Source organism: Castellaniella hirudinis (assembly GCF_047468865.1).
In the GTDB taxonomy this organism is placed as follows: Bacteria; Pseudomonadota; Gammaproteobacteria; order Burkholderiales; family Burkholderiaceae_B; genus Castellaniella; species Castellaniella hirudinis_A.
The window spans coordinates 680,039-734,312 of record NZ_JBLGTV010000001.1 but is presented as its reverse complement, the minus strand read 5'-3'; the positions used below and the strand labels follow the sequence as shown (position 1 = coordinate 734,312).

General features: G+C 66.8%; 59 protein-coding genes (2 of these 59 cut by a window edge). 43 read left to right on the top strand and 16 right to left on the bottom strand.

Going from position 1 to position 54,274, the window contains the following annotated elements; translation table 11 throughout:
* The 4 genes in view from ACMHYJ_RS03560 to ACMHYJ_RS03545 are tightly spaced (each overlapping or abutting the next) and all read left to right on the top strand, a layout consistent with a single transcriptional unit that may run on beyond the window.
* Positions 1-577 carry the 3' portion of a hypothetical protein gene (locus ACMHYJ_RS03560; RefSeq protein WP_414244815.1) on the top strand. The gene continues 206 nt to the left of window position 1, outside the view, so only the last 577 of its 783 coding nucleotides appear in the window; its start codon lies beyond the left edge, outside the window; it ends in the stop codon at positions 575-577.
* A complete protein-coding gene (locus tag ACMHYJ_RS03555; protein ID WP_414244814.1) occupies positions 574-1,521 on the top strand; it encodes a hypothetical protein in 948 nt (315 codons plus the stop codon). The genes ACMHYJ_RS03560 and ACMHYJ_RS03555 overlap by 4 nt, the downstream gene beginning before the upstream one ends.
* Positions 1,521-1,949, top strand: a complete 429-nt coding sequence (locus tag ACMHYJ_RS03550; RefSeq protein WP_414244813.1) for a hypothetical protein — start codon at positions 1,521-1,523, stop codon at positions 1,947-1,949. The genes ACMHYJ_RS03555 and ACMHYJ_RS03550 overlap by 1 nt, the downstream gene beginning before the upstream one ends.
* Positions 1,946-2,344, top strand: coding sequence for a hypothetical protein (locus ACMHYJ_RS03545; protein ID WP_414244812.1), 399 nt, complete (start codon positions 1,946-1,948; stop codon positions 2,342-2,344). Before ACMHYJ_RS03550 ends, ACMHYJ_RS03545 begins: the two co-directional genes overlap by 4 nt.
* On the opposite strand, the gene ACMHYJ_RS03540 is transcribed toward ACMHYJ_RS03545, so the two are convergent.
* Positions 2,341-3,000 (bottom strand): ATP-dependent Clp protease proteolytic subunit, encoded by a 660-nt coding sequence (locus tag ACMHYJ_RS03540; protein WP_414244811.1) that lies wholly within the window; start codon positions 2,998-3,000, stop codon positions 2,341-2,343. The genes ACMHYJ_RS03545 and ACMHYJ_RS03540 overlap by 4 nt on opposite strands.
* An 86-nt stretch (positions 3,001-3,086) precedes the next feature.
* Between ACMHYJ_RS03540 and ACMHYJ_RS03535 the strand changes: the two genes are divergently transcribed.
* The 4 genes from ACMHYJ_RS03535 to ACMHYJ_RS03520 are packed head-to-tail and all read left to right on the top strand — an operon-like array spanning position 3,087 to position 4,637.
* A complete protein-coding gene (locus ACMHYJ_RS03535) occupies positions 3,087-3,413 on the top strand; it encodes a hypothetical protein (protein ID WP_414244810.1) in 327 nt (108 codons plus the stop codon).
* Positions 3,413-3,700 carry a hypothetical protein gene (locus tag ACMHYJ_RS03530; RefSeq protein WP_414244809.1) on the top strand — a complete coding sequence of 96 codons (288 nt, stop codon included), beginning with the start codon at positions 3,413-3,415 and terminating at the stop codon, positions 3,698-3,700. The genes ACMHYJ_RS03535 and ACMHYJ_RS03530 overlap by 1 nt, the downstream gene beginning before the upstream one ends.
* On the top strand, positions 3,691-4,137 hold the full coding sequence (locus ACMHYJ_RS03525) for a D-Ala-D-Ala carboxypeptidase family metallohydrolase (protein ID WP_414244808.1): 447 nt from the start codon (positions 3,691-3,693) through the stop codon (positions 4,135-4,137). The genes ACMHYJ_RS03530 and ACMHYJ_RS03525 overlap by 10 nt, the downstream gene beginning before the upstream one ends.
* Positions 4,134-4,637: a DUF2514 family protein gene (locus ACMHYJ_RS03520; RefSeq protein WP_414244807.1), complete on the top strand. Its 504-nt coding sequence runs from the start codon at positions 4,134-4,136 to the stop codon at positions 4,635-4,637. Before ACMHYJ_RS03525 ends, ACMHYJ_RS03520 begins: the two co-directional genes overlap by 4 nt.
* 35 nt (positions 4,638-4,672) lie before the next feature.
* On the opposite strand, the gene ACMHYJ_RS03515 is transcribed toward ACMHYJ_RS03520, so the two are convergent.
* From ACMHYJ_RS03515 to ACMHYJ_RS03495, 5 genes are all read right to left on the bottom strand, one after another.
* Positions 4,673-5,143: a hypothetical protein gene (locus ACMHYJ_RS03515; protein ID WP_414244806.1), complete on the bottom strand. Its 471-nt coding sequence runs from the start codon at positions 5,141-5,143 to the stop codon at positions 4,673-4,675.
* Positions 5,144-5,280: 137 nt separating this feature from the next.
* On the bottom strand, positions 5,281-5,562 hold the full coding sequence (locus ACMHYJ_RS03510) for an XRE family transcriptional regulator (protein WP_414244805.1): 282 nt from the start codon (positions 5,560-5,562) through the stop codon (positions 5,281-5,283).
* 34 nt (positions 5,563-5,596) lie between these two features.
* The gene (locus tag ACMHYJ_RS03505; RefSeq protein ID WP_414244804.1) at positions 5,597-5,752 is read right to left on the bottom strand and encodes a hypothetical protein; all 156 of its coding nucleotides are present in this window, start codon (positions 5,750-5,752) and stop codon (positions 5,597-5,599) included.
* A 101-nt stretch (positions 5,753-5,853) separates the two neighbouring features.
* Entirely contained in the window at positions 5,854-6,150 is a 297-nt protein-coding gene (locus ACMHYJ_RS03500) for a hypothetical protein (RefSeq protein ID WP_414244803.1), read from the bottom strand.
* A gap of 92 nt (positions 6,151-6,242) precedes the next feature.
* A complete protein-coding gene (locus ACMHYJ_RS03495; protein ID WP_414244802.1) occupies positions 6,243-6,611 on the bottom strand; it encodes a hypothetical protein in 369 nt (122 codons plus the stop codon).
* Between the two features lie 202 nt (positions 6,612-6,813).
* Between ACMHYJ_RS03495 and ACMHYJ_RS03490 the strand changes: the two genes are divergently transcribed.
* The 10 genes from ACMHYJ_RS03490 (at position 6,814) to ACMHYJ_RS03445 (ending at position 16,339) form a co-directional block, all read left to right on the top strand.
* The gene (locus tag ACMHYJ_RS03490) at positions 6,814-7,074 is read left to right on the top strand and encodes a hypothetical protein (RefSeq protein WP_414244844.1); all 261 of its coding nucleotides are present in this window, start codon (positions 6,814-6,816) and stop codon (positions 7,072-7,074) included.
* A gap of 49 nt (positions 7,075-7,123) precedes the next feature.
* Positions 7,124-8,425, top strand: a complete 1,302-nt coding sequence (locus ACMHYJ_RS03485; protein WP_414244801.1) for a hypothetical protein — start codon at positions 7,124-7,126, stop codon at positions 8,423-8,425.
* A gap of 1 nt (position 8,426) precedes the next feature.
* Positions 8,427-9,146: a hypothetical protein gene (locus ACMHYJ_RS03480; protein ID WP_414244800.1), complete on the top strand. Its 720-nt coding sequence runs from the start codon at positions 8,427-8,429 to the stop codon at positions 9,144-9,146.
* Positions 9,147-9,157: 11 nt separating this feature from the next.
* Complete coding sequence (locus tag ACMHYJ_RS03475) at positions 9,158-9,847, top strand: hypothetical protein (RefSeq protein WP_414244799.1); 690 nt, start codon at positions 9,158-9,160, stop codon at positions 9,845-9,847.
* Complete coding sequence (gene cpaB, locus ACMHYJ_RS03470) at positions 9,844-10,872, top strand: Flp pilus assembly protein CpaB (protein ID WP_414244798.1); 1,029 nt, start codon at positions 9,844-9,846, stop codon at positions 10,870-10,872. The genes ACMHYJ_RS03475 and cpaB overlap by 4 nt, the downstream gene beginning before the upstream one ends.
* A complete protein-coding gene (locus tag ACMHYJ_RS03465; RefSeq protein WP_414244797.1) occupies positions 10,869-12,374 on the top strand; it encodes a type II and III secretion system protein family protein in 1,506 nt (501 codons plus the stop codon). The genes cpaB and ACMHYJ_RS03465 overlap by 4 nt, the downstream gene beginning before the upstream one ends.
* A 14-nt stretch (positions 12,375-12,388) precedes the next feature.
* Positions 12,389-14,137, top strand: a complete 1,749-nt coding sequence (locus ACMHYJ_RS03460; protein WP_414244796.1) for an ATPase, T2SS/T4P/T4SS family — start codon at positions 12,389-12,391, stop codon at positions 14,135-14,137.
* Positions 14,137-14,985 carry a type II secretion system F family protein gene (locus ACMHYJ_RS03455; protein ID WP_414244795.1) on the top strand — a complete coding sequence of 283 codons (849 nt, stop codon included), beginning with the start codon at positions 14,137-14,139 and terminating at the stop codon, positions 14,983-14,985. Before ACMHYJ_RS03460 ends, ACMHYJ_RS03455 begins: the two co-directional genes overlap by 1 nt.
* A 101-nt stretch (positions 14,986-15,086) precedes the next feature.
* The gene (locus ACMHYJ_RS03450; RefSeq protein WP_414244794.1) at positions 15,087-15,947 is read left to right on the top strand and encodes a type II secretion system F family protein; all 861 of its coding nucleotides are present in this window, start codon (positions 15,087-15,089) and stop codon (positions 15,945-15,947) included.
* Positions 15,948-16,018: 71 nt separating this feature from the next.
* Positions 16,019-16,339: a DUF192 domain-containing protein gene (locus ACMHYJ_RS03445; protein WP_414244793.1), complete on the top strand. Its 321-nt coding sequence runs from the start codon at positions 16,019-16,021 to the stop codon at positions 16,337-16,339.
* Here ACMHYJ_RS03445 and ACMHYJ_RS03440 read toward each other — a convergent pair.
* The gene (locus ACMHYJ_RS03440; protein ID WP_414244792.1) at positions 16,303-17,085 is read right to left on the bottom strand and encodes a BPSS1780 family membrane protein; all 783 of its coding nucleotides are present in this window, start codon (positions 17,083-17,085) and stop codon (positions 16,303-16,305) included. The genes ACMHYJ_RS03445 and ACMHYJ_RS03440 overlap by 37 nt on opposite strands.
* Entirely contained in the window at positions 17,082-18,062 is a 981-nt protein-coding gene (locus tag ACMHYJ_RS03435) for a homoserine kinase (RefSeq protein ID WP_414244791.1), read from the bottom strand. The genes ACMHYJ_RS03440 and ACMHYJ_RS03435 overlap by 4 nt, the downstream gene beginning before the upstream one ends.
* Between ACMHYJ_RS03435 and ACMHYJ_RS03430 the strand changes: the two genes are divergently transcribed.
* A complete protein-coding gene (locus tag ACMHYJ_RS03430; protein ID WP_414244790.1) occupies positions 18,061-18,312 on the top strand; it encodes a hypothetical protein in 252 nt (83 codons plus the stop codon). The two genes, ACMHYJ_RS03435 and ACMHYJ_RS03430, sit on opposite strands and share 2 nt — an antisense overlap.
* A 7-nt stretch (positions 18,313-18,319) precedes the next feature.
* Positions 18,320-19,315 (top strand): tRNA dihydrouridine(20/20a) synthase DusA, encoded by a 996-nt coding sequence (dusA, locus tag ACMHYJ_RS03425; protein ID WP_414244789.1) that lies wholly within the window; start codon positions 18,320-18,322, stop codon positions 19,313-19,315.
* 27 nt (positions 19,316-19,342) lie between these two features.
* Here dusA and ACMHYJ_RS03420 read toward each other — a convergent pair whose 3' ends face one another.
* A complete protein-coding gene (locus ACMHYJ_RS03420; protein ID WP_414244788.1) occupies positions 19,343-19,798 on the bottom strand; it encodes a CBS domain-containing protein in 456 nt (151 codons plus the stop codon).
* A 72-nt stretch (positions 19,799-19,870) separates the two neighbouring features.
* Positions 19,871-21,124 (bottom strand): YihY family inner membrane protein, encoded by a 1,254-nt coding sequence (locus tag ACMHYJ_RS03415; RefSeq protein WP_414244787.1) that lies wholly within the window; start codon positions 21,122-21,124, stop codon positions 19,871-19,873.
* 35 nt (positions 21,125-21,159) lie between these two features.
* On the opposite strand from ACMHYJ_RS03415, the gene ACMHYJ_RS03410 reads away from it, so the two are divergent.
* From ACMHYJ_RS03410 to ACMHYJ_RS03310, 21 genes are all read left to right on the top strand, one after another.
* Positions 21,160-21,534, top strand: a complete 375-nt coding sequence (locus ACMHYJ_RS03410) for a DUF2069 domain-containing protein (protein WP_414244786.1) — start codon at positions 21,160-21,162, stop codon at positions 21,532-21,534.
* Between the two features lie 9 nt (positions 21,535-21,543).
* Entirely contained in the window at positions 21,544-23,028 is a 1,485-nt protein-coding gene (locus ACMHYJ_RS03405; RefSeq protein ID WP_414244785.1) for a protein adenylyltransferase SelO, read from the top strand.
* 112 nt (positions 23,029-23,140) lie between these two features.
* Complete coding sequence (gene aroC, locus ACMHYJ_RS03400; protein WP_414244784.1) at positions 23,141-24,199, top strand: chorismate synthase; 1,059 nt, start codon at positions 23,141-23,143, stop codon at positions 24,197-24,199.
* A 153-nt stretch (positions 24,200-24,352) separates the two neighbouring features.
* Complete coding sequence (gene leuC / locus ACMHYJ_RS03395) at positions 24,353-25,756, top strand: 3-isopropylmalate dehydratase large subunit (protein WP_414244783.1); 1,404 nt, start codon at positions 24,353-24,355, stop codon at positions 25,754-25,756.
* Between the two features lie 8 nt (positions 25,757-25,764).
* Positions 25,765-26,421 carry a 3-isopropylmalate dehydratase small subunit gene (gene leuD, locus ACMHYJ_RS03390; RefSeq protein WP_414244782.1) on the top strand — a complete coding sequence of 219 codons (657 nt, stop codon included), beginning with the start codon at positions 25,765-25,767 and terminating at the stop codon, positions 26,419-26,421.
* A 60-nt stretch (positions 26,422-26,481) separates the two neighbouring features.
* On the top strand, positions 26,482-27,558 hold the full coding sequence (gene leuB, locus ACMHYJ_RS03385; protein ID WP_414244781.1) for a 3-isopropylmalate dehydrogenase: 1,077 nt from the start codon (positions 26,482-26,484) through the stop codon (positions 27,556-27,558).
* Positions 27,559-27,597: 39 nt separating this feature from the next.
* On the top strand, positions 27,598-28,728 hold the full coding sequence (gene asd / locus ACMHYJ_RS03380; RefSeq protein WP_414244780.1) for an aspartate-semialdehyde dehydrogenase: 1,131 nt from the start codon (positions 27,598-27,600) through the stop codon (positions 28,726-28,728).
* A complete protein-coding gene (locus ACMHYJ_RS03375; RefSeq protein WP_414244779.1) occupies positions 28,728-30,551 on the top strand; it encodes a FimV/HubP family polar landmark protein in 1,824 nt (607 codons plus the stop codon). The genes asd and ACMHYJ_RS03375 overlap by 1 nt, the downstream gene beginning before the upstream one ends.
* Positions 30,552-30,568: 17 nt before the next feature.
* Positions 30,569-31,381: a tRNA pseudouridine(38-40) synthase TruA gene (truA, locus tag ACMHYJ_RS03370; RefSeq protein WP_414244778.1), complete on the top strand. Its 813-nt coding sequence runs from the start codon at positions 30,569-30,571 to the stop codon at positions 31,379-31,381.
* A gap of 110 nt (positions 31,382-31,491) precedes the next feature.
* Positions 31,492-32,106: a TRAP transporter small permease subunit gene (locus ACMHYJ_RS03365; RefSeq protein WP_414244777.1), complete on the top strand. Its 615-nt coding sequence runs from the start codon at positions 31,492-31,494 to the stop codon at positions 32,104-32,106.
* A 2-nt stretch (positions 32,107-32,108) separates the two neighbouring features.
* A complete protein-coding gene (locus ACMHYJ_RS03360) occupies positions 32,109-33,773 on the top strand; it encodes a TRAP transporter large permease (protein WP_414244776.1) in 1,665 nt (554 codons plus the stop codon).
* Positions 33,770-34,432, top strand: coding sequence for a phosphoribosylanthranilate isomerase (locus ACMHYJ_RS03355; RefSeq protein ID WP_414244775.1), 663 nt, complete (start codon positions 33,770-33,772; stop codon positions 34,430-34,432). Before ACMHYJ_RS03360 ends, ACMHYJ_RS03355 begins: the two co-directional genes overlap by 4 nt.
* A 138-nt stretch (positions 34,433-34,570) precedes the next feature.
* Positions 34,571-35,482, top strand: a complete 912-nt coding sequence (locus ACMHYJ_RS03350; protein WP_414244843.1) for an ABC transporter substrate-binding protein — start codon at positions 34,571-34,573, stop codon at positions 35,480-35,482.
* Positions 35,483-35,613: 131 nt separating this feature from the next.
* Entirely contained in the window at positions 35,614-36,501 is an 888-nt protein-coding gene (locus ACMHYJ_RS03345; RefSeq protein ID WP_414244774.1) for an ABC transporter permease, read from the top strand.
* 3 nt (positions 36,502-36,504) lie between these two features.
* Positions 36,505-37,299, top strand: coding sequence for an ABC transporter ATP-binding protein (locus ACMHYJ_RS03340; RefSeq protein WP_414244773.1), 795 nt, complete (start codon positions 36,505-36,507; stop codon positions 37,297-37,299).
* 201 nt (positions 37,300-37,500) lie between these two features.
* A complete protein-coding gene (locus ACMHYJ_RS03335; RefSeq protein ID WP_414244772.1) occupies positions 37,501-38,043 on the top strand; it encodes a TetR/AcrR family transcriptional regulator in 543 nt (180 codons plus the stop codon).
* Positions 38,044-38,186: 143 nt separating this feature from the next.
* Positions 38,187-39,464: an efflux RND transporter periplasmic adaptor subunit gene (locus tag ACMHYJ_RS03330; protein WP_414244771.1), complete on the top strand. Its 1,278-nt coding sequence runs from the start codon at positions 38,187-38,189 to the stop codon at positions 39,462-39,464.
* Between the two features lie 44 nt (positions 39,465-39,508).
* The gene (locus tag ACMHYJ_RS03325; RefSeq protein WP_414244770.1) at positions 39,509-42,676 is read left to right on the top strand and encodes a multidrug efflux RND transporter permease subunit; all 3,168 of its coding nucleotides are present in this window, start codon (positions 39,509-39,511) and stop codon (positions 42,674-42,676) included.
* A complete protein-coding gene (locus tag ACMHYJ_RS03320; protein WP_414244769.1) occupies positions 42,673-44,115 on the top strand; it encodes an efflux transporter outer membrane subunit in 1,443 nt (480 codons plus the stop codon). The genes ACMHYJ_RS03325 and ACMHYJ_RS03320 overlap by 4 nt, the downstream gene beginning before the upstream one ends.
* Positions 44,115-44,840, top strand: coding sequence for a pyridoxine 5'-phosphate synthase (pdxJ, locus tag ACMHYJ_RS03315; protein WP_414244768.1), 726 nt, complete (start codon positions 44,115-44,117; stop codon positions 44,838-44,840). The genes ACMHYJ_RS03320 and pdxJ overlap by 1 nt, the downstream gene beginning before the upstream one ends.
* Positions 44,841-44,945: 105 nt before the next feature.
* A complete protein-coding gene (locus ACMHYJ_RS03310) occupies positions 44,946-45,512 on the top strand; it encodes a nitroreductase (RefSeq protein ID WP_414244767.1) in 567 nt (188 codons plus the stop codon).
* Here the strand turns inward: ACMHYJ_RS03310 and cueR are convergent.
* Entirely contained in the window at positions 45,479-45,898 is a 420-nt protein-coding gene (gene cueR, locus ACMHYJ_RS03305) for a Cu(I)-responsive transcriptional regulator (RefSeq protein WP_414244766.1), read from the bottom strand. The genes ACMHYJ_RS03310 and cueR overlap by 34 nt on opposite strands.
* A gap of 9 nt (positions 45,899-45,907) precedes the next feature.
* Positions 45,908-48,187 (bottom strand): heavy metal translocating P-type ATPase, encoded by a 2,280-nt coding sequence (locus tag ACMHYJ_RS03300; RefSeq protein ID WP_414244765.1) that lies wholly within the window; start codon positions 48,185-48,187, stop codon positions 45,908-45,910.
* 200 nt (positions 48,188-48,387) lie between these two features.
* On the opposite strand from ACMHYJ_RS03300, the gene ACMHYJ_RS03295 reads away from it, so the two are divergent.
* Together ACMHYJ_RS03295 and ACMHYJ_RS03290 are read left to right on the top strand one after the other, a co-directional pair.
* Positions 48,388-48,588, top strand: a complete 201-nt coding sequence (locus ACMHYJ_RS03295; RefSeq protein ID WP_414244764.1) for a heavy-metal-associated domain-containing protein — start codon at positions 48,388-48,390, stop codon at positions 48,586-48,588.
* Between the two features lie 12 nt (positions 48,589-48,600).
* On the top strand, positions 48,601-49,983 hold the full coding sequence (locus ACMHYJ_RS03290; protein WP_414244763.1) for a dihydrolipoyl dehydrogenase: 1,383 nt from the start codon (positions 48,601-48,603) through the stop codon (positions 49,981-49,983).
* Between the two features lie 43 nt (positions 49,984-50,026).
* On the opposite strand, the gene ACMHYJ_RS03285 is transcribed toward ACMHYJ_RS03290, so the two are convergent.
* The 4 genes from ACMHYJ_RS03285 to ACMHYJ_RS03270 all read right to left on the bottom strand — a co-directional run.
* Positions 50,027-50,665, bottom strand: coding sequence for an SCO family protein (locus tag ACMHYJ_RS03285; RefSeq protein WP_414244762.1), 639 nt, complete (start codon positions 50,663-50,665; stop codon positions 50,027-50,029).
* Positions 50,666-50,726: 61 nt separating this feature from the next.
* Positions 50,727-52,811: a M3 family metallopeptidase gene (locus ACMHYJ_RS03280; protein WP_414244761.1), complete on the bottom strand. Its 2,085-nt coding sequence runs from the start codon at positions 52,809-52,811 to the stop codon at positions 50,727-50,729.
* A 32-nt stretch (positions 52,812-52,843) separates the two neighbouring features.
* Positions 52,844-53,698, bottom strand: coding sequence for a bifunctional methylenetetrahydrofolate dehydrogenase/methenyltetrahydrofolate cyclohydrolase FolD (gene folD, locus ACMHYJ_RS03275; protein ID WP_414244760.1), 855 nt, complete (start codon positions 53,696-53,698; stop codon positions 52,844-52,846).
* A protein-coding gene (locus tag ACMHYJ_RS03270) for a response regulator transcription factor (RefSeq protein WP_414244759.1) crosses the window boundary here: on the bottom strand, positions 53,695-54,274 show its 3' portion. 50 nt of this gene lie beyond the right edge of the window; the window shows 580 of its 630 coding nt (coding positions 51-630); the start codon falls outside the window, past its right edge — the gene reads right to left on this strand; its stop codon occupies positions 53,695-53,697. The genes folD and ACMHYJ_RS03270 overlap by 4 nt, the downstream gene beginning before the upstream one ends.

Below are 54,274 nucleotides of genomic sequence, written 5' to 3'. Positions count from 1 at the left end.
CAGCGCCGGGCAAGCCTCCGGCAGCGTGACGGCCGCAGCAGAGGAAGTGGGGAAGGCCAAGGCGGAGGTGACAAAGGCCGAAGCCGAAGCCGCAAAAGCGAGGGCCTGGGCCGAGTCCGACACGCCACCGGCCCCGGGCAGCAAGTCGTCAAAGTCCCACGCCGCTGATGCCGAGTCTGCGGCCAGCAGCGCCTGGGACGCGGCGGCGGCCGCTGGCGGCAGTCTTCCGCATCCGTTGCCGTCAGGCGCTGTGCTGGCCGTCGATAGCGCGGGCGCCGTCCGATGGCGCGGCCGTGCTCCGTACACCGTCACTGTCGATGCTGATTTGCTGGCATTCGATGTCGTTTGCATCGACACGTCCGGCGGGCCTGTGACTGTGACGCTGCCCGCTGATCCCGCTGCTGGGGATCGGGTGTCTCTGTTCGATGGCGCAGCGACATGGGCAGATGAGCCGCCGGTAGTGGCCGGCAACGGCAGCCCGATCATGGGCGAGTCCGAATCCATGACGCTCGATATTCAGTATCTGAGTGTTGATTTTCTTTTCATCAATCCTATTCGAGGGTGGGTACTCGTATGAGCAATATCAGTCAGTTTTTGGGTGGGGGTTCGGGCACTGTGTGCACCCGCATTTTTGCCGGGTCAACCGTCTTCCAATCGGTCAGGACGGCCGATTATCTGATCTCAATGATCGGCGCGGGCGGTGGCGGAAGTAGCGGTAGCGGTGGCGGTGGCGGTGGCGGTGGTGCTTTTTTGCATCGAAAAAAAGTGCGCCTGAAGGCGGGCGACATCGTTACCATCGAAATTGGCGCCGGCGGCATTGGCGGCGGCACCGCATCGACGCGCGATGGGGGTGACACGTCATTCTCTGCCAACGGCCTGACGATTACCGCTTACGGCGCGAAGGGCGCCGATGGCGTCACGGGTGGCGTTGGGGGGTATGTCGATGGCGGCTTTACCGGCGGGACCGGTGGAACCGCTGGGACTGGTTCTGGGTCTGCTGGCGGCGGTTGTGGCGGCGGTGCAGTCAATATCTACGGGCTGGACGTTGCGGCCGTATCTGCGGGGAATGGGGTGGATGGCGAATACGGCACGACTGGCGGCGCTGGATGCGGGTCTCCGTCGAGTTCCATGGGAGATGCTGGTCATGCCCGACGTGGCGGGGGGGCTATTATCGGCATCCTCAGTTTGGGCCAAGGTATTTCTTCGGAGGTCGGCGCCCCCTTGGTCTCCATGCCCGCAATTGCGCCTTTCGGCATTTCCACCGAGGCGTGGGTTAATAATCAATCCGGCGCTTACGCACCGGCATTTTGCGGTGGCAATGGCGGCGTGGCCGGATCATCGGGCGGCGGCGGAGGGAGCGGTAACGATGGGGGGTTTTGTGGTGGTGGTGGTGGCGGTGGAGTCTCGGCGCCGACCGCCGGGTCATCCCTTATCGGCGGCGGTGGTGGCGGCAAAAAAGGAACACAAGGCTTCGCCGGCGACGGCGGGCAAGGGCTGGTAATCATCGAGGAGTTGGAATAATGGGCACTTATCAAATCCTGGACGGCGAAACCGTCATCAACACGATCGTTGCCGACGAGCCGTATGTTGAATCCAAATATCCTGGGACCTACCTCTTGGTGCCCGAGCCCGAACCCGAGGTTTTTACCTGGGACAAGGCTGGTCCCGAATATCAATGGATCGAAGTCGGCGCGTTCTACGACCGGTTCGGCGCAGCAAAAATCCCGGTGCTGGCGTCTGCTGATCCCACGGTGCAAGCCCTGGTGCGAGATACCCAGGTGCGCAAATACATCGACCTGAATCGGCCCGACGTGCAGCAGTTTGTGGGCTATCTGGGCACGACCATCGAGGCGCTGACCCCGGAAATCCAGGCCGACGTCCTGAACCCGCACACGACCGATAACGAGCGCTACCAAAAGGGCCTGCCCCAGCCGGAGGGTGATCTATGACCTGGCGCTACATCCTGGCCCGCCCAGCCATCGCCCGACATCAGGCCCTGGCCAGCATCCGTTTCAACAACCGTTGGCTGACGATTGAGCACGGCTTGATCTGCGTGCGAGAAGGTTACGCCTGGGACGGCTGCAGCCCCGCTATCCGCATCCCCGGCACCCGCCGATGGCTTGGGCCGCCCGATGGCCCGCTGATGGACGATGGGAGGCCCGCTGCTTGGCGGGCTTCTTGTTTTCACGACGCGCTGTGTCAGTTTCGGCATCAGATACCGGGCCTGACGCGGGATGCTTCGGTCGCGGTGTTCGCGGCTGAGTTGGCCGACGCCCCGGCATGGATGCGCTGGCTTTATCCCCCGGCCGTGCGGTGGCTTGGGCCGCAAAGTTGGCCGGTTTAGAACCGATCAACCCACCAATGAACGATATTTTCAGAGGGAAGTGTATGGCTATCTGTGGAAACTGCCCGAGTAGTTATTCCGGCAGCCCGGGCGGCGGCGGGCCCAATAATGAGCGCCTCATTCTTGAGACATTGCAAAACATCGATCGGAGACTCAGCGCCCTGTGTCGCTTGTTGGAAGATCGCGCAATACCTATTCCGGTCGAAGTTCAGGCTGTCGCTCCACTCGATGAGGCGACTGTGATCAACGCTGCCGTTGCCAAGCGCCCAATTCAGGGGGTGAAGGACAAACCTGCCGTGCGCGGCGACAGTGCGCTCTGATCCGGCCAGGTATATCAATACGGCAACTGATTCCACGTTCCCATTGTTGTGCGTATGGACCGGGATTGGCAGCGATGTCAGCAGTCCGTAGGCAGCAAATCCAGCCGCCAGATTGCCGCCTTCGCTTGACATTCTCAAGTCAATCGACGTTGCGCCTTGGGCTATCGCTCCAAGCGTGACGTTGTGCAAGACCTGCACCGATGTCTGTGTCACTGGACAAGCCATGTGGATGATGTGTGGCCGCACGGACGGAACGTTCTGGGGTGTGGCGGCTTGCTGTTCGGGTGGTGTATCCATGGCTATGGCCGAAAAAAAAACGTTGATATCTTGTAACACGCGGTGCGTATGCGCACCAGACTGACACCGGCCCAGCCGGTTTTTTTACGCCCCGCTGGGGGCTTTTTTGCCCGAAAGGAGGGCGCATGCAAATACCGGACATCGACAGCACCACGCTGGGGTCTTGGGCCGCCGGGGTGTTGGGGGCTGCACTTTCGATGCAGTGGGTCAAAGGCTTCACCTGGCAGCAACGCTTGGCAATGGTGGCCACAGGGACGGCATCAGCGGCACTGCTGACGTGGCCGATCATGGAGTTCGTCGGCATGCCCCCGGGGTGGGTTCCGGGCATGTCATTTCTCGTCGGCCTGTTCGGCTGGGCGGGCCTGGGTGGTGTCATGCACACCTTGCAAAAGGCCGACTGGTGGGGCCTGATCCAGGATATTGTCCGCCGTTTTTTCAATCGGGGGTCGTGATGGTCATCGTATTCATATCCGCGCACCTGTTGATTGCGCTGGCCTGCTGCTGGGCCGTCATGCGGCCACACGTCGCTGAAGGCGTATTGGGCAAATTCAGCCTGATTGTCCTGTGTTTCGCGTCGATTGCGTGCGCGGCCTGGGGTTGGATTCTGCCGGAAACGGTGGATCGGTCGGAAACCGTGTTCGCGGTCGCGGCGGCGGGCCTGGCCGCCCGCTGCTACTGGATCAAGGCGTGCCGTCCGGTGCGCCGTCACATCAAGCGGAGGATTCGCAAATGCAACTGACACAACACTTTGCCCTGGCCGAATTTACCCGGTCGGACACCGCTCGGCGCCTGGGTGTCGACAATACCCCGACGCGCCACCACCTGGCCAACCTGCACGTCCTGGCGGTCACGCTGGAAGGTGTTCGGGCGCTGTTGGGCCATCCGATCATCATCACGTCTGGCTACCGGTCGCCGGCGCTCAATGCTGCCGTGGACGGCTCGGCCACGTCCAGCCACTGCGAGGGCCTGGCCGCTGACTTCCACTGCCCCGGCTTCGGGCCTGACCAGGCCGTGGCCCAGGCCATTGCGGATTCCGCGCTGGAATTCGATCAGCTGATTTTCGAGCAGACCAGAACGCATTGGGTGCACCTGGGGGTAGGGGATCGGATGCGCCGCGAGGTGCTGTCCTGGCGCTCGGGCCGGGGGTATCAGCGCGGCATTGTGGTGATCGCATGATCGCCGCCGCGCTCAAGACGCTGGCCGGGTGGAAGGGCTACGCCGTCGCGTTGCTGCTGGGGGCTGTGCTGGCCGGGCCTGCGGCGTGGACGGTGCAGGGCTGGCGCGGGGATGCCGCTGTGGCCGGCATGGAGCGCGACCAGGCCCAACAACTGGCCGACGCCACACAGCTTGCCAGGACCACAGAACAGGCCCGCTGGGCCGCAAGAGAAGGGGTGATCAATGATGCAAAAACACAAACTGCCGCCGCGCTGGCTGACGCTGATTCTGCCCGTGCTGCTGCTGACCGGCTGCGCGGGCAGCTTACCCAGCTACAACGTCGTGCCCGCGACACCGCCGCTGCCGCAGGAGGCCAAGGTCAGTCAGGTGCCGATACCCTTGATCTGCTCGTCGGGCTGCTCAGTGGGATGGACGCAGCTGGTCGAGACATCAGCCGATACGCTGACCGGCTCCGAATAGCGGGGTTGGCTTGCGAAAGGGGGTATGGAGGGTTGGAGTGAGGGGTGGCGAGTCACCGTAATTGAATAAATCGCTCTCAGAACGGACGTCTATGGAATTTTTCAAGAGTTTCCTCATATCTTTTTTTCGCTTCCCCGTAGGTCTTCTCATGGATTCCGTCCGCTCGATTGTTAGTGATCTCGCCGCTCGAGCCAAAGAGGTACATCTTTGCACGATGCCCTATCTCGCCCATTAAGGCATTGCGATCATGCAAAATTCTCGAATTTTGATTTTGCTCTACAAATACCTCAAAAATGAGAGCGACTATATCGTCTGCGTTATTCGGGTCGAATTCATCGTGTGCGAGATTTGATAACTTATTCGAACGCAGGGGCAGTTTATTGGTGTTTGCGAAGACCAGTAGCCCTTGTTTAATGAAGTCAGTAATTTCGGTAACTTGTTTCTCATTGGCGGGTATTCCGTTACGCGCCGCGCGATCGCCCGTTGAGTAGAATTGCAGGCAATGTTTTATTAAGCCTTGGGTTGGGCCGGCAGACGTGCTTTCCATTATTTATTCCTTTTTATTGAGCATTAACAATGTTCACATCCTAACCCCAAACCCCGCTGCTGTCTCCCAGGGTATGCCCGCGCCTGGTTGTCAGCGCACCGTGGCAACCAAGCCTGAAAATCAGTTGGCTATGGCCGTCACGAACCAGATTCCCCGAACTCAAACCGTCCGCCGATTTCGCGCATTTTGTCCAGCACCCGGCTCAGTTCGTCGTCGCTCAGTTCGAGCCGGGCAGCCAGGAAAAACAGGTAATGCGGCCCGAGTTCTCGCGGGGTCGCGCCGCCGGTGTACTTGCGCCACTGGTTGCCACCGGAAACCCCGGCCAGATCGGCCATCTGCACGCTGGTATACCCAAGATCAGTCTTCAGATCGGACAGGTCTTGCGTGGACGGGGCGATGTAGTGCTGGATGGTTTTCATGATAGAAAAGCCCCGATTTCCGGGGCCTTTATGATTAGAGAAAGAGTTTTGTGAATGTGATGGCCGCGCCTAAAAGGCCCGCGGCAACCACAATCGGATACCACCGGGCTTCTGCGTTGATCTTTGCGGTTTCGGCCATCAGTTTGGCGATTTCCGCTTCAACCTTCCTCTGATCCATATTCTTTACCATGTTGGTTTCCTCTCTGAGGCTTTCGGGTCGCGCCCAGTGCGCTGCCCATGTATGAATAATAGCCCCTTTGGTGCTATTGTGTCAATGGGGGAATACAGTATTTACCCTTGCTTTTCCACCCGCACCTCAAACCAAGCCTCGGTCTCCCCCATGGCCTGAAATGCATCATCCCGTGCCCGCGTAGCCGCTGCGATCCATCGCTTGGCCAGCGCTACATCCTCGGCGCTCATTTCATCTGCTGCCGTGTCTTCGGCAGTAGCCCAGGCCCGGTAAGCGGCAAGCACGGCATCCGGCCCGCCTAAGGCTCGTTCAAGGGTTCGCTGAAACCGGCGTTCGGCTTCCTGGCGGGCCTTCTCCGGCAGATCGGCGGGGGCATCTTGAAGGGTGATCGTGTACATGGCTGACTCCTTAAATTAACTGTGTATTTATACAGTTATTTGGGAGCATCTGTCATCAGGTTCGACAGCCAGGATCGTTCCCGAGCGCGTGGCTACTGAGTTAGATCAGACCCAGATCCCAGATAGTCTCGCTCGCCCGGCTGGCTGCCGTACCGGTATGCATTGATCTGCTTGTTGTCACGAGACATCAACAGCAGGTGTGTGACATCGAACGGCTGCGCATACAGTTCCCAGAACGCGGCTGCGGCTGCGGCGAAGCTGGCCGTTTGCGTGCGTGTGTCGCCCAGCACTTCGTCCACGACCGCAGCGGCGCTCAGAAAGCGCAGGCGCACGGCGGCCACGGCCTCGATTTCAGCCGGGGGCATGCCGGATTCCATGGCGGCCACCTGCCAGGCCCCAAAATCGTCACTGCGCAGGGTTCGGTCTTCGGCCTGAATCTCGCTCATTTTGTCTCGTTGCATTTCGACTCCAAAAGCCTGGAATCGCAACATGCGGGATCGGTCGACGCAACTGACGGGCGTGCCGGTGGGGACGCAAAAAAGCCCGCGCTGGGGCGGGCCGGTGGCTGTCCAATATCACAAACCACATTCAGCCGAATCAACGACTTATGACACCATTGGTGACGCTATGAATTGGACAATAAAAGACAAATAACGATTATAAATCAAAGTGATAGGTTTCTTTTTAAATCAATTGGTGGAATATATCATCGTGGTCGCCCTGGTGGCTGTGGCGGCCATCGCCGTCTACCAGTTGCTGGGGCAAGTGATCCGCGCCCAGACGGCCGCCATGGCCCGTGAAATCGCAGGCGAAGATGGCACCGAGCAATCGCGCATGGCGCAGACCGCGGCCGAGTTCGCAGCGGCCCAGACCGCCGCCAAGACCTTGAAGTCCTTTACCGGCAATGCGGCGGCGGGACAGTGACATGGCGGCCCGGGCGATTCTCCTTCCGGCGCGGCCTGATCCCGAGCCGTTGCAACCCCATCGGGGGCAGCGCGGCCAGGTGCTAGTGCTGGGCCTGCTGCTGGCGGGCCTGCTGGCCCTGGCCTGGTTGCGCTATTTCGCGGGCGGCCAGGTGGTGGCCGCCAAGACCCGCATGGTGCATGGCCTGGATGCGGCGGCCTATAGCGGCGCCCTGGTGCAGGCCCGCACGCTGAATTTCCTGGCTTACCTGAATCGCGCCCAGTTGGCCCACCAGGTGGCCATGGCGCATCTGATCACCTTGGGCAGCTGGGCGCATTTCGGTGGCACGCAGGCTGGCCGCCTGGCCCAGGGCAATCCGCCGGCCTACCTGATCGGCATGCTGTTCGGGCCGGCTCACGGCCAAGCCTATCTGTCGGCCGCCGCCGCCACGGGCATGGATCTGCAGGCCGGATCCGGCGGCCCGGCGGGCCAGGCCTATGCTGCCCACGAATCCTTTGTGCACGACTATGCCCGGGGATTGGCGCGCAGTCTGGTGCGCGACCTGCCGGATGCCCGGATGGCCGCGATTCAGGCCGTGCTGCGGGCGCACTATCCAGAAATCCCGGCCCAGGATCTGCAGCCGGTCTTGTCCGCCGATGCCTGGCCCGGCCTGGTGCGTTTCCACCCGGCGGACGCCCCGTTGACGACGCTGGTGCGGGATCTGGCCAAACTCTACCGTTTCCTGGATCCGCGTGACCACACGGCCAGCAGCCCTTGGGTCGTTTCCGCGCGCTGCCCCCACCTGCGGCATGAATTGCGGCGCCGGGGCGGCACCGCCCTGGACGAACAGGGCCGCTGGCAGGCCGGCGACACCGAGTCCTTTCATGCCTTGCGATCCAATAAGTGGGTGGGCTGCTACTACCGCGAATACGTCATGGGCTGGGCCTGGCTGCCCGCTGGCGAGGGGCAGGCGATGGCGGGCGAGCACGTGGACAATCCCCCGGAAAATTTTGCCGACCAGGATTTCTGGCGTTGGGTGCAGGCCGCCACCGAGTGGGATTTGCTGGGCCGGGCGGACAATCCGCTGGGCAACTCTTATGCCCTGGCCAACCGGCAGCCCTGGGCATCCCGGGGCTTGCCGGATTACCCGGACGTCGCGCCGGGTCAGGGCCCGCAGGCTGCGGCGGGCTTTGTCCTGACGCTCCGGCTGCCCAGCCAGGCGGGCATGACGGTGCATGCCCGCAGCGCGGCGGAAAGTCTGTTTTCCCGGCCCCGGCGCCGGGCCGATGGCCGGGATGAGGCCCCCAATCTGTTTCATCCTTATTGGCATGCGCGCCTGGCGGCGCCTTTGTTCCAGCTTCCAGGAGACTGACATGCGGCATGGCGCGCGGCAGGCCGGGCAAGCCCTGGCCGAGACCCTGGTGGTGTTTGGCTGTCTGGCCAGTTTGTGGCTGGCCGTGGCGTGGCTCGGCCGTTTGCAGGATGTGGATTTGCAGCTTTTGCATGCCAGCCGCCGGGCGGCGTTTGCGTATGCCCATCAGGGGTTGACGGCGCAGGCCTTGACGGACGAGGCCGCGTTGGAACTGAACGCCGCCGGGCAGCGGTGGCAGACCCGGCAAGGGTCGGATTTGCTGCGGACACCCGCCTGGGTCGCCGTGGCGGACAGTCCGGTCGTCCCCGATCAGCAGGTCGGCGACCCGATTCGAGACACCGGCGCGCTGCGCGCCGAGCTGCGGCTGGGGGACATCGCCGTGGCGCGCGCGCAAGCGGGCGTCCAGACGCAAGGGCACGACGCCTGGACGGACAGCCTGCGCGGCTTTGACCGCCAGGCCCTGTCGTGGCGGCGTCAGACTTCGATTTTGCGCGGCGCGGGGGCGGCGCAGGACGACGAGGCCGTACAGGCGGTGCTGGAAGACAGTCCGCATGCCTGGGGCCGTTGGGCGCAATCCTCCCTGTCGCTGGGCCAGGCAATGGATGCCCGATTGCAGGGCGTGGACGCCGCCTGGGGCCGGGCGCGTCCCGTCTGGGATTGGGTGCGGCCCTGGGCCGCCGCGCTGCCTGAACATCACCTTGGCCCCGGGGAGGCGCCATGAGCGTGCAATTCATGAGCATGCGATTCGCATGGCGCGCATTAGGGCTGCTCGTGGCCTGCCTTGCCTCGGGGGCCGCGCTGGCCGCGCCCGTGCCCGCGGACTGGGATCCGTCCCGCGATACCGCGCTGGCCGATTGGCGCTGGTCTGCCGCGCAGCAGTTTCATTGGCCCCGGGCGCAACTCATGGTGCGCCAGTTCCGGGCGCCGCTGCCGCCGGCCCAGGCGGCGGCCCGACTCAGCCGGGCGGCCGGTTCGCGGCTGACGCGCCTGCAGTTTTCCGCGGGCGCCTGGTTTCTGTCCGGGACGGATCGGCGGCGCCATTGGCTGGTACAACTGCGCGCCCAGGGGCGGGGGACGATCGGCCAGGTGTCCCGGCTGGCGCCGGCGCTCCGGCCCTGGCGCTTCGATCCCGCCCGCCTGGCGCCGGGTGGCGCCCGCCGGGTTTTCCAGCTGGCCGACGGGGCCTCGGCGGATGCCGTGTCCTGGGCCAGTTTCGATTGTCCAGGGACGCTGCGCCAGGTTCGGGCCAGTGTGCACCGGGCCTTGCGCGCGCACGGCTGGCGGCCCGATGCCGGCGACGCGTCCGCCGCCTGGGCCGCCGAGTGGCGTCACCCGCGGGAAGGCGCCTTGACCGTCGCTCTGGTGGCGCGGCCCGCTTCCATTGCCTTGACCTTTTGGCATCGACCGAAGGAACCCTCATGAAAACACCTGTCCCGCGTATTCCCCGGCCCGTGATCCTGGGCGGCCTGGCGTTGGGCGCCGGGCTGCTGGCGGCGCTGTTTCTGGCGCTGCACGTGCGTGCGCGCGTGCAGCAGGCCGAGGCTCAGGCGCGCCTGCCCATGGTCGAACGCATCGTGGCCGCCCACGATCTGCCCATGGGCACCCGCCTGCTGCCCGAACACCTGGCGATCCGCAGTTTCCCCGCCCAGTGGGTTGGCCGCGACACGGTGCCGGTGACGCGCTATGCCGATCTGGAAGGGCAGCTGTTGACGACGCGCCTGCAGGCGGGCGATGCCTTCGTGGCCGCCCATGTGCGCCGGCCGCAGGCCAGTTTTTCCGCCCAGCTGGCCCCGGGCCGGCGCGCCATCACGCTGCCGGTCGACCAGGTCAATGCTTTGTCCGGCTTGTTGCAGCCGGGGGATTTGATTGATTTGTACGTGTCGTTCGACCATCGGCGCAAGCGTCTGACCGCGCCGCTGCTGCAAGGGGTGCTGGTGCTGGCGACAGGCCGCGAAACCCGCTTGAACGAGGCCACCGGCGACGATTCCTCGTATTCCACCGTGACGCTGGATGCCGCGCCGGAGGATGTCGTGAAGCTGGTGGCGGCGCGCCAGGCGGGCAGTTTGACAGCCATTTTGCGCCACCCCGAGGATGCGCAGGCCGACCGGCGGGCATCGCGCGGCGATCTGGCCGCCTTGCTGGGGGTCAGCGCCCCCGCGCCGAAGCCGGCCCGCAAGGCGGTCATTCTGTATGGCGAATCCACCGCGCGCGGGATGCCGGCCTGGGCGCTGCCGCAAAAACCGGATCTGGCACCGGGCAACGGGTTGTTTGACTTGCCTGTCCAGCAGGCCCTCAGCGCGGCCTGGGCGCAATCTGTCGCCGCCGGGCTGGCGCCGGCCTGGCTGCTGGACAAGCAGCACAGCGCCTTGGCGGCGGCCGCGCCGCCGGGCGACCTGGCCGCCGCTTTGGGCGGGGACGAGGACGCCGCTCAGGAGAATCAGCCATGAGCCGCCCGCGCCGGATACGGATGTCCCGCGCCTGGGGCCTGGGCCGGGTGGTTTGCCTGCTCTTGCCGCTGCTGGCCCCCGCGCATGCGGAAACCATGACCGAGACCCTGATCGCGTTGCAGGTGGGCGAGGTTCGGGTGCTGGGGATTCCCGGGGTGGCGCGGGTCGCGGTGGGCGATGGCCAGTTGCTCAATGCGGTCAGCACCGACGACCGCGAAGTGATTCTGTTTGCCCGCAAGCCGGGGTTTACGACCGTGCACACCTGGACCGCCGATGGCCAGGTTCAGCGCTATGCCGTGGCGGTCGCGCCCGAAGGCAGCCGGCAGTTGCAGGATGAGCTGCGTTCGGTCATCGAGCGCATTCCCGGGGCGAAAATCACCCGCCTGGGCGATAAATTGCTCATCGAAGGCGATGCCTTGTCGGATGCGGATCGCCAGCGCCTGGGCGAACTCGGGCGCCGTTATCCGCAATTGCTGGATTTCACCGGCACGGTGGGCTGGGATCAAATGGTTCTGTTGGACGTGCAGGTGGTGGAAGTGCCCAAAAGCCTGATGCGCGAACTGGGGTTGCGCTGGTCGCCGCAGCCCGAAGGCGGTGTGCAGGCCGGGGCAGGGTGGGATGCCGGGTCGCGGCGCTTTGCCGACCGCCCGGGAGAGTCCGTCGTCCCCCTGGCCTTCCCGGCGGCCGGGGCGGCGGGGTACTTCGGGGTCAACGCCCTGTTGTCGGCCAAGATCAACCTCCTGGCCCAGGAAGGGCGGGCGGTGGTGCTGGCCCAGCCGCAACTGCTGGCGCGCAGCGGCGCCACGGCGGAATTCCTGGCGGGCGGCGAGGTGCCCTACAGCACGGTGGATCGCAATGGCAACACTCAGACGGCTTTCAAGCCCTATGGGGTGTCCCTGCGCATCACGCCTTCGGTCGAGCGCAGCGGCGCGGTGCGCTCACGCCTGGAAGTCGAGGTCAGCTCGATCGACACGGCGTTGTCGGTGCCGGGGGGGCCGTCCCTGAAAACGCGGCGCACGGCCACGGAGTTCAATGTCCGCTCGGGGCAGACCCTGGTGCTGGCGGGTTTTCTCTCGCGCGACACCGCCGACAATGTGGATCGGGTGCCTGGGCTGGGCGCTTTGCCCGTGCTGGGGGCCTTGTTTCGTTCCGTCCGTTTCCAGCGCAACGAGACCGAGCTGGCCGTGCTGGTGACCCCGCAGTTGGTGACCGCCGACCATCCCGGCGTGCGCGCGCGGGTGGCGCGGGCCGATGCCATCCTGACGCAGGCGTTTCCCCAGCCGCCTGCGCTGATCCGTCCGATCCAGGCCGCCGGCCCCGAGCCGGCGGCCGGCCGCGCCGCCTGGAACCCCTGGGCTCGCGGGCCCGGGTCGCAGTGGCATTCGGCGGCAACGGCCGCCTCATTGGGCTCGATCCCGGGGGTCGCCGCTGCGCCTGCGCCTGTCCCGGCCTTGCCGCCCGACCCGGTTTTGCCCCTGCCGGGCATCCCGCCCAAACCCTGAAACCAGGAGCACGCATGAACCATATCGTCTTGGACTTGCACTATGAAGACGGCCAGCGCCAGCAGCGGCGGCATCGCTTGCCTCTGCAGATCGGCCGGGAGGCGGATTGCGGCCTGGTCTTGAAGGCGTGGCGCGTGGCCCGCCATCATGCCCGGCTGTTGCTGCGCGACGGCGATCTGTGGCTGGAGGACGGCGGCTCTTTGTTCGGTTCCCAGGTCAACGGCCAGCGGGTGGCATCCTACGGCCCTTTGCTGCCCAGCGACGAACTGGTGATCGGCCCCTGCTTGATCCATGCCCGCGTGCTGGATGGGCCGGGCGGTGATCCGGCCCATGCGGCGGCGTCGCCGGCCACCGAGCCCGCACCGGGCGCCGCCGGCCATGGGGGCGGATCAGACCGGGCCGAGGCGGCGCCGGCGCCTGACGCGGCGGCCGCGGCCGATCCGATGCCGCAGGAGCGCCCGGCGTCGCCGCCGGCCTGGACGGCATTGCGGCGCCGGCTGCACGACCACCTGATCCAGGCCCTGCAACTGAAGCGCCGGGATATCGCCGGCATGAGCGACGCGGCGCTGCGCGCCGAGGCGACTCGGATTCTGAGCCAGTGCATTGACGCGGAAGATCATGTGCCGCCTGAACTGGATCGGGCCTGGATGGTGCGCGAGCTGGTGAACGAAGCCGTGGGCCTGGGGCCATTGGAACCCTTGCTGGCGGACGCCGGTGTGACTGAAATCATGGTCAACCGGCATGACGAGATTTTTGTCGAGCGGGCGGGACGCCTGGAGCGGGATCCATCCAGCTTCAGCAGCGAACAGGCCGTGTTGGGTGTCCTGGAGCGGATCGTGGCGCCGATCGGGCGGCGGATCGACGACAGCGCCCCCATGGTGGATGCCCGTTTGCGCGACGGTTCGCGGGTGAATGCGGTGATCGCGCCCATCGCCCTGCGCGGGGCCAGCCTGACCATTCGCAAGTTTCCCCGGCGCCGCCTGGATATGCCGGATTTGCTGGCCGTGGGGGCCCTGGACGAGGCCATGGCCCAATTCCTGCGCCATTGCGTGCGGCACCGGAAAAACCTGCTTGTCTCCGGCGGGACGGGCTCGGGCAAGACCAGTCTGCTGAACATTCTGTCGAATGCGATTCCCCCGGGCGAGCGGATCATCACCATCGAGGATGCGGCCGAGCTGCGCCTGAACCACCGTCACTTGGTCAGCCTGGAAGCGCGTCCCGCCAACCTGGAGGGACGCGGCCAGGTGCAGATCCGCGATCTGGTGCGCAACGCCCTGCGCATGCGCCCGGATCGCATCGTGGTGGGCGAGTGCCGGGGGGCGGAAGCCTTTGACATGCTGGCGGCCATGAACACGGGGCATGAGGGATCCTTGACCACGCTGCACGCCAACAGCCCGCGCGATGCCCTGGGCCGCCTGGAAACCATGATCCTGATGGCCGGCATGGACTTGCCGCTGGCGGCGGTGCGCGAGCATATCGCCGCCAGCATCGAGATCATCGCGCAACTGATCCGGGCGGCGGATGGCCGCCGGCTGGTCAGCGCCATCGTGCAGGTCACCGGGATGGAAGGCGGCCGCATCCAGCTGCAGGAGCTCTTTACCGCCCAGCCGGGTCCGCCGGCGGTGTTCACGGGTTGCGGCCTCATGCCCGAAGGCTTTACCGGGCCCGGCGCCCTGGATCTGCAATTGTTCACCCAGCGCACCGTGCGCCAGGGCCGGGCGGCTCTGGCCGTCGATGCGCCGGCCGATCCAGGAGCCGGGTAATGCTGGAAGGCAGCCTGATTCTATTGATTGGCGGGGCCGTGACGGTGGGGGCCTGGCTGCTGCTGGCGCGCGCAGGACGCGCCTGGCAGGCTTATGCGCGGCGTTTGCAGGAAGACGCCCGGCAGACGCTGGACGCCAGTTTTTTGTTCCTGGACGTGGTTCAGCTGCGGCCGGCCCTGTGGTGGGCGGGCGGCGCCGCGCTGGTGTTGGCGGCTTGGCTGGTGGGGCGTTGGTGGGCGGTGCCGCCCGTGCTGCTGGGCCTGTTGCTGGCGCCTGCTTTGCTGTTGAAGCAGATGCGGCGGCGGCGGGCGCGCGCGTTCGATGCGCAGCTGCCAGAGTTGGCGCAGGCCCTGGCGGGCGCGCTGCGCGCGGGGTCGGGCCTGCAGCCCGCTTTGCAGCATATCGTGGCGCAGTCGCAGCCGCCCCTGTCGCAAGAGTTCGCCTTGATGCTGCGCGAACAGCGCCTGGGGCTGGGGCTGCATGAGGCCCTGCACAATCTGCGCCAGCGCCTGCCGACCGAGTCTTGCGGCCTGGTGGTGTCGGCGTTGGGGGTGGCGGCCCAGACGGGCGGCGGCCTGGCCGATACCTTGGAAAGCATTGCCCGGACGCTGCGGGCGCGGCAGCATTGGTTGGGGCGCGTCCAGGCCCTGACGGCTCAGGGGCGCATGCAAAGCCAGGTCATGGCCGGTCTGCCCGTGTGCCTGATGCTGATACTGAGCCAGCTGGAACCCGAAGCCATGGCCTTGATGTGGCAAACCTGGTATGGCTGGCTGGTGCTGCTCTTGATCGCGGGGCTGGAAATCGCGGGGATTGTCTGGATACGCCGTCTGGTGGCCATTGACGTATAAGCCGTTGACGCATAAGTCAGTGAAATACAAGCCACTGATGGGTAAACCACTGTCGCATCGTCCATCGGCGGGCATATCAGTGAAGGGAAAGGAGAACGGGAATGATCGGGTTCTGGTTGGGATTGGCCCTGGTAGGGGTCGCCGTGAGTTTGTCGTGCTGGGTGTTGGGTTGGCCCTGGGCCGGCGAGGGGGCCGCCGGTCGGGATCGGCGGGCATTCTGGTGGCCCTGGGTGCGGGCGCTGGCTCCCTGGTGCGCGCCCTGGGTCAGCTGGGCCATGCGCCGTCATTTGCGGCAATGGGGGCCTCGCGCCGGCCTGGCGGACGCCTGGCGGGCCGAGCACTGGCTGGCGGCCCGGGTGTTGTTGGCAGCCTTGGGCCTGGGGATCGGCGCGCTGATCGCCGCCGGGTTCGGCCTGTCCTGGCGGTTCGTGCCGTTGTGGTCGGCGGCCCTGGCGCTCGCCGCTTTTCTCTGGCCCAACCAATTTCTGCGCCGCCGGGCCGCTGCGCGGCGCCAGCGCATGCTGCGTGAGCTGCCGTTCATGCTGGATCTCATGACGCTGTGCGTCGAGGCGGGGCTCAGTCTGCAGGCGTCCCTGCGCCAAGTGGCCGATCACGCGCCTGCCGGGCCTTTGCGTCAAAGCCTGCGCGATGCCTTCGCGCTGGAGCGCACCGGGCTGGGGCGCGCCGACTGGCTGGCCCAATGGGCGGATTGGACGGATCTGCCGGGTGTGCGCAGCCTGGTGCTGTCCCTGGCGCAGGCCGATCACTTGGGCATGAGCCTCGGGCCGGTGCTGCGCGCCCAGGCCGAGCGTCAGCGCAGCGAACGTTTTTTGCGCGCCGAGACCCTGGCCTTGCAGGCGCCCGTCAAGATGCTGTTTCCGATGGTGCTGTGCATTTTTCCCTGCACGTTTCTGGTGATCGGCTTTCCTGTGGCGGTGAAGCTCATGGATGCGGGCTTGTGAACCGGCTGCTCTGGCGGCCGCCGGGCGGCGGGCCGAGAGACTCGCCGGCGTGGTGCCGCCGGCCGCATGTCTTGTCTTTGCGTCTGGCCCATGGCTTTGGCCCGCGGTTGCGGGGCCTGCATGCCTGGCCCGCCTGGGGCGATCAGCCCTGGGGGCTGGTGTTCAGGCGCTGCAAGGCGGTGCATACCGGGGGCTTGGCGCAGCCCCTGGATGTGGTGTTCGTCGATGCCCGGGGCGGGGTTGTGCGGTGCGTGCCGTCTTTGGCGCCCAACCGGCTGGTCTGGTGCGGGCGGGCCGAGGCCGTCATCGAGCTGCCCGCGGCCTACTGCGGCCAGTCTGGCTGGCGGGCCAGGATTCAACTGGCCTGGGCGTCCCTGAATATGGTGGCGTAGATGGGGTAGAACGTGCTGTACAGCAAGGCGGTCACCACGATGTCCAGCAGCAGCGAGCTCCACGCCAGCAGGTTCGCCGGCAGGCCCGTGCCCGCCAGGGCATCCAACAGCAGATGCGCGCCGTAGAATACGGCGGCCCAGGTGCCGGCGTACAGGACGATGGGCCACTTGTTGCGCCAGCAGGCCACCATGGAATAAAACAGGGCCCGGCGCAGCGGCAGCCGGTGCCAGCCCATCAGGGCCGGGGCGTGCCAGAACAGGGCCGACAAGACCACGTAGAAAGCGCCGAACAGCACCAGCGGGCCGGTCATGGCCTGAGCCAGGGCGGTGTAGTCGGGCTGGGCCTGCCCCCCCATGGCGGCCAGCAACTGGGCCATGAAGGGCAGCACGGCCGCGAAGGCGGCCAATACCGAGCAGGCGAAATACACCAGGCCCAGACGCAGCAGGGTGGGGGTGGTTCCGGGCGTTGTCGCCGGGGCCAGCCACATGCCGGGCAGCATGCGCTGGCCCTGGCTCAGGTGGCGGCCCGCGCACAGGGTCAGGAAAGTCAGCAGGGGGGTCAGGACGATCAGAATCATCTGGCCCAGCAACGGGATGATCGAGCCCAGGTTGATCAGGAAACTGGTGGCGACGCTCCAGAACAGCATGGCGGAAGGCTGTCGCCGGCACAGGGCGTAGCCCTGGATGATCCAACCCCAGCCCGCGTTGACGGGCAGAATGGCGGCTTGCAGGTTGACGGGGTTCATGCGCTGGCCTGTGGCAATGCGGGGGCGGCCTGGGTGCTGCGCAATTGCAAGATCCGCTGAAAATGGCGCGGGTCGTGGGGCTTCAGCGTCTGGGCTGGGCGGGGCAGGTAAAAATCGTACAGCCGGGAAACCCAGAACCGCAGGGCCGCCGCCCGCAGCACCACCGGCCAGGCGGCGTATTCGGCCGGGGTGAAGGGGCGCACCGCATGATAGGCCTGCAGCCAAGCCTGCAGCCGGCGGCGCACGAAGGCCCCGGTTTGCCGCTGGATGCACCAGTCGTTCACGCTGACCGCGACGTCAAACAGCCAAGTATCGCAGCCGGCAAAGTAAAAGTCGATGAATCCGCCCATGTGCGGCGAATCGAAAGTGCCGTCAAACAGCACGTTGTCCCGGAACAGATCGCAGTGCGCCGGGCCCGCGGGCAGCGCCGCCAGGCGGCCGTCGGCGGCAAAATCGACCTGCTCCCGCAGGCTGTGCCGCAGTAGGGCCGCTTGCTCCGCGTCCAGGAAGGGCAGCACTTTGGGGGCGGTTTCCCGCCACCAGGGCAGCCCGCGCAGATTGGGCTGTTGCAGCGTGAAATCCTGCGCGGCCAGATGGGCCTGCGCCAGCGTGGCCCCGGCCAGGGCGCAATGGGCCGGGCCGGGCTCGGGCTCGTAGCCGCCCTTCAGTCGGGTGACGATGGCCGCTGGCTTGCCGTGCAGTTCGGTCAGACGGGTGCCGTCGCGCAAGGTCTGCGGCTGCGGCACCGGGACGCCCCGGGCCGCCAGATGGTGCATCAGTTCGATGTAGAACGGCAGTTGCGCCGCCGTCAGCACCTCGAACAGGGTCAGCACATAAGCGCCTTGGGTGGTGTCCAGAAAATAGTTGGTGTTTTCGATACCGGCGGTGATGCCGCGCAGCGTGACCAGGTCGCCCAGGTTGTAGCGTTGCAGCAGCAGACGGGCGTCGTCTTCGGAAACAGAAGTAAATACGGCCATGGCGCAAGCAGCCGGTTGCCCGGTTGCTATCAGATTGAATCAGCGCGACATTTTAGACCAAACCAAGCAAGCAAAGGGATCGCCGCTTTATCGTGCCCGCATCGGCCATCCCATTATTCCCATGCCGGCCACGCGATCGCTCCCGCATCGGCCATCTTATCGTTCCCGTGCCCGCCACGCGATTGTTCCCGTGCCGGCCGTCGGCACGGATCGCGCCGCTGAAGTTAAAATGGCCGTTGTTTCTGAATAGGCAAGTCATGGCGGATTGGCATTTGTGCGTGGCCCCGATGATCGACGTCACGGATCGTCACTGTCGGTATTTTCATCGGTTGTTGGCCCCCAAGGCCCGTTTATATACGGAAATGATCACCACGGGGGCCTTGCTGCATGGGGATGCCGCCCGTCACCTGGACTACGATGCCGCCGAACATCCCGTGGCTCTGCAGCTGGGGGGCAGCGAACCCGACGCGCTGGCCCGGGCGGCGCGCCTGGGCCAGCGCTGGGGCTACGATGAAATCAATCTCAATTGCGGCTGCCCGTCCGAAAGAGTCCAGCGCGGGGCCTTTGGCGCTTGCCTGATGGCCGAGCCCGGGCTGGTGGCCGATTGCGTGCGCGCCATGCAGGACGCCGTGTCCGTGCCGATTACGGTCAAGCACCGCCTGGGGCTGGACTACGATGAATCCTACGGCTTCGTGCGCGATTTCGTGGGGCAACTGTTCGATGCCGGCTGCCGGGTGTTCGTCGCCCATGCGCGCAATGCGGTGCTGAAGGGCCTGTCGCCCAAGGACAACCGCGAAAAACCGCCTTTGCGCTACGCCGAAGTCCTGCGGCTGAAGCAGGATTTCCCCGAGGCCGCCATCGTGTTGAACGGCGGCCTGGCCGATGGCCCCGCCTGCCTGGACTGGATGCGGCAGCTGGATGGCGTGATGCTGGGGCGGGCGGCCTGGCACCACCCGGATATCCTGGCGCAGTTGGGACGGCACCTGGATGCCGGGGCCGCGGCCTGGGATGCGGGGTTGGCCGCCGAAGACGCCGCGTTCAACCAAACCGTTCTGGATCGCTTTGCGGCCTATGCCGAAACCCAGCACGCGCAAGGCGTGCCCATGCATATCCTGGTGCGCGGCCTGCTGGGCTGGCGCATGGGCCGGGCCGGCGCGCGGCAATGGCGGCGGCGGCTGTCCGACCCGGCGGCCCTGAAGGCCGGTGGCCCGGCCGTGCTGCGCGACGCCTGGGCCGCCTTGCAGGCCGCGTGACGGCCCGTCAAGGACGGGGACAGGCCATCAGGATTCGATGCTGTTGTCGCTGGGCCAGTCGCGGATATAGGCTTTCAGCATGTTGTTTTCGAATTGCTGGGCCTCGACGATGGCGCGCGCCATGTCGTAAAAGGAAATCACCCCCATCAAGGTGGGGCCGTCCATCACCGGGATGTAGCGGGCGTGCTTGTCCAGCATCAGGCGCTGGACTTCGTCCGCGTCCGTATTGGGGGTGACGCTGACGGGCGCGTCGTCCATGATGCTGCGCACGGTGAAGTCGCCCGCCTGCCCGTCGTGCTGGTTCAGGTGGTTGATGATTTCACGGAAAGTCAGCATGCCGACCAACTGGCCGTGTTCCATGATGACCAGCGAGCCGATATCCAGCTGGCTCATGGTGGTAATGGCCTCGCGCACCGGCATGTCGGGCGTGCCGGTATACAGCGTGTGGCCTTTGACGCGGAGAATTTCGTTGACTTTCAGCATGAGGGTGTCCTTGGGCCACGCGGGCGGCGGGTTATCGGAAGGTCTGGCGCCTTCCTGATCGAGCGAGTGTGTTTATTGTGCATCATTCGCCGGATTTTCGGTAGCGCGCTGCCCGAACAAGTCTTGCAAGGTGGGGGGCTGTCCGGTCAGGGTCTGGGCGATGGCCTGGGTGGTCGGGCCGTCCAGCCCCGGCTGCTGGCGATCCAGCAGCAGCCGGTCGCACAGGGGGCCCAGGTTGGCCTGGCTGGGGTCGCAGGCCAGCACCCAGTGGTCGTCGTCCGCCGAAGGCACGGCGTAGCCCAGCGCCCGCAGGGTTTCCAGTATGTCGCGCAGGGTGTCGGGATGCACGCGCAGGTGTTTTTCAAAAAAAGCCGGGCTGCATCCGGGCGGCAGGGTGGCGCGCGCTTGCCATAGCAGCCTGAGTATCCCCAGCGCGTCGATCAGCTGCGTCCCGGGGTGGCGTTGCAGCACCCAGCGGTGCAGGCGCAGGGCGGGCAATAGCGAGGCCACCGTCGCCCCCAGCAGAATCACCAGCCACGACAGGTAGATCCACAGCAGGAAGATCGGCAGGGTGGCAAAGGCACCGTAGATGACGGTATAGGAAGGGAATCGCGTCAGATACCAGGCGAAGCCGACCTTCATGGCGGTCAGGACGATGGCGGTGCCCAGGCCGCCGATCAGCGCGTCGCGCCAGAGCACTCGGCAATTGGGGACAAAGACGAACAAGGCGGTAAAGCCCAGCGTCGAGACAAGAAACGGAACGATTTCCAGCAGCAGGCCCAGGCCCAGGGAAAGATTGCCGATGTAGCCCAGGGATTCGCGCATCAGCGTGGTGCTGGCCCACAGACTGGCGCCGGTCAGGATCGGCCCCAGGGAAATGATCGCCCAATACACCAGCAGGCGCTGGCGCAAAGGGCGCTGCTGGGCGACGTTCCAGATTTCGTTGAAGGCCTCATCCACCGTCATGATGAGCATGATCGACGTCACCACCAGAAACCCGCCGCCCACGGCGGTCAGCCCCGACGCCTGGGCGGCGAACTGGTTCAGGTAGCGCATGATGGTGTCCGAGAAGGACGGCGGCAGCAGGCTCTCGCCGAGAAAGCTTTCGAGCGCCTGGTGAAACTGGGCGAACAGGGGGAAGGCCGTGAACAAAGCCAGCACGACCGCCAACAGCGGAACAATGGCCAGCACCGTGGTGAAGGTCAGGCTGGATGCCACTCGGGTCAGCTTGCGGTGCGCCGCGAAATCCAGGGTGAAACGCAGCACGTCCAGCAAGCGGGCGTGGGTTTTGGGGGCGAGGGCGGCGGGGGACGAGGGCTGAGTCATCGGTCGGGCAGCGAGTTTCGAGCCATAATAGCAGCATGGAAACGAAACTCAATAAAAGCCTGCACCGTCTGGCCTGCGTCTGTCTGCTGGGCTTGATCGTGTTGTGCCTGGGCTGGGAGCTCTGGTGGGCGCCCATGCGGCCCGGGGGCACCCTGATGGCCCTGAAGGCCGTGCCGCTGTTGTTTGGCCTGCGCGGCGTGCTGCAGGCGCGCCTGTATACCCTGCAGTGGGTGGCCATGCTCAGTCTGCTGTACCTGATGGAAGGGGTGGTGCGCGCCTGGTCCGACTTCAGCGTGGCGTCCCAGATCCTGGCGGGGGCCGAGATCGTGCTGTCGCTGGGCCTGTATCTGGGGGCCATCCTGTATGTGCGCCCGGCGAAACGGGCGGCGCGCCGCCGGCGCCCATCATAAGCGGCCCATATGTCGCCGCATCCCGCCCCTTTGTTTGCCGCCAGCCAGGTGGCCTGTTCCTTTGCCCGCCTGCCCGCCGCGTTCTATGCCGCCTTGCCGCCCCGCCCCCTGGATCAGCCGCGCCTGCTGCATGCCAATCCGCAGGCCGCCGCTCTGCTGGGCCTGTCGGCCGCCGACCTGGACAGCGCCGACTTCCTGGAACTGTGCGCGGGCCATGCCCGGCTGCCTGGGGTGACGCCCCTGGCCACGGTATACAGCGGCCATCAGTTCGGCGTCTGGGCCGGGCAGCTGGGCGATGGCCGGGCGCATTTGCTGGGCGATGTGCGCGGTCCCGGGGGCACGTTTGAAATCCAATTGAAAGGCTCGGGCCGCACACCGTATTCGCGCATGGGCGACGGCTGGGCCGTGCTGCGCTCCAGCGTGCGCGAGTACCTGGCCAGCCAGGCCATGGCCGGCTTGGGCATTCCCACGACGCAGGCCATGGCGCTGGTCGGTTCGCAGGATCCAGTGATGCGCGAAACCCTGGAAACCGCCGCCGTGGTCACGCGGCTGGCCCCCAGCTTCGTGCGTTTCGGTCATTTCCAGCATTGGGCCCGTTCGCCCGACATGCAGGCCATCCTGCTGGATTATGTCGTCGCCCATTGGTTTCCCGACTGCTTCCAGGGCACGGCCGCGCAGCCCGACCGGCCCGCCACGGCCTGCCGCCTGCTGGCCGAGGTGTGCCGGCGCACGGCGCGCCTGATGGCGCAGTGGCAACTGGCCGGCTTTTGCCACGGGGTCATGAACACCGACAATATGTCGATCCTGGGCCTGACCCTGGATTACGGCCCCTACGGCTTCATGGATGCCTTTCAGGCCAACCACGTGTGCAATCACACGGATACCCTGGGCCGCTACGCCTGGAACGCCCAGCCCGCGGTGGCCCAATGGAACCTGACCCGCCTGGCCGAAAGCCTGCTGTGCCTGGGCTGCGCCCCGGCCGACCTGGAAGCCGCGCTGGCGGGCTTTGAAAGCGAATTCCTGCGGGCTTACCACCAGGGCCTGGCGCATAAGTTCGGTTTCACGGATTGGCGGCCCGAAGACGCCGCGCTGGGCGACGACTGGTGGGCCTTGTTGCACGCGCAGCGGGCCGATTTCACCTTGGCATTCCGCTATTTGTCCCAGGCGGATCGTGATCCGGCCCGCTGGCTGGGCCTGTTCGCCGACCCCGCCGCCGCCCGGGCGTGGCTGACGCGCTACCAGGCCAGGCTGGCGCAGGCCGCCCGGCCCGCGCCGCAGCGCCGCGCGGCCATGGATCGCGTCAATCCCTTGTACGTTTTGCGCAATCACCTGGCGCAGCGGGCGATCCAGGCCGCGCAGCAGGGGGATGCCACCGAGATTGCGCGGCTGATGGCCTTGCTGCAAGACCCCTGCACCCCGCAGCCGGGCGGCGATCCGTATGCGCAGCCGCCCGCGGCGGATGCGGCGGCGGTGGTGGTCAGCTGCTCGTCCTGATCGCCCTGGCGCGCGCGGGCGGCGGCATGGGCTTGTGCCATAATTCCGCTCATGTGCCGCCTTGTGGGCGTCACGAGCTTTCTTTTGACTTTTTCCCACGGTAACTCTGACTATGTCCGGCAACACATTGGGTCGTTTCTTTCGTGTCACCAATTTCGGTGAATCCCATGGGCCCGCGATTGGCGCCGTCATTGATGGCTGCCCGCCCGGCATGGCGCTGTCCGAGGCCGATATCCAGGCCGAGCTGGATCGCCGCCGGCCCGGCACGTCGCGCCACGTGACGCAGCGCCGCGAACCCGATGCCGTCGAAATCCTGTCCGGCGTCTTCGAAGGCCAGACCACGGGCGCGCCCATCGGCCTGCTGATCCGCAATACCGATGCCCGCAGCCGGGATTACGCGCAGATCGCCGATACCTTCCGGCCCGGGCATGCCGACTATACCTACTGGAAAAAATACGGCATCCGCGACCCGCGCGGCGGCGGGCGCTCGTCGGCCCGGCTGACGGCGCCCACCGTGGCGGCGGGGGCGGTGGCGCGCAAATGGCTGATGCAGGAACACGGCGTGCGCATCCGCGGCTACATGAGCCAACTGGGGCCGATCGCCATCCCCTTCGAGTCCTGGGATGCCGTGCCGGACAACCCTTTCTACGCCCCCAATGCGACCATTGTCCCGCAGCTGGAAGCCTTCATGGACCAGCTGCGGCACGATGGCGATTCCATCGGGGCGCGCATCGAGGTTCAGGCCGAAGGGCTGCCCGCCGGCTGGGGCGAACCCATCTACGACCGCCTGGATGCGGACATCGCCCACGCCATGATGGGCCTGAACGCGGTCAAGGGCATTGCCATCGGCTCGGGTTTCGATTGCATCGCCATGCGCGGGTCCGAGCACGGCGACGAGCTGGGGCCGGACGGTTTCCTGGCCAATCACGCCGGCGGGGTGCTGGGGGGGATTTCCTCGGGCCAGCCCATCCGGGTGTCCCTGGCCATCAAGCCCACGTCCAGCATCCGCATCGAACGCCGTTCGGTCAACCGCGCCAACGACCCTGTCATGGTGCAAACCCTGGGTCGCCACGACCCGTGCGTGGCGATCCGGGCCACGCCCATCGCCGAGGCGCTGCTGGCCATCGTGCTGATGGATCATGCCTTGCGCCATCGCGGGCAGTGCGGCTGAACCTGTTACCCGCAATACTAGGATCGGCGCTGGTCTTGTCGCCCCCGGCCAGGCTGGCATAATGGTTTTCAGCGCCGCTCCGGCGCGCCGGCCGCCGCTCCGGGCGGGCCGGGCGCGGGGGCCGGCGATCCATTCATTTGCCGAGACACGACCATGCCCCAAACCCTGTACGACAAGCTCTGGGATGCCCATGTGGTGCATCAGGGCCCCGATGGCACCTGTATTCTGTACATCGACCGCCATCTTGTTCACGAAGTCACCAGCCCGCAGGCCTTCGAGGGCCTGGCGCTGGCGGGCCGCAAGCCCTGGCGCATCGCCGCCAACCTGGCGGTGGCCGACCACAACGTGCCCACGACGGATCGCTCCCAGGGCATCCAGGATCCGGTCTCGCGCCTGCAGGTGGATACCCTGGATAAAAACTGCGACGACTGGGGCATCACCCAGTTCCGCATGAACGACCGCCGCCAGGGCATCGTGCACATCATCGGGCCCGAGCAAGGCGCCACCCTGCCAGGCATGACGGTGGTCTGCGGGGATTCCCACACCAGCACCCACGGCGCCATGGGCGCCCTGGCCTTTGGCATCGGCACCTCCGAGGTCGAGCACGTCCTGGCCACCCAGACGCTGCTGATGAAAAAAAGCCGCAACATGCTGGTGCGGGTCAATGGGCAACTGCCCTTCGGCTGCACCGCCAAAGACCTCATCCTCTACGTCATCGGCCAGATCGGCACGGCGGGCGGCACGGGCTACGCCATCGAATTCGGCGGCAGCGCCGTGCAGGCCCTGTCCATGGAAGGCCGCATGACCATGTGCAACATGGCCATCGAGGCCGGCGCCCGCTCCGGCATGGTTGCGGTGGATCAGACCACGGTGGATTACTTCAAAGGCCGCCCCTATGCCCCCGAAGGCGCCTTGTGGGATCAGGCCGTGGCCTACTGGAATACGCTGCATTCCGACCCGGACGCCGCGTTCGACCGGGTGGTGGACATCGACGCCGCCCTGATCCAGCCCCAGGTCAGCTGGGGGACGTCGCCCGAAATGGTCACGGCGGTCGGCGGCCAGGTGCCCGATCCAGCCCAGCAGCCCGATGCCGTGCGCCGCAAGGGCATGGAACGCGCCCTGCAGTACATGGACTTGGCGCCGGGCACGGCCATGACGGACATCGCCATCGACAAGGTCTTCATCGGGTCGTGCACCAATGCGCGCATCGAAGACCTGCGCGCCGCGGCCGCCGTGGCCAAGGGCCGCAAGGTGGCCGCCAACGTGCGCCTGGCCATGGTGGTGCCCGGCTCCGGCCTGGTCAAGGCCCAGGCCGAGCGCGAAGGGCTGGATCGGGTTTTCCTGGATGCCGGCTTTGAATGGCGCGAGCCGGGCTGTTCCATGTGTCTGGCCATGAATGCCGACCGCCTGGAGCCCGGCGAACGCTGCGCCTCGACCTCCAACCGCAACTTCGAAGGCCGCCAGGGGCAGGGCGGGCGCACCCACCTGGTCAGCCCGGCCATGGCCGCCGCCGCCGCCGTGGCTGGACATTTCGTCGACGTGCGCACTTTCCAATAGGACTCATCATGCAAGCCTTTACCACACACCAAGGGCTGGTCGCCCCGCTGGATCGGGACAACGTCGACACCGACCTGATCATCCCCAAGCAGTTCCTGAAGTCCATCAAGCGCACCGGCTTCGGGCCCAATCTGTTCGACGAACTGCGCTATCTGGATCACGGCGAACCTGGCATGGACAACAGCCAGCGGCCCGTGAACCCGGATTTCGTGCTGAATTTCCCGCGCTACCAGGGGGCCTCCATCCTGCTGTGCCGCAAGAACTTCGGTTGCGGCTCCAGCCGCGAACACGCCCCCTGGGCCTTGCAGCAGTATGGTTTTCGCGCGCTGATTGCGCCGTCCTATGCGGATATCTTCTTCAATAACAGTTTCAAGATCGGCCTGCTGCCGATTATCCTGCCCGAAGACGTGGTCGACCAGCTGTTCCAGGCGGTCGAGTCCACCCCGGGCTATCAGCTGACGGTCAACCTGGATCAGCAGCAGGTCATTGCCCCGGACGGCGCCGCGTGGACATTCGACATCGGGGCCTACCGCAAAGAATCCCTGCTGAAGGGCCTGGATGAAATCGGCCAGACCCTGCTGCATGCCGATGAAATCCGCGCCTTCGAGGCCCAGCGCCTGGCCAGACACCCCTGGCTGGCCAAGGACGTGCCCGCCCATGCCTGATGGATTTTCCGTCTTATCTTCCAGCAAACCTCTTTATTGACTCAAGCGAATAATATTGACATGACTGCGAAAATTGCCGTATTGCCGGGCGATGGCATTGGCCCCGAAATCGTCGAGCAGGCCGTGCGCGTTTTACGTGCCCTGGATCTGGATCTGCGCTTCACCGAGGCCCCGGTCGGCGGGGCCGCCTATGCGGCCCAGGGGCATCCCCTGCCGCAATCCACCCTGGATCTGGCCTTGCAGTCCGACGCCATCCTGTTCGGCGCGGTGGGCGACTGGAAATACGATGCGCTGGAACGCGCCCTGCGCCCGGAACAGGCCGTGCTGGGCCTGCGCAAGGCCCTGGGCCTGTTCGCCAATCTGCGCCCCGCCATTCTGTACCCGCAGCTGGCCAATGCGTCGTCCCTGAAGCCGGAAGTCGTGGCCGGCCTGGACATCCTGATCGTGCGCGAACTCACCGGCGATATTTATTTTGGCCAGCCGCGCGGCGTGCGCACCCTGGATGACGGCCCCTATGCGGGCGAGCGCCAGGGCTTCGACACCATGCACTACGCCGAGACCGAAGTCCGGCGCATCGCCCATGTCGCCTTCCAGGCGGCGGCCAAGCGCCAGGGCCGGCTGTGCAGCGTGGACAAGGCCAACGTGCTGGAAACCTCGCAGTTCTGGCGCGACATCGTGATCGACGTGGCGCGCGACTACCCCCAGGTGCAACTGACCCACATGTATGTGGACAATGCCGCCATGCAGCTGGTGCGCGAACCCAAGGCCTTCGACGTGGTGGTCACGGGCAATCTGTTCGGCGACATCCTGTCCGACGAGGCCGCCATGCTGACGGGCTCCATCGGCATGCTGCCCTCGGCGTCGCTGAACGCCAGCCGCCAGGGCCTGTACGAGCCCAGCCATGGCTCGGCCCCCGACATCGCGGGGCAGAATATCGCCAATCCCCTGGCCACCATTCTGTCGGCCGCGATGCTGCTGCGCTATTCGCTGGATGCCGGCGCGGCGGCCGACCGCATCGAGGCCGCCGTCCAGGCGGTTCTGGCCCAGGGATTGCGCACGGCGGACATCTACGAAGACGGCGCCACGCGGGTTTCGACCTCGGAAATGGGCGATGCCGTGCTGAAGGCATTAGAATAAGCAATTCTTTCCAATTTAATTTGCATCGGGCGGGGTTTTATGGCGCAGGCAGTAGGTTTGGTCGGGTGGCGCGGCATGGTGGGGTCGGTCCTCATGCAGCGCATGCGGGACGAAAACGATTTCGCATTGTTCGAACCCGTGTTTTTTTCCACCAGCAACGCGGGCGGGGCGGCGCCGCAGTGGGCGCAAGGGGCCGGGCCTCTGCAAGACGCCTATGACGTCGATACCCTCAAAAAGCTGCCGATCATCGTCACGGCCCAGGGTGGGGACTACACCTCGGCGGTCTATCCCAAACTGCGCGCCGCCGGCTGGGACGGTCTCTGGATCGACGCCGCCAGCACCCTGCGCATGAACGACGATGCCGTCATCGTGCTCGACCCCGTCAACCGTCCCGTGATCGACGCCGCCCTGCAGCGCGGCGTGCGCGACTACATCGGCGGCAACTGCACCGTCAGCTGCATGCTGATGGGCCTGGCCGGCCTGTTCAAGGCCGATATGGTCGAATGGCTCAGTTCCATGACCTACCAGGCCGCCTCCGGCGGCGGGGCGCGTCACATGCGCGAACTCCTCACCCAGTTCGGCATTCTCAATCAGTCCGTCGGCGCGCAGCTGGCCGATCCCGCCTCGGCCATCCTGGATATCGACCGGGGCGTGCTGCAGGCGCAGCAAAACCCCGATCTGCCCCGCGAAAACTTCGGCGTGCCCCTGGGCGGCAGCCTGATCCCCTGGATCGACAAAGACCTGGGCGACGGCGTGTCCCGCGAAGAATGGAAAGGCGGCGCCGAAACCAACAAAATCCTGGGCCGTGGGCCGGGTTTCGACGCGCCCGCCGTGCCGGTCGACGGCCTGTGCGTGCGCATCGGCGCCATGCGCTGCCACAGCCAGGCGCTTACCATCAAGCTGCGCGACGACATCCCCCTGGACGAAATCAACGACGTGATCCGCGGCGGCACCGATTGGGCGCGCCTGATTCCCAACGAAAAAGAACCCTCCATGCAAGCCCTGACCCCCGTAGCGGTGACGGGCACGCTGGACATCCCGGTGGGCCGCTTGCGCAAGATGTCCATGGGGCCGCAGTATCTCAGCGCCTTCACGGTGGGCGACCAACTGCTGTGGGGGGCGGCCGAACCCCTGCGCCGCATGCTGCGCATCGCGCTGGGCGAACTCTGATGCCTCGCGCAGCCCATCTGGCCGGGGGTATCCTGGCGCTTGCCTTCCTTTTCGACGGCGCGGCCCAGGCGGCCAGTTTCGGGCATGCGCGCCTGTTGTCCGCCGCGGGCGCCCCCCTGGCCATCCGCGTGCCGATCCAGGGCCTGTCCTCGGCAGATCTGCAGGCCTTGTCCGTCCGGCCCGCCCCGGCCGCCGACTGGGCCGCCGCAGGGCTGACGCCGCCCGTGGCCCTGGATCACTTGCGCGTCAGCGTCGAAGTCGGCGCCAAACCCTCGGACAGCCGGGTGCTGCGGGTGGATTCCAGCCTGCCCTTCGTCGGCGGCCTGGCCGATCTTTTGCTGGAGGTGCAGACCGCCGCCGGGCGGCAGCGCTACCAGGTCTCCATCCTGGCGCCCGGGCCGGTGCAGGCCCCGCCGGCGGCGCCTGCCCGCGCCGTGGCGGGCGACGTCCCGGCGGCCGCCGTCGAGGCCGCGCCGGCGCCCACCAGCCGCCGCGTGCCCGCAGGCGCGATCACCATCCATGGGGGCGACACGATGTGGCGCGTGGCGCGCCGCCATGCGGTCGATCAGGTCACGATCTATCAGTTGATGATGGCTCTGCAGCGGGCCAACCCCCAGGCCTTCATCCACGACAACATCAACCTGCTGCGCACCGGCGCGGTGCTGACCATGCCCAGCCGCGACGACATGCTGTCGATTTCCGATGCCGAGGCCCGGCGGCAGTTCGTGGCCCAGACCGCCGCGTTCAATCGCTTGCGCGGCACGCTGGCCGCATCGACGGCGGCCCCGCCGGCGGGGCAGGGCGCTTCAGGCCCGGTTTCCACGGCCGCCCCGCCGACGCCTCGGGATGCGTCCAGCGCGGGGGATCGCCTGCAACTCAGCCAGGGCAGTTCCGCCGATGCGGACGCCGCCCGGGGGCATGCCCTGAAAGACGCCGAATCCCGCGTGGGCCAGTTGCAGGACAATGTGCAGAACCTGAATCAGGCGCTGCAGGCGCAGGGCGAAGCCGCCCGCAGCGCGGTGGTCGATGGCGCCAAGGCCGTGACCGAATCCATCGACAAGATCGCCGGGGCCATCAGCCAGGCCAGCCAGGAAGCCGCCAGCCAGGCGGATGCCCGGCTTGAAGCCGGGTCGGCGGACGGCGGCGGGGCCGGGCCGGCGGATGCCGCTGCGCCGTCCGCCTCGTCTTCGGCGGCGGGGGCGGGTTCATCCCCGGATCCGGCTGCCAGCCCATCGGGCGTCCCGCCCGGTCAGGCAACGGGTTCGCCGGACGCCCAGCCGCAGGATGGCGCGGCCCATGGCCCGGCCGATGCGCCCGCCAACGGCGCAACAGCGGCCCCGTCGGCGGCTGCGGCGGCCGGCGGGGCCGCCGCGCCGACAGACGCGGGCGCGGCGGCTTCCAGCGCGGGCGCGGCATCCACGGCGACGCAAGCTACGGCCGCGCAGGCAATGGAATCCCGCACATCCGCCCAGGCGTCGGGGGCGGCCGCGTCGGCCGCGTCCCGGCCGGGCAGCGCATTGGGCACGGCGGCCGGCCCGGGGCTGGCGGCGGCGTCCGCCGCCCCGGCCGATGATGCCGCCGTGTCCATTCCCGCGCCGTCGGTCAAGACCGAACACCGCGTGTCCTGGATTCAGGATCACCTGCTGGCGGTGATGTCGGGCCTGTTGGCCTTCATCGTCCTATTGATTGCGTGGCTGCTGCGCCGGGCCAATCTCACGCGCGATGCGGCCGATGCCGGCCAGGTGGTCACGGATGCCATGGTGCGCGAAAAACTCCAGGGGGTGGATCTGGACCTGCCCGTGCGCGACGCGCCGCGCCGTTGATCGGACGGACGGGCTGAATGGGCCGAATCGTGCTGGGCCTGGCCTACGACGGATCCGACTGGCACGGCTGGCAGACCCAGCCGGATCGCCACACGCTGCAAGATGCTCTGCAGGACGCGCTGGCGCGCTTCCTGGCCCAGGCCGCGGTGCCGACGGTCTGCGCGGGCCGCACCGATACCGGCGTGCATGCGCTGCAGCAGGTGGTGCATCTGGACACGGCGGCCGAGCGGCGCGATGAATCCTGGGTGCGCGGGCTCAACGCCTTGCTGCCGCCCAGCGTGCGCGTGCAGTGGGCCCGGCCCGTGGCGGCGGACTTCCATGCCCGGTTCGATGCGCGGGCGCGGACATACCTGTATCTCCTGCACAGCGCCCCGGTGCGGTCGCCGATTTTGCGGGGCCGGGCGGGCTGGGTGCACGATGCGCTGGACGGCGACGCGATGCGCGCGGCGGCCGGCCTGCTGCTTGGCCAGCACGATTTCAGCGCATTTCGCTCGTCGCAATGCCAGGCCCGCAGTCCGGTGCGCACCCTGCAGCAGCTGGACATCCAGCGCCAAGGCGATTTTTTCATTTTCCGGTTTTGCGCCAATGCCTTCTTGCACCACATGGTGCGCAACCTGATGGGCTGCCTGCTGATGGTCGGCCGGGGGCGGCGGCCGCCCGGCTGGGTGGGCGAAGTCCTGGCTGGTGCGGATCGCCGCCGCGCAGCGGCCACGTTCATGGCCGATGGCCTGTACCTGGCCCATGTGGCCTATCCCCACGCGCCCGGTCTGCCCCTGGAAACCGCCGCCCAGGCCATGCGGCGGCACATGGGGATTCCCCTTTCTTGGTGAATTCCCCAAGATGTCCGCCCGTCACGCCGGGTCGGCATCAGCTAGAATTGGACGTTTGACAATGGCCGGGGCGCTTGGGCCCCGACGTTTCGTGCAGTATGGGCGGGCCGATGAAAATACTACTGAAAATAGCCAGCTGGATTGATGCGCTCAATACGCTGGTGGGGCGCGGGATCACCTGGCTGGTGCTGGTCGTGGCCGTGATCAGCGCCGGCAACGCCATCATGCGCAAGTTCTTCAATCTCAGCTCCAACGCATGGCTGGAGCTTCAATGGTATTTGTTCGGCGCCATCTTCCTGCTGGCCGCCGGGTTCACTTTCCTGCGCAACGAGCATGTGCGCGTCGATGTGCTGTCGCAGCGCCTGTCCGAACGCGCGCAGGTGGGCATCGAGATCTTCGGGGTGCTTTTCTTCCTGTTGCCGGCGGCCTGCCTGGTGCTGTGGCTGTCGATCCCCTTCTTCTGGGACTCGTTCATCTCCCATGAGCTGTCATCCAATACGGACGGGCTGATCCGCTGGCCGGCCAAGCTGCTGCTGCCCGTGGGCTTCGGCCTGCTGATTCTGGCGGGGGTGTCGCATCTGATCAAGTGCATCGGGTTTCTGCGCGGAGATTGCCGCAACCCCATGCAGGTCTCGGACGGGAAATCCTCCGAAGAAGCCCTGGCCGACGAGATTCTCGCCCAGCGGCTGGCCGCCGAACACAACGTGCCGGCACAGGGGCGCTGACCATGGCATTTATCGTCGATAATCTTGCGCCGATCATGTTCTGCAACCTGATCGGGTTCCTGCTGTTGGGTTTTCCGGTGGCCTTCTCCCTGGCCGCGACCGGGGTGGTGTACGGCCTGGTCGCCGTCGAGTTCAACCTCATGAGCCCCTTGCTGTTCCAGGCCTTGCCGCAGCGCATCTTCGGCATCGTTAGCAACGACTCGCTGCTGGCCGTGCCGTTTTTCACGTTCATGGGGCTGATCCTCGAACGCTCGGGCATGGCCGAGGATTTGCTGGATACCGTCGGGCGCTTGTTCGGTTCGCTGCGCGGCGGCCTGGCCATTGCCGTGGTGTTCGTCGGGGCCTTGCTGGCGGCCACCACCGGGGTGGTGTCGGCCTCGGTCATCTCCATGGGCCTGATTTCCCTGCCCATCATGTTGCGCTATGGCTATGACCGGCGGTTGGCCGCCGGGGTCATCGCGGCCTCGGGCACTTTGTCGCAGATCATCCCGCCGTCGCTGGTGCTGATCGTGCTGGCCGACCAACTGGGCCGCTCGATCGGCGACATGTATCGCGGCGCCATGCTGCCCGGCCTGTTGCTGGCCGGCGCCTACATGGCCTACGTCTTTCTGGTGGCGTTCTTCCGGCCCGGCCAGGCGCCGGCCTTGCCCCCGGAGGCGCGCGGCGAGGTCGATGCGCGGGGCCGCCGGGGCTTGCGCTCCCTGTTGGTGCTCACCGTGATCGCCGCCGCAGCCGCGCATTTCGGCTCTGATTATTACTTCCGCTCACACACCGACATCCCCATGGACGAGCGCGTCGTCATCGTGCTGCTGATCTGGGGGGTGGCGGCCCTGGCCATGGCCCTGGGCAACCGCGTGCTGCGCCTGGGCTGGCTCTCGAAGCTGGCCGAGCAGGTGGTCTTCGTGATGATTCCCCCCCTGGCGCTGATCTTCCTGGTGCTGGGGACGATCTTCATCGGCGTGGCCACCCCCACCGAGGGCGGGGCCATGGGGGCCATGGGGGCGCTGATCATGGCCGTGTCCCGGGGACGGTTCTCGCTGACGCAGTTGCGCCAGGCCATGGAGAGCACGGCCCGCCTGACCTGCTTTGTGATCTTCATCCTGGTGGGGTCCACCATTTTCAGCCTCAGCTTCCGGGGCATCAACGGCGACCTGTGGGTCGAGCAGCTGCTGCTGCACATCCCGGGCGGCGAAACCGGCTTCCTGGTGGTGGTCAGCCTGATGACGTTCTTCCTGGCGTTCTTCCTGGACTTTTTCGAGCTGGCGTTCATCATCGTGCCGCTGCTGGGGCCCGTGGCCGATAAGATGGGCATCGACCTGATCTGGTTCGGCGTGCTGCTGGCCGTCAATATGCAAACTTCCTTCGTCCATCCGCCGTTTGGCTTCGCCCTGTTCTACCTGCGCTCCGTGGCGCCCAAGGAAGACTACCGCGACCGCGTCACGGGCCGCCTGATCGCCAAGGTCACCACGGCCCAGATCTACTGGGGTTCCATCCCCTTCATCATCATCCAGATCCTGATGGTGGCCGCCGTGCTGGCCTTTCCCGGCATGGTCACGCATTACAAAAGCGACGCCCCGACCATCAATCCATCCAGCGTGACGTTTGGCCAGGAAAGTGCCTATGGCCTGGACAGCTACGACGGCGAAGACGACGGGGGCTTCCAATGACGCCGCCGCACCGCACCCGCGTCAAGATCTGCGGCTTGACGCGCCCCGGGGATGTCTCGCTGGTGGTGGCCGCGGGGGCGGATGCCATCGGCCTGGTCTGTTTTCCGGGCAGCAAGCGCCATGTCGAGCCGCAAGCCGGCGCGCAGCTGCGGTCGGCCGTCCCGGCCTTCGTCAGCACGGTGTGTCTTTTCGTCAATCCGCAGGCCGACGCGGTGTGCCGCGCGCGGGACGCCATGCGCCCCGATGTTCTGCAGTTTCACGGCGACGAAAGCCCGGCCTTCTGCCGCCAGTTCGGCGTGCCCTACATCAAGGCGTTTCGCTTGGGGGCGCCAGGCCTGGAATCCCCCGCCCAGGTCGCCGAATCCTGCTTGCGCTACCCGGACGCCGGCGCCTGGCTGTTCGACAGCCACAGCGCGGGCTTCGGCGGCAGCGGGCAGCGCTTCGACGCCCGCCTGCTGCAGCAGTTGCCGCGCCGTCCGGCCGACCCCGCCATGGTGCTGTCCGGCGGTTTGCGGGCCGAGACCGTGGCGGCCGACATCGCGCATTGGCACCCCTATGCCGTCGACGTCAGCAGCGGGGTCGAGTCCGCCCCGGGGATAAAAGACCCCGCGCGCGTGCACGCCTTCATGCAGGCGGTGGCCCGGGCCGCCGCCCCATGAATCCATCCTCCGGGACTCATGGTTAAAATGTTCCCCTACCTGGGCCATGCCCTCGAATAATACCCCCCAAAGGAGCCTCAAATGAATCTGCATCCTGTCTTGCGCAACCTGGCCGGTGTGGCCGCACTGCTGGGCGTCATGGCTGTCCCCCAGGTCCAGGCCCAATCCGTCGCCGTCACCTCGATCGTCGAGCATCCCGCCCTGGATTCCGTCAAGGACGGCGTCCAGGAAGCCCTGGACAAGGCCGGTTACACGCAGGCCAAGGGCCTGAAATGGCAGTTCCAGACGGCTCAGGGCAATACGGCCATCGCCGCCCAGATTGCACGCAAGTTCATCGGCGACAAGCCCGACGTGATCGTCGCCATCGCCACGCCGTCGGCCCAGGCGGTGGTGGCCGCCACCAAGACCATTCCCGTGGTCTATTCCGCCGTCACCGATCCGGTCGCCGCCCAGCTGGTGCCCGGCTGGGCGGCCTCGGGCACGAACGTCACCGGCGTGTCGGACGCGCTGGCGCTGGATGCCCAGATTGCCCTCATCCAGAAAATCGTGCCCGATGCCAAGCGCGTCGGTATGGTCTACAACCCGGGCGAAGCCAACTCCGTGGTCGTGGTCAAGCAGCTGCGCGAGGCCCTGCCCAAGGTCGGCATGTCGCTGGTCGAAGCCACGGCGGCCCGCACGGTGGATGTGGGCGCCGCGGCGCGTAGCCTGGTGGGCAAGGTCGACGTCATCTACACCAACACGGACAACAACGTCGTGTCGGCTTTTGAATCCCTGGTCAAAGTGGCCAATTCGGCCAAAATCCCCTTGGTGGCCTCCGATACCGACAGCGTCAAGCGCGGCGCCATCGCAGCCCTGGGGGTCAATTACCGCGACCTCGGCGTGCAGACCGGCAACCTCGTGGTGCGTATCCTGAAAGGCGAGAAGCCCGGCGACATTCCGTCCGAAACCAGCGCCAAGCCCGAACTCTTTGTCAATCCCGCCGCCGCCGAAAAACAAGGGGTCGTCCTATCCGACGCCTTGCTGAAATCCGCCGCCGAAATCGTCAAGTAATCCGGCAGCGGCCTGTGTCCGCGCGGGCGGCCCCGTGCGGACACAGGCTGCGGGCCCGCCCGATGAAATCCAATCCCTGAGCGGCCAGGCAGGGCCTTGGCCAGTCGTCCGCCGGTTTTCCAGAGAGTTCCATGTCCATTTACTCCATGTGGGGTGCCTTCGAGATCGGTCTGATCTTCGGCCTGGTGGCCCTGGGCGTCCTGATTTCCTTTCGCATCCTCAATTTTCCCGACCTGACGGTGGACGGCAGCTTCCCGCTGGGCGGGGCCACGGCGGCCATCCTGATCCACCATGGGATGGATCCGTTCCTGGCGACGCTGATCGCCACCCTGGCCGCCGGCGTGGCCGGGATGATCACCGGTTGGCTCAACGTCAGCCTGAAAATCATGGATCTGCTGGCCAGCATCCTGATGATGATCGCCCTGTACTCGATCAACCTGCGCATCATGGATGCGCCCAACATCCCCCTGATCACCGAGCCCACCGTCTTCAGCGTGCTGCAGCCCGACAGCCTGGACGATTTCGTGGCGCGCCCGCTGATTCTGCTGGCGCTGGTCATTGCCGTGAAGCTGGCCCTGGACTGGTTCCTGTCCACCCAGGTGGGCCTGGCCATGCGCTCGACGGGCTCCAATCCGCGTATGGCGCGGGCCCAGGGCATCCATACCGGCCGCATGATTCTGCTGGGGATGGCCATCTCCAACGCCCTGTGCGGCCTGGCCGGGGCCTTGTTCGCCCAGTCCCAGGGGGGCGCCGACATCTCCATGGGCATCGGCACCATCGTCATCGGTCTGGCCGCCGTGATCATCGGCGAAACCATCTTCCCCTCGCGCCGCCTGGTGGTCGTCACCCTGGCGGTCATCATCGGCGCGGTGCTGTACCGCTTCTTCATCGCCCTGGCCCTGAACGCGGATTTCGTCGGCCTGAAGGCCCAGGATCTCAACTTGGTCACCGCCGTGCTGGTCACCGTGGCCCTGGTGATTCCGCTGCTCAAGCAGCGCCTGTCCAAGAAAAGGGCCTAGATCATGTTAAGCGCACAAAACCTGCAGCTCACTTTCAATCCGGGCACCCCCATCGAGACTCAGGCCTTGCGGGGGATGTCGCTGGATATCCCGGCGGGCCAGTTCGTCACCGTCATCGGCTCGAACGGCGCCGGCAAGTCCACGTTCCTCAACGCCATTTCCGGCGAACAAAGCGTGGACAGCGGAACCATTCTGATCGACGACGAGGATGTCACCCGCCAGCCCGTCTGGGATCGCGCCCGCAAGGTCGCCCGGGTCTTTCAAGACCCCATGGCGGGCACCTGTGAAAACCTGTCCATCGAGGAAAACATGTCGCTGGCCCTGGGCCGCGGGCAGTTTCGCAGCCTGCGGCGCGCCGTGCGGGAAGACATGCGGGCGCTGTTTCGAGAACGCGTGGCCGTGCTGGGCCTGGGGCTGGAAAACCGCCTGACCGACCGCATCGGCCTGTTGTCGGGCGGCCAGCGCCAGGCGGTCAGCCTGCTGATGGCGGCCTTGCGGCCGTCGCGCATCCTGCTGCTGGACGAGCACACGGCGGCTCTCGACCCGCGCACGGCCCAGTTCGTGCTGGAACTCACCGCCCGCATCGTGACCCAGCATAAACTGACCACCATGATGGTCACGCACAGCATGCGCCAGGCCCTGGACGTTGGCGACCGCACCGTGATGCTGCACCAGGGCAGGGTGGTGCTGGATGTCTCGGGCGACACACGCGCCGGCCTGGAAGTCCCTGACCTGCTGGCCATGTTCGAACGCGTGCGCGGCGAAGAACTCGCCGACGACACATTGCTGTTGGGATGAGACAGGACATGAAATAGTCCAAATGGACTATTTCATGCCTGTCGAATCGGCTTGGCTTGCAAGCCAAGCCGTGGGGGAGCTGCCACAATTCGAGCAACCCTTCATGCCTGTCGAATCGGCTTGGCTTGCAAGCCAAGCCGTGGGGGAGCTGCCACAATCCGATTTTTTGACAAAATGAATGAATTTCGTCAAAATGTCAGGATGGTGCAAAAACTTGATTCCAAAACGCAGATCGAGCGTCGCGCCCGCGTCCTGGATGCGGCGCGCTGGTGCTTTCTCAATTTTGGCTTCGCGCGCACCACGCTCGGGGACATCGCCCGGCGGGCCGGCATTTCACGCACCCTGCTGTATCACCTGTTCAAGGACAAGGAAGATATCTTCGTACAGGTGTTCGACGAATGGGTATTGTCCCGGGTGGATGCGGCCTTGCAGGCTGCCGCGCAACCGGGCACGCGGCGTCGGCGTCTGGCGCGGGTGTGCCAGGCGCTGGTGCTGGATTCGTGGTCCGAGATGGCGGACGCGCCGATGGCCGACGAATTCCAGGACGTCTACGAGCGCCTGCGCCCCAAGGTGGCCTGGGCCCATCGGGAAAAGTCGCTGGAATGCGTGGAACGCGTCCTGGAAGACCCCGCGGTGGCCCAGGTTTTTTTGTTGGCGCTGGAAGGCCTGTTCGTGGATCGGCCGGCCAAAGATACGCTGATTCAGCGGGTTCAGATACTGGTGGATCATTTCGCGCCAGCGTGAAGCGCCCGGCTCATACCGGCCCGCCCTGTGGCGATTTGCAAAATCCTTTTATACTTCCGCATAACCTGACTGAGCGTGGCTGGAAAGGGCCTTGTGAATTGCGCTCTTTTTTGACACTGAAATTATTTTCCTGGAGCTCTCCTATGTTTTTTTCGCCCCTGCCTGTCAGCCGGGCCCTGCGTCCCCTGGCCCTGGCGCTGCTGCTGACGCTGGCCGCGTGCGGCGAACAACCCCAGCAGCAGAGCATGCAGGGCATGAAAATCCCCGTCAGCGTCATCCAGGTTCAGCCGCAGCCGGCCATCGTCAACACCGATCTTCCCGGACGGGTGCAGGCCATCGAAGACGCCGAAATCCGCGCGCGGGTCACCGGTATCGTCCAGGGCATCGAATTCGAGCAGGGCGGCACGGTCAAGAAAGACCAGCTGTTGTTCACGATTGACCCGGCCCCATACCAGGCCGCCCGCGACCAGGCGGCGGCCCAGCTGCAAAATGCCCAGGCGGCGGCCCAGACCGCGCGCCTGCTGGCCCAGCGCTACAACAAGCTGATCGGCCAGCATGCCATCAGCCAGCAGGACTACGACAATGCCCGCGCCCAGTCCCGCCAGGCGGATGCGGCGGTGGTGGCCGCGCAGGCCGCCCTGGAAGCGGCTGAAATCAATTTGGGCTATACCCGAGTGACCTCGCCCATCGACGGCCAGATCGGGAAATCGCTGGTCACGGTGGGGGCCCTGGTCAGCGCCACCCAGGCCACCCAACTGGCCACTGTCCATCGCCTGGATCAGGTCTATGTGGACATTACCCAGCCGGTGTCCCAGATTTCGGCTCTGCGCCGCCAGATCGCCGACGGCATCGTGACGCCGGACGCCCAGGGCAACACCCAGGCGAAGGTTTTGCTGGAAGACGGCGGCACCTATCGCCACGATGGCACCCTGCTGTTTTCCGGGGTGGCGGTCGATCCCGGCACGGGCCAGGTCAATCTGCGGGCCTTGTTCCCCAACCCGGAACAAATCCTGCTGCCCGGCCTGTATGTGCAGGTGCGCCTGATCCAGGGCACCGACCCCAAGGCGCTGGTGGTGCCCGAACAGGCCATCCAACGCACCTCCGATGGCAACAGCACCCTGGTGCTGGTCAAGGACGGCAAGGCGGCGTTCACGCCGGTGAAGGTGGGGCCGCGCGTGGGCCAGGGCTACATCATCTACGAAGGCATCCAGGCGGGCGATCAACTGGTCGTGGCCGGTTTCCAGAAAATCCGTCCCGGCGCGCCGGTTCAGCCCATGCCGTGGCAGCCTCAGGCCAAGCCCGGCGCCCAGGGCCAAGGGGCCGGCGCGCCGCCCGCCGCGGGCGGCCAGCCCGGCGGCGCAGCGGCGGCGGGTGACGCCGCCGCGCCCGCAGCGGCCGATGGCCAGGCGAAGGCCGGCTGAACGCCGCGTCCTTTTTCCTTTATTCGGATCACACACGAGCGCTCATGCCACAGTTTTTTATCGAACGGCCGATTTTTGCCTGGGTGGTGGCCCTGGCGATTGCCCTGGCCGGCCTCATGGCCATTCCCAACATGGCGGTGTCCCAGTACCCCGAGGTCGCACCGCCCACCATCAACGTCAGCGCCACCTATCCCGGGGCGTCGGCGGCGGAAGTCTCCACCAACGTCGCCAGCATCATCGAGAACGAGCTCAACGGGGCCCAGGGCCTGCTGTACTACGAATCGGTCAGCGATTCCTACGGCCAGGCCCAGATCACCGTCACGTTCGCGCCCGGCACCGACCCGGACATGGCCCAGGTGGACGTGCAGAACCGCCTGTCCAACGTCACGGCCAAGCTGCCCGCCGCCGTGGTGCAGCAGGGCCTGCAGGTCAATCAGTCCAACTCGGGCTTCCTGATGGTGGTGACGCTGTCGTCCAAGGACGGCTCGCTGGATCAGACCGCGCTGGCCGACTACATCACCCGCAATGTGCAAAACCCCATGTCGCGGGTCAAGGGCGTGGGCAAGTTCCAGCTGTTTGCCTCGGGGCGGGCCATGCGGGTCTGGGTGGATCCGCAAAAGCTGGTCGGCTACGGACTCAGCATGGCCCAGGTCAATGCGGCCATTTCCAGCCAGAACGTGCTGATCTCCGGCGGCTCCCTGGGCGCGCCGCCCAACCCGCAGCACCAACGCGTGTCCGCGCCGCTGGAAGTCAATGGCGAGCTCAAGACCCCGGAAGAATTCGGCAACATCATCCTGCGCGCCAATCCCGACGGCTCGACGGTGCGCATCCACGATATCGCGCGGGTCGAGCTCGGGGCCGACAATTATCAGTTCGGCGCCCGCCTGAACGGCAAGCCCACGGCCGCGTTCGCCCTGTCGCTCACGCCCACGGCCAACGCGCTGGAAACCGCGAAGCTGGCCAAGGCCAAGATGGACGAGCTGGCCGCGTTCTTCCCAGACAACATCACCTACGAAATCCCCTACGACACTTCGCCCTATGTCGAGCTGTCGATCGAACAAGTGGTGCACACCCTGTTCGAAGCCATGGTGCTGGTGTTCGTGGTGATGTTCATTTTCCTGCAGAATGTGCGCTACACCCTGATCCCGGCGCTGGTGGTGCCGGTCGCCATCCTCGGGGCCTTCGCCGTGATGATGGCCCTGGGCCTGTCGATCAACGTGCTGACGATGTTCGCCATGGTGCTGGCCATCGGGATTCTGGTCGATGACGCCATCGTGGTGGTCGAGAACGTCGAGCGCATCATGGCCGAGGAAGGCCTCTCGCCCAAGGACGCCACGCGCAAGGCCATGCCGCAGATCAGCGGGGCCATCGTCGGGATCACGCTGGTGCTGACCACGGTGTTCCTGCCGCTGGCCTTCATGTCCGGTTCGGTGGGGGTGATCTATCGCCAGTTCTCGGTGGCCATGGCGGTCTCCATCCTGTTTTCCGCCTTTTTGGCCCTCAGTTTCACCCCCGCCCTGTGCGCCACCATCCTCAAGCCCATCAAGAAGGGCGAACACGCCCAGAAAGGCGGTTTCTTCGGCTGGTTCAATCGTACCTTCGAGCGCGGCACCTCGGGCTACGCCAACTGGGTGGGCCGCAGCCTGGGCCGGCCGGCGCGCATGATGCTGGTGTTTCTGCTGATGGTGGGCGTGCTGGGCTGGATGTACGTGCGCCTGCCCACGTCCTTCCTGCCCGAAGAAGACCAGGGCTACGTCATCGCCAACATCGAGCTGCCGTCGGGGGCCACGTCCAATCGCACCATCGAAACCATCGAGCAGGTCGAAGGCTATTTCATGCGCCTGCCCCAGGTGGCCAATACGATTGCCGTGCAGGGTTTCAGCTTCAATGGCAATGGCCTGAATGCCGCCATTGCCTTCGTCACCCTGAAAGACTTCTCCGAGCGCAAGGGGCCGGGGGACTCGGCCCAGGCCATTTCCGGCGAAGCCATGGGCCGGCTGCTGTTCGGCCTGCCCGATTCGATGGTCATTTCCATCATCCCGCCCGCCATCTCGTCGCTGGGCAATGCCGCCGGCTTCGACCTGCGTCTTGAAGACCGCGGCGGCATCGGCAACAGCGCCCTGCAGGCGGCCGCCCAGCAATTGCTGCAGCTGGCGGCCCAAAGCCCGATCCTCGCCGACACCCGGATCACCGGCCTGGGGGCCGGCCCCCAGCTGCACGTGCAGATCGACCGCGCCAAGGCCGCCGCCCTGGGGGTGGATTTCTCCGAAGCCGCCAGCCTGATCAGCACGGCCATCGGCTCGTCCTATGTGGGCAAGTTCACCAATCAAGGCTGGGTGCAGAACATCTGGGTGCAGGCCGAGCAGTCCGCGCGCATGAGCCCGGACGACATTCTGCAGCTCAACGCGCTCAACCAGCAGGGCGAAGCCGTGCCTCTGTCGTCGTTCGTCAGCGTCGATTGGGGCACGGGTCCGGTGCAGGTCGTGCGCTATAACGGCTACGAGTCCGTGCGCATCGGGGGCTCCGCCGCGCCGGGCTATGCCACCGGCGAAGCCATGGCCGAGATGGAACGCCTCATCGCCCAACTGCCCGGCGGGCTGGCCTACGAATGGACCGGCCTGTCCTACCAGGAAATCCAGGCGGGCAACCAGTCCACCATTCTGATGGGCCTGTCCGTGCTGGTGGTCTTCATGGTGCTGGCCGCCCTGTACGAAAGTTGGGCGATCCCGCTGTCGGTCATGCTGGCCGTGCCGCTGGGGATGCTGGGGGCGGTGCTGCTCAGTAGCCTCATGGGCAAATCCAACGACGTCTATTTCATGGTGGGGATGGTGACCGTCATCGGGCTGGCGGCCAAGAACGCCATCCTGATCGTCGAATTCGCCAAAGACCTCTACGCCAGCGGCGCCGGCCTCAAGGAAGCCGCCGTCGAAGCGGCGCGCCTGCGCTTCCGGCCCATCCTGATGACTTCATTCGCCTTCATCCTGGGGGTCGTGCCCCTGGTGCTGGCCAACGGCGCGGGGGCGGCCAGCCAGAACGCCGTGGGCCTGGGGGTGATGGGCGGCATGCTGGCTGCGACGCCGCTGGCCGTGATGTTCGTTCCCTCCTTTTTTGTCGTGATATTGAAATTGTTCAAGACCAAACCCAAGTTGCTGGGCCACCAGGCGGCGATTATCCCGTCGGCCGAAGACGCCCGTCCGGGAGACCGCTCATGACCGTCCTGACCAACGCCGCCCGGCTGGGGGCCATGACGGCACTGAGCCTGGCCCTGGGGGCGTGCTCGCTGGCGCCCACCTACCAGCGCCCGGCCGCCCCGGTGCCGGATCTCTTTCCGGCGGCGGCGCCGGACGCCGCAGCCCGGCCCGGGGCGGCGCTGCCCGCCTGGCGCGAGGTTTTCCCCGACCCCAGGCTGCAGGCCCTGATCGAACTGGCCTTGCAAAACAACCGCGACCTGCGCATCGCCATCGAGCGCGTCGAGGAAGCCCAGGCCCAGTACGGTATCGCCCAAAGCGACCGCCTGCCCACGCTGGGCATCGGCGGCACGGGCCAGATCACCCGTTCGCCTGAAAACATGCGCAGCGGCGGGGCGGACAGCAGTTCGGTCAGCCGCACCTATATGGCGGGCGTGGGCATGACGGCTTTCGAGCTGGATCTGTTCGGCCGGGTGCGCAATCTCAGCGAAGCGGCCTACCAGCAGTATCTGGCCACCGAGCAGGCCCGGCGCACCGTGCAATTGAGCCTGATCGCCCAGACTGCCGAGGCGTATTTCAAGCTGCGTTCCGCCCAGAGCCTGCACACCTTGATGCGCAAGACCCTGGACGCCCGCGAAGCCTCCCTCAAGCTGGTTCAGGCGCGCTTCGACGTGGGGGTTGCTTCAGACCTCGATCTGGCACAGGCACAGGCGCAGCTGGATACCGTGCGCGCCGATCTGGTCGCCGCGCAGCGCGAAATCGCCTTGGCCGGCAATGCCTTGCAATTGGTTCTCGGCGCGCCGATGCCGGACGGCCTGCCCGCCGCGCTGCCGTTTGGCCGCGACCAGCTGCTGGCGTCGATCCCGGCGGGCTTGCCGTCGCAGCTGCTGGAACGCCGCCCGGACATCATCGGGGCCGAACATGCCCTGATGGCCGCCAATGCCCAGATCGGCGCGGCGCGCGCGGCCTTCTTCCCGAACATCAGCCTGACGGGCCTGCTGGGCTTTGCCAGCCCGCAGCTGGATGCCTTGTTCGGCGGCAGTCACCGCTATTGGCAATTCAGCCCGCAAATCCAGATGCCGATCTTTTCGGGCGGGGTGCGCGGCAACCTGGATCTGGCCAAGGCGCGCAACAACATCGCCGTCGCCACCTACGAGAAAACCATCCAAACGGCCTTCCGCGAAGTGGCCGACGGGCTGGCGGGCGAAGCCACCTACAGCCGGCAGCTGGATGCCTTGCGGGCCACCGAGTCCTCCGCCCTGAAAGCCCTGAAGCTGTCCGAGATCCGCTACGAGACCGGCATCGACAGCTTTCTGCAGGTGCAGACGGCCCAGGTCAATCTCTACAGCGTCCAGCAGCAGTTCATCCAGCTGGGCACCGCGGCCCTGTTCAACCGGGTCGAACTCTACAAGGCACTGGGCGGCGGCTGGTCCCCGGATGATGTGCCGGCCAAGGACGAGTAATGGAACTCGGTATCAATATCGACCACGTGGCGACTTTGCGCCAGATGCGTCTGACTTCGTATCCCGACCCCTTGCAGGCGGCCCTGCGGGCCGAGGACGCGGGGGCCGACCTCATCACCCTGCATCTGCGCGAAGACCGGCGGCACATCCAGGACGCCGATGTGCACGCGATCCGGCCCGCCTTGCGCACGCGCATGAACCTCGAATGCGCGATCACGCCGGAAATGCTGGATATCGCCTGCGCCGTCCAGCCCCAGGACGTCTGCCTGGTGCCGGAGAACCGGCTGGAACTCACCACCGAGGGCGGCTTGGACGTCCTGGGCCGCACCGCCGAGGTCGCGTCCGCCGTGGCCCGTCTGCGGGATGCGGGCATCCGGGTGTCCCTGTTCATCGACCCCGAGGCCGACCAGATCGAGGCCGCCGCCCGGATCGGCGCGCCCGTGATCGAGCTGCATACGGGCACCTATGCCGACGCGGCCGATGCCGCGTTGCGGGACCAGCAGCTGGATCGCCTGCGCCGCGCCATCGCGGTGGGCGTGGGGCTGGGGCTGCGCGTCAATGCCGGCCATGGCCTGCATTACGACAATGTGTCGGCCATCGCCGCCTTGCCGGGGATCAGCGAACTGAATATCGGCCACGCGATCGTCGCCCAGGCGGTGTTCGATGGCTGGGAGCCCGCCATCCGGCGCATGAAGGCCTTGATGCGCCAGGCGGCGGCCCGCTGATCGCCACATCATCCCCCCAGCCCCCGCTGTGGGGCGGCGGGTTCATCCGCGTGTCTTGGCAGCCGTCCGCGACGTCTGCGCCACGCCCCTGCGACAGGAGCTTGTGTGTCTGATTTTCTCAATACGCTGTTTGCGCGCCAATCCGTCAAGTTCGTCCAAGCCCCGGGGCCGGACGACGCGGCGCTGGATCTCATCCTGCAGGCGGCGGTGCGGGCGCCCGATCACGGCGCTGTGCATCCCTGGCGCTTTGCGCTGGTTCGGGGCGCGGATGTCCCCGCCCTGGTGGACGTGGCCGTGCAGGCGGGCCTGGATGAAAACAAACCGTTGCCGGCGCACAAGGTCGCCGGGGCGCGAACCTGGCTGTCCCGGGTGCCTCTGGTGATTCTGCTGGCGTGCCGGCCCGATCCCCATGGCCGCATCCGCCCGGAAGAAAGCCGGCTGGCCGTCGGCGCGGCCGTGATGAACATGCTGAATGCCGCCCATGCCCTGGGTTTCCATGGGTTTTGGAGCACCGGCCTGGGCACTTACCTGGACGGCATGGGCGCGGCCCTGGGCTTTGACCCCTTGGACGAGCACTTCATGGGCTACCTGGCGCTGGGCACGCCGATCGAGGCCCCCGCGCCGGCGGCCCGGCCGGATTACCGCAATTTTGTGCGCGACTGGCACGCCTGAGCCTCGATCCCTTCCAAGATAGGGCATTCCGGGCGCTGATCCCCATGGCAATGCCGCGCCAGCGTGCGCAGCGTATCGGCCATGCTTTGCAGCACGGCGGCCTTGGCTTCCAGGGCGTCGATGTGCGCCAGCGCCAGTTTCTTGACTTCCGCGCTGGCGCGCCGGTGGTCATGCCAGAGACCGGTCAACTCGGCGATTTGCGCCAGCGAGAACCCCAGCTCGCGGGCGCTGCGGATAAAGCGCAGCGCGTGCAGATCGGCGTCGTCGTACAGGCGGTAGCCCGCGCTGCTGCGGCCCCGGGGCTTGAACAGGCCCTGGGACTCGTAGTAGCGGATCATTTTCGGGCTCAGGCCGGTCAGCCGGGCGGCGGTGCCGATGGTATGCATGGGGCCTCCTCAGATTTTCGGGTTCGGGGCGCGGGCCCGCAGGGCCTGGGTTTTCAGGCGCAGGGCATTGCCGACGACGAAGACGCTGGACAGGGCCATGGCGCCCGCCCCCAGCATGGGGGACAGCTGCAGGCCGGTCCAGGGGTAGAGCGCGCCGGCCGCCACCGGAATCAGGGCGGCGTTGTAGGCAAAGGCCCAGAACAGGTTCTGGCCGATGTTGCGCAAGGTCTTGCGCGACAGGATGATGGCCCGGGCCACGGATTCCAGGTCTTCGTTCATCAGCACGATGTCGGCGGACTCGATGGCCACGTCGGTGCCGCGCCCCATGGCAATCCCCACATCGGCGCTGGCCAGGGCCGGGGCGTCGTTGATGCCGTCGCCGACGAACGCGACCGGCCCCGCCGCCTGGCGCAGTTCGCGCAGGCGCGCCGCCTTGTGTTCGGGCAAGGTCTGGGCATGCACGATGTCGATGCCCAGGCTTTGCGCCGCCGCCCGGGCGGCGGCTTCGTGGTCTCCGGTGATCAGCGCCGTCTTCAGCCCCAGGGCGTGCAATTGCTCGACCAGGGGCCGCGCCGAGGGGCGCAGCGTGTCGGCGACGCCCACGATGGCCGCCAAATGGCCGTTGCGGGCCACATAGAAAGGCGTCTTGCCCGCCAGGCCCAACTGCTCGGCCTGGGCCAGCGCGTGCTCGTCCAGCGGAATGCGCCGATCCTGCATCAGGCGGCGCGATCCCATCAGGTAGTGATCCGCCCCCACGTCCGCCTGCACACCCGCGCCGGTGATGGCCTGGAAATGGGCGGCGGCGGGAACGGTCAGCCCGGCGGCCTGGGCGGCTTGGCGGACGGCATGGGCAATCGGGTGCTCGGATCCGCTTTGCACCGCCGCCAGGGCTTCAAGCAGCGGGCCGCGCGGGGATTCATCCTGGATCAGCAGGTCGGTCAGGGCGGGGCGCCCCTCGGTCAAGGTGCCGGTCTTGTCGAAGGCGATCACCCGGGCGTCGCGCAGCCGCTGCAAGGCATCGCCCTGGCGAAACAGAATCCCCAGGCCGGCGGCGCGGCCGGTGGCCACCAGGATGGAGATCGGGGTGGCCAGGCCCATGGCGCAGGGGCAGGCGATGATCAGCACCGCCACGCCGGCCACCAGGGCGTGGGCCAGGGCGGGGGCCGGCCCCCAGATCAACCAGGCGGCAAAGGTCAGGGCGGCCAGCCCCATCACGGCCGGGACGAACCAGGCCGTCACCTGATCGATTTTTTGCTGCACGGGCAGCTTGCCGGCCTGGGCCTGTTCAACCAGACGCACGATTTGCGCCAGCACGGTATCGGCCCCGACTTCGGTGACGCGCATGCGCAAGCTGCCCTGGGTGTTCAAGGTGCCGCCGATCAGGCGGTCATCCGGGCGGCGCGCCACCGGCATGGGTTCGCCGGTCATCATGGATTCGTCCACCCAGGATTCGCCTTCGACGACCACGCCGTCCACCGGGATTTTTTCGCCGGGCCGCACACGGACATCATCGCCGCGTGCCAGTTGGGCGACAGGCAGCTCGATCCAGTGGCCGGCGCGGTGCGTCCAGGCGGTGCGGGGCTGCAGGTCGAGCAACTGGCGGATGGCGGCCCCCGCGCGGCCCTTGGCCCGGGATTCCAGCCAGCGTCCCAGGAGAATCAAGGTGGCGACCACGGCGGCGGCTTCAAAATACAGGTGGCGGGAATCCGCCGGGAAGTGGGCCGGCGCCAGGGTTACCAAGGTGGAATACAGCCAGGCGCTGCCCGCCCCCAACGCCACCAGGGTGTTCATGTCCGGGCCTGCGTGGATCAGCGCCTTGAAGCCCCGGCTGAAGAATGGGCGCCCCGGGCCGGCCAGCACGGCGCTGGTCAGAACCCACTGCATCCAGGCCAGCGCCTGCGAAGACAGGTTGGCCTGCACCCAGTGGTGCATGGCGGGGATCAGGTGGCCGCCCATTTCCACGATGAACACGGGCAGGGTCAGGATCAGGGCCCAGACAAAGCGGCGGCCCGCTTGCGGATCTTCGGCGCTGTCGCCCGGCTTGGGCGCGGCGGACCGCGCCGGGGCGAGGCGCGCCGCATAGCCGCGCTTGTCCACCGCCGCAATCAGGGCCGCGGGGTCGGTGTCTTGCCGCGCCAGCACCACGTGGGCCCGGTGGGTGGCCAGATTGACGCTGGCCTGGGCCACCCCGGGGACTTTGCCCAAGGCTGTCTCCACCCGGCGCACGCAAGATGCGCAGGTCATGCCTTCGATGTCCAGGTCGATGCTGGGTAGGGCGGTGTTGCTCATGCGGGGCTCCTGTTGATGCGGCATGGTGACAGGATCAAGCTTGACCCAGGGGCAAGGTCAAGCCCTTGTGCTTGCCCCCGTGGCAAGGTTTACCATACAAGGGATGCGGCTTGTCGAGCACCGGCCGGGCCGTTGGGCCACGGCGGCGGGCTCGGGCAGGCCGGCCGATGGGGGATTCCCCGCCTTTGACGGAGATTTTAATGAAAGCCGAATTCATTGTTTCAGACATGACGTGCAATCACTGCGTGCAGACCATCACCCGGGCCGTGCAGACGGCGGCCCCGGGGGCCCGCGTGCAGGTCGATCTGGACGCCCGCCGGGTCAGCGTGGAAGCGGCGGTCGAGGCCGCCGCGCTGCAGGCGGCCATTGCCGAAGAAGGCTATGACGTGCGCTTGGCTTGAACGGAGGCCGCCATGGGAATGCGTATTGATTGCGACGTGGCCATCATCGGCGCGGGTTCGGCCGGCTTGCCGGCCTACCGCGAGGTCGTCAAGGCGGGTCTGAAGCCCCTGCTGATCGAATCCGGCCCGCACGGCACGATGTGCGCCCGGGTGGGCTGCATGCCGTCCAAGCTGCTGATCGCCGCCGCCGAGGCCGCCGCCGCAGTGCGGCATGCGCCGGGCTTCGGGATACATGTGTCCGATGCGCCCCGGGTGGATGGGGAGGCGGTGATGGCGCGCGTCCGGAGCGAACGCGACCGCTTCGCCGGCTTCGTGGTGGACGATGTGCGGGCCATGCCGCCGGAACACCGCCTGGATGCCCACGTCGAATTCCTGCGCGACGGGGTGCTGCAAAGCAGCCAGGGGCACGAAATCCACGCCGCCCGCATCGTGATCGCTACCGGCACCCGGCCGGTCGTGCCCGACCTCTACCAGCCCCTGGGCGAGCTGGCCATCGTCAACGACGATGTCTTCGATTGGCGCGACTTGCCCCGCAGCGTGCTGCTGGTGGGGTCGGGCGTGATCGGGGTCGAACTCGGCCTGGCCCTGGCCCGCCTGGGGGTGCGCGTGCGCCTGCTCAATCGCTCGGACAGCTTTGCGCACCTGGCCGATCCCGCCGTGCGCCGGGCCGCGGTCGATCTGCTGGCGCCGGAACTCAAGCTGATCCAGAACGCTCGGGTCACGACGGTGCAGCGCCGGGGCGATCAGGCGCTGGTGGGCTGGACGGTGGGTGACGGCCCGGAAACCCAAGAATCCTTCGACCGCGTCTTGCTGACCGCCGGGCGCAGGCCGGCGCTGGCGGCCTTGCGCCTGGCGCGCACCAGCATGCCGCTGGACGAGCGCGGCATGCCCCGGTTCGATCCCGAGACCCTGCAGGTCGACGGTCAGCCGGTTTTCCTGGCGGGCGACGTCACCGGCCGCCATGCCATCCAGCACGAGGCCTCGGACGACGGTCGCCTGGCGGGGCGCAATGCCGCCGCCTGGCCGGCGGTGCGCCCCGGTAGCCGCCGGGCGCCGATGGCGGTGGTCTTCAGCAATCCGCAAATCATGCAGGTGGGCGGCGGCTATGCCGCCTGCGATCCCGATGCCGTGGCCATCGGGGCGGTCGACTGGGCCCGCCAGGGCCGCGCGCGGGTCATGCGGCGCAATCAGGGGCTGCTGCGGGTATACATGCGGCGGGACGATCAGCGTTTCCTGGGGGCGGAGATGGTCGGCCCCGACGCCGAGCATGTGGCCCATTTATTGGCCTGGGCGCTGCAGATGGGCTTGAGCGTGCCGCAGATGCTGGCGCTGCCGTTCTACCATCCGACCATCGAGGAAGGCATCCGCACGGCATTGCGGGATGCGCTGAAGTAGCCCCGCGCCGCCCGGGGCCCGCGGCACCCGGACGGCGCGGGGCTCAATCCAGCAGCGGATCCAGCGCGGCCCGCAGGTCGTCCTGCGATTCGCCGTCCGACGCCAGCCAGACGGCCTTGCCCGCCTGGTCGAAGGCGTAGATGCCCCGGCTATGGGCGACCTCGTAGGCGCTGTCGGCCTCGCCCGGGCGGGGCTTCTCGATCTGATAGGCCACCCGATAGCGTCGCGCCAGGTCGGCAATCGCGGTTTCATCCCCCGTCAGGCCGATGGCCCGGGGGTCGAACAGATCCACATAGGCCTGCAGGATATCCGGCGTGTCGCGGTGCGGATCCACGCTGATGAACACAATGCGCACCTGATCGGCCCGCGGGCCGAGGGATTCGGTCAGTTGGGCCAGCTGGGCCATGGTGGTGGGGCAGATGTCCGGGCAGCTGGCGTAGCCGAAGAACAGCAGCACCACCTTGCCCCGGAAGTCCTGCTGGGTCACGGCCACGCCGCCGGCGCCTTGCAGCGAGAATTTCAGGTCGGGCAGAAATCCGCGCACAGGATGCACCGTGGCGCCGGCCAGCCCCGGGCTCAATAGCCAGCACAACAGGCCGGCGGCCAGCCAGCGGGCGGCCCGCCGACCCGGGCGGCGGGGCGGCGGGAGGGGGGCGGATCCACCCGGCGCGCGGCGGGCCATGGGCTGGTTCCGGCGGGCGCGGCGCATCATGGGCGGGGTGGCGACGGGCGTTGCCAAGGCGTCAGGGCGCGGTCAGGCCGCTGTGGCGCAGCAGGGCGTCCAGCGACGGGTCGCGTCCGCGAAAGGCGCGGAAGGACTCGGCGGCGGGCCGGGCCCCGCCCACGGCGATGACTTCATCCAGGTAGCGCCGGCAGGTATCCGGGTCGAAGACATTGCGCGTGCCGTCGGCCTGATCCCGGGCTTGTTCCTCGAAGGCGGCAAACGCGTCGGCGGACAGCACTTCGGCCCATTTGTAGCTGTAGTAGCCCGCCCCGTACCCCCCGGCGAACAAGTGGGAAAACGCGTGCGGAAAACGGTGCCAGGCGGGCGGGATCAGCAGGGCGACTTCCTGGCGCACGGCATCCAGGGTGTCCAGCACCGCGCTGATGGACAGGCCGTGGTTCTGTGTGTGGATCAGCATGTCGAACAGCGCGAATTCCACCTGCCGCAGCGCCTGCAGGCCGCTTTGGAAGTTTTTCGCGGCCAGCAGCTTGTCGTACAGCGCCCGGGGCAGGGTTTCGCCTGTCTCGGCATGGCGGGTCAGGGACTTGAGCACCCCCCATTCCCAGCAGAAGTTTTCCATGAACTGCGAAGGCAGTTCGATGGCGTCCCACTCGACCGCGGCGAAGGCGGCGGCGCCGGGCTCGTCCACCCGCGACAGCAGGGTATGCATGGCATGGCCGCTTTCGTGGAACAGGGTGATGACCTCGTCGTGCGTCAGCTGGGCTTCGCGGCCGTCGTGCGGCGCGGAAAAATTGCAGGTCAGCCAGGCCAGCGGGCAGTGCAGGGCCTCGCCGCGGCGGCGCCGGCTGCGTTCGCTGTCCACCCAGGCGCCGCCTTGCTTGCCCGGGCGGGCGTACAGATCCATCCCCAGGCGGCCCAGTTCCCGGCCCTGGGCGTCCAGCACCTGGTAGATGCGGGCGTCGGCGTGCCAGGCCGGGGCGTCGCAGGCCCGCAGGCGCACGCCGAACAAGGTGTGGATGACCTGGAACAGGCCTTCGAGCACCTGGGATTCGGTGAAATAGGGCCGCAGGGCCTCGTCGGAGTAGGCGTAGCGTTGTTCGCGCAGGCGCTCGGAGGCATACGCCACGTCCCAGGGTTCCAGGGTTTCCAGGTTCAGTTCCCGGGCGGCGAACAGGCGCAGTTCGTCCAGGTCGCGCTGGGCGCTGGGCCGGGCCTTGGCCGCCAGCTCGCGCAGAAAGCCCATCACCTGGTCGGCGCTGTCGGCCATGCGGGTTTCCAGGCGCAGCGCGGCGAAGTCCGCGTAGCCCAGCAGGCTGGCTTCTTCGGCGCGCAGGGCCAGCAGGGATTCGATGGATTCGGAATTATCGAAGGCGACGTCGCCCTGCTCGGAGGCGCGCGTGGCATAGGCGCGATAGACCGTCTGGCGCAGGTCGCGGTCCCGGGCGTGCTGCATCACCGGCAGGTAGCAGGGCATGTGCAGACTGAGTTGCCAGCCATCCTCGCCCGCCGCCTGGGCCCGCTGACGGGCCTGGGCAACGACGTTGTCGGGCAGGCCTTGCAGGCGTTCGGCGTCGGTGACCCGCAGGAACCAGCCATCGGTGGCATCCATGACGTTTTCGGAAAATTTCTGTGACACCTGGGCCTGCAGGTCGGCGTTGCGCGCATAAGTTTCGCGTGCTTCGCCCTGCAGTTCGACCCCGCTCAGGCGGAAATCGCGCAGGGCCAGCGCGACGATGCGCCGGCGCGTGGGCGCCAGCGCGGCGAACGCCGGGCTGTCCGCCAGGGCCTGATAGCGCTGGAACAGCCCCTGGTGCAGCCCCACCCAGGTGGAGAATTCGCTCATCAGGGGCAGGCACTCGTTGTAGGCGGCGCGCAGTTCGGGCGTGTTGACCACGGCATTCAGGTGCCCGGCGATGGACCAGGCCCGGTGCAGGCGCTCGGACGGATCCTCGATGGCCTCGACCAGGTTTTCCCAATCCGGGTCGTCGGCGCACGCGGCGGCGGCGTCGATGGCCGCCCGGGTGTCGGCGATCAGGGCGCTGATGGCGGGCTGGATGTGCGGGGGTCTGACCGCGGCATAATCGACATAGGCCTCGGCCGGAACGAGGAGGGGATTGTCTGCGGCAGCGGTGTTTGGCTTCATAGGGGCTCAGATGGGGGCGGGCCCCCGGGTTTTCAAGACTGTGCGGCGCGTTCGGCGGCTTCGACGGTGTTGACCAGCAGCATGGCGATGGTCATGGGGCCGACGCCGCCCGGCACCGGGGTGATGGCCGAGGCCACGGCGGCGGCCGACTCGAAATCGACGTCGCCGGTCAGCTGGCCGGAGGGCAGGCGGTTGATCCCGACGTCGATCACCACGGCGCCCGGCTTGATCATGTCGCCCCGGACGATGCCGGGCCTGCCGGTGGCGACCACCAGCACGTCTGCGCGCCGGGTCTGGATCGCCAGGTCGCGGGTCTTGGAATTGCACAGCGTGACGGTGGCCCCCGCGGCCAGCAGCAGCATGGCCATGGGCTTGCCCACGATGTTGCTGGCGCCGACGATGACGGCTTCAGCCCCGCGCAGCGGCACGTTCTCGGATTCGAGCATGCGCATCACGCCATAGGGCGTGCAGGGGCGAAACAGCGGCCGCCCGGTCATCAGCAGCCCCGCGTTGCTGATGTGGAAGCCGTCCACGTCTTTCAGGGCGCTGATGGTTTCGATCACCAGCCCGGTGTCGATGTGGCCGGGCAGGGGCAGCTGCACCAGGATGCCGTGGATGGCCGGGTCGGCATTCAGGGTCTCGATCACGTCCAGCAGTTCGCCTTCCGGGGTGTCGGCGCCCAGCGGGATGAAGCGCGACAGCATGCCGGCGGCCTCGCAGGCCGCCGCCTTGTTGCGCACATAGACCTGCGACGCCGGATCCTCGCCCACCAGCACGACCGCCAGGCCGGGCGTCACGCCGCGCGCTTTCAGGCTGCGCACGCGTTCGGCCACCTGGGTTCGCACCTGGGCCGACAAGGCCTTGCCGTCGATCAGTCGGGCGCTCACGAGTGGGCCTCCTCGGAGCGGGCGAGGGCGATCTTCATCAGGTCGGCCACCGTGGTGACTTCGAGTTTTTCCATGATGTTGGCGCGGTGGGCTTCCACGGTCTTGATGCTGATGTTCAGGTCGCCGGCGATCTGCTTGTTCAGGCGCCCGGCCACGATGCGTTCCAGCACCTGCTGTTCGCGCGCGGTCAGGCGGTTGAGCACGGCCTCCTGGTCGCGCAGGGCCTGGGCCTCGCGCACTTTTTCGCTGGCCTGATCCAGCATGCCCGCGACGATGCGGCGCAAGTCGGCTTCGTTGAAGGGTTTTTCCAGGAAATCGACGGCACCCTTTTTCATGGTGGAGACCGCCATCGGCACGTCGCCGTGGCCGGTGATGAACACGATGGGCAGGGGGGCCTTGCGCGCAATCAGGGTTTCCTGCAGTTCGAGCCCGCTCATGCCGGGCATGCGCACGTCGGCAATCAGGACGGCGACCTGATCCGGGTTGTAGGCATCGAGGAATTCTTCGGCGCCGGCATAGCTGCGCACGGCGTAGCCATTGGCTTCCAGCAGCCAGCGCAGTGAATCGCGGACGGCT

Excerpts from the sequence above, each read along its gene's own strand:
- aroC (WP_414244784.1), top strand. The coding sequence starts at position 23,141 with ATGTCCGGCAACACATTGGGTCGTTTCTTTCGTGTCACCAATTTCGGT.
- ACMHYJ_RS03285 (WP_414244762.1), bottom strand. The coding sequence starts at position 50,665 with ATGGCCCGCCGCGCGCCGGGTGGATCCGCCCCCCTCCCGCCGCCCCGC.
- ACMHYJ_RS03415 (WP_414244787.1), bottom strand. The coding sequence starts at position 21,124 with ATGACTCAGCCCTCGTCCCCCGCCGCCCTCGCCCCCAAAACCCACGCC.
- ACMHYJ_RS03555 (WP_414244814.1), top strand. The coding sequence starts at position 574 with ATGAGCAATATCAGTCAGTTTTTGGGTGGGGGTTCGGGCACTGTGTGC.
- ACMHYJ_RS03545 (WP_414244812.1), top strand. The coding sequence starts at position 1,946 with ATGACCTGGCGCTACATCCTGGCCCGCCCAGCCATCGCCCGACATCAG.
- ACMHYJ_RS03340 (WP_414244773.1), top strand. The coding sequence starts at position 36,505 with ATGTTAAGCGCACAAAACCTGCAGCTCACTTTCAATCCGGGCACCCCC.
- ACMHYJ_RS03465 (WP_414244797.1), top strand. The coding sequence starts at position 10,869 with ATGAGCCGCCCGCGCCGGATACGGATGTCCCGCGCCTGGGGCCTGGGC.
- ACMHYJ_RS03350 (WP_414244843.1), top strand. The coding sequence starts at position 34,571 with ATGGCTGTCCCCCAGGTCCAGGCCCAATCCGTCGCCGTCACCTCGATC.
- ACMHYJ_RS03435 (WP_414244791.1), bottom strand. The coding sequence starts at position 18,062 with ATGGCCGTATTTACTTCTGTTTCCGAAGACGACGCCCGTCTGCTGCTG.
- ACMHYJ_RS03475 (WP_414244799.1), top strand. The coding sequence starts at position 9,158 with ATGAGCATGCGATTCGCATGGCGCGCATTAGGGCTGCTCGTGGCCTGC.
- ACMHYJ_RS03535 (WP_414244810.1), top strand. The coding sequence starts at position 3,087 with ATGCAAATACCGGACATCGACAGCACCACGCTGGGGTCTTGGGCCGCC.
- ACMHYJ_RS03295 (WP_414244764.1), top strand. The coding sequence starts at position 48,388 with ATGAAAGCCGAATTCATTGTTTCAGACATGACGTGCAATCACTGCGTG.
- ACMHYJ_RS03440 (WP_414244792.1), bottom strand. The coding sequence starts at position 17,085 with ATGAACCCCGTCAACCTGCAAGCCGCCATTCTGCCCGTCAACGCGGGC.
- ACMHYJ_RS03530 (WP_414244809.1), top strand. The coding sequence starts at position 3,413 with ATGGTCATCGTATTCATATCCGCGCACCTGTTGATTGCGCTGGCCTGC.
- ACMHYJ_RS03355 (WP_414244775.1), top strand. The coding sequence starts at position 33,770 with ATGACGCCGCCGCACCGCACCCGCGTCAAGATCTGCGGCTTGACGCGC.
- ACMHYJ_RS03515 (WP_414244806.1), bottom strand. The coding sequence starts at position 5,143 with ATGGAAAGCACGTCTGCCGGCCCAACCCAAGGCTTAATAAAACATTGC.
- leuD (WP_414244782.1), top strand. The coding sequence starts at position 25,765 with ATGCAAGCCTTTACCACACACCAAGGGCTGGTCGCCCCGCTGGATCGG.
- ACMHYJ_RS03335 (WP_414244772.1), top strand. The coding sequence starts at position 37,501 with ATGGTGCAAAAACTTGATTCCAAAACGCAGATCGAGCGTCGCGCCCGC.
- leuB (WP_414244781.1), top strand. The coding sequence starts at position 26,482 with ATGACTGCGAAAATTGCCGTATTGCCGGGCGATGGCATTGGCCCCGAA.
- truA (WP_414244778.1), top strand. The coding sequence starts at position 30,569 with ATGGGCCGAATCGTGCTGGGCCTGGCCTACGACGGATCCGACTGGCAC.
- dusA (WP_414244789.1), top strand. The coding sequence starts at position 18,320 with ATGGCGGATTGGCATTTGTGCGTGGCCCCGATGATCGACGTCACGGAT.
- ACMHYJ_RS03405 (WP_414244785.1), top strand. The coding sequence starts at position 21,544 with ATGTCGCCGCATCCCGCCCCTTTGTTTGCCGCCAGCCAGGTGGCCTGT.
- ACMHYJ_RS03420 (WP_414244788.1), bottom strand. The coding sequence starts at position 19,798 with ATGCTGAAAGTCAACGAAATTCTCCGCGTCAAAGGCCACACGCTGTAT.
- cueR (WP_414244766.1), bottom strand. The coding sequence starts at position 45,898 with ATGCATACCATCGGCACCGCCGCCCGGCTGACCGGCCTGAGCCCGAAA.
- ACMHYJ_RS03450 (WP_414244794.1), top strand. The coding sequence starts at position 15,087 with ATGATCGGGTTCTGGTTGGGATTGGCCCTGGTAGGGGTCGCCGTGAGT.
- cpaB (WP_414244798.1), top strand. The coding sequence starts at position 9,844 with ATGAAAACACCTGTCCCGCGTATTCCCCGGCCCGTGATCCTGGGCGGC.
- ACMHYJ_RS03300 (WP_414244765.1), bottom strand. The coding sequence starts at position 48,187 with ATGAGCAACACCGCCCTACCCAGCATCGACCTGGACATCGAAGGCATG.
- ACMHYJ_RS03505 (WP_414244804.1), bottom strand. The coding sequence starts at position 5,752 with ATGGTAAAGAATATGGATCAGAGGAAGGTTGAAGCGGAAATCGCCAAA.
- pdxJ (WP_414244768.1), top strand. The coding sequence starts at position 44,115 with ATGGAACTCGGTATCAATATCGACCACGTGGCGACTTTGCGCCAGATG.
- ACMHYJ_RS03500 (WP_414244803.1), bottom strand. The coding sequence starts at position 6,150 with ATGTACACGATCACCCTTCAAGATGCCCCCGCCGATCTGCCGGAGAAG.
- ACMHYJ_RS03480 (WP_414244800.1), top strand. The coding sequence starts at position 8,427 with ATGCGGCATGGCGCGCGGCAGGCCGGGCAAGCCCTGGCCGAGACCCTG.
- ACMHYJ_RS03460 (WP_414244796.1), top strand. The coding sequence starts at position 12,389 with ATGAACCATATCGTCTTGGACTTGCACTATGAAGACGGCCAGCGCCAG.
- ACMHYJ_RS03330 (WP_414244771.1), top strand. The coding sequence starts at position 38,187 with ATGTTTTTTTCGCCCCTGCCTGTCAGCCGGGCCCTGCGTCCCCTGGCC.
- ACMHYJ_RS03365 (WP_414244777.1), top strand. The coding sequence starts at position 31,492 with ATGAAAATACTACTGAAAATAGCCAGCTGGATTGATGCGCTCAATACG.
- ACMHYJ_RS03280 (WP_414244761.1), bottom strand. The coding sequence starts at position 52,811 with ATGAAGCCAAACACCGCTGCCGCAGACAATCCCCTCCTCGTTCCGGCC.
- ACMHYJ_RS03410 (WP_414244786.1), top strand. The coding sequence starts at position 21,160 with ATGGAAACGAAACTCAATAAAAGCCTGCACCGTCTGGCCTGCGTCTGT.
- ACMHYJ_RS03320 (WP_414244769.1), top strand. The coding sequence starts at position 42,673 with ATGACCGTCCTGACCAACGCCGCCCGGCTGGGGGCCATGACGGCACTG.
- ACMHYJ_RS03550 (WP_414244813.1), top strand. The coding sequence starts at position 1,521 with ATGGGCACTTATCAAATCCTGGACGGCGAAACCGTCATCAACACGATC.
- ACMHYJ_RS03525 (WP_414244808.1), top strand. The coding sequence starts at position 3,691 with ATGCAACTGACACAACACTTTGCCCTGGCCGAATTTACCCGGTCGGAC.
- ACMHYJ_RS03455 (WP_414244795.1), top strand. The coding sequence starts at position 14,137 with ATGCTGGAAGGCAGCCTGATTCTATTGATTGGCGGGGCCGTGACGGTG.
- ACMHYJ_RS03345 (WP_414244774.1), top strand. The coding sequence starts at position 35,614 with ATGTCCATTTACTCCATGTGGGGTGCCTTCGAGATCGGTCTGATCTTC.
- ACMHYJ_RS03375 (WP_414244779.1), top strand. The coding sequence starts at position 28,728 with ATGCCTCGCGCAGCCCATCTGGCCGGGGGTATCCTGGCGCTTGCCTTC.
- ACMHYJ_RS03325 (WP_414244770.1), top strand. The coding sequence starts at position 39,509 with ATGCCACAGTTTTTTATCGAACGGCCGATTTTTGCCTGGGTGGTGGCC.
- asd (WP_414244780.1), top strand. The coding sequence starts at position 27,598 with ATGGCGCAGGCAGTAGGTTTGGTCGGGTGGCGCGGCATGGTGGGGTCG.
- leuC (WP_414244783.1), top strand. The coding sequence starts at position 24,353 with ATGCCCCAAACCCTGTACGACAAGCTCTGGGATGCCCATGTGGTGCAT.
- ACMHYJ_RS03430 (WP_414244790.1), top strand. The coding sequence starts at position 18,061 with ATGGCGCAAGCAGCCGGTTGCCCGGTTGCTATCAGATTGAATCAGCGC.
- ACMHYJ_RS03495 (WP_414244802.1), bottom strand. The coding sequence starts at position 6,611 with ATGCAACGAGACAAAATGAGCGAGATTCAGGCCGAAGACCGAACCCTG.
- ACMHYJ_RS03360 (WP_414244776.1), top strand. The coding sequence starts at position 32,109 with ATGGCATTTATCGTCGATAATCTTGCGCCGATCATGTTCTGCAACCTG.
- ACMHYJ_RS03290 (WP_414244763.1), top strand. The coding sequence starts at position 48,601 with ATGGGAATGCGTATTGATTGCGACGTGGCCATCATCGGCGCGGGTTCG.
- ACMHYJ_RS03520 (WP_414244807.1), top strand. The coding sequence starts at position 4,134 with ATGATCGCCGCCGCGCTCAAGACGCTGGCCGGGTGGAAGGGCTACGCC.
- ACMHYJ_RS03510 (WP_414244805.1), bottom strand. The coding sequence starts at position 5,562 with ATGAAAACCATCCAGCACTACATCGCCCCGTCCACGCAAGACCTGTCC.